53 protein-coding genes and 3 riboswitches (1 of these 56 cut by a window edge) are annotated in these 57,671 nt (G+C 41.5%); of the genes, 16 read left to right on the top strand and 37 right to left on the bottom strand.

The features are described 5' to 3' along the window. On the top strand, window positions 1–456 hold the end of the coding sequence (locus tag QZ995_RS07995) for an FtsW/RodA/SpoVE family cell cycle protein (protein WP_301805256.1). Its footprint begins 702 nt before the window's first position; the window shows 456 of its 1,158 coding nt (coding positions 703–1,158); its start codon lies beyond the left edge, outside the window; the stop codon is at window positions 454–456. Between the two features lie 69 nt (window positions 457–525). Here QZ995_RS07995 and QZ995_RS07990 read toward each other — a convergent pair whose 3' ends face one another. The 4 genes from QZ995_RS07990 to QZ995_RS07975 all read right to left on the bottom strand — a co-directional run bounded on the left by QZ995_RS07990 (window position 526) and on the right by QZ995_RS07975 (window position 6,945). Beyond that, window positions 526–2,058 carry a S8 family serine peptidase gene (locus QZ995_RS07990; RefSeq protein ID WP_301805253.1) on the bottom strand — a complete coding sequence of 511 codons (1,533 nt, stop codon included), beginning with the start codon at window positions 2,056–2,058 and terminating at the stop codon, window positions 526–528. Window positions 2,059–2,082: 24 nt separating this feature from the next. Continuing rightward, a complete protein-coding gene (locus QZ995_RS07985) occupies window positions 2,083–2,424 on the bottom strand; it encodes a hypothetical protein (RefSeq protein WP_301805250.1) in 342 nt (113 codons plus the stop codon). 475 nt (window positions 2,425–2,899) lie between these two features. Further along, window positions 2,900–4,840 carry a PTS fructose transporter subunit IIABC gene (locus QZ995_RS07980; protein WP_301805247.1) on the bottom strand — a complete coding sequence of 647 codons (1,941 nt, stop codon included), beginning with the start codon at window positions 4,838–4,840 and terminating at the stop codon, window positions 2,900–2,902. A 143-nt stretch (window positions 4,841–4,983) separates the two neighbouring features. Beyond that, window positions 4,984–6,945, bottom strand: coding sequence for a BglG family transcription antiterminator (locus tag QZ995_RS07975; protein WP_301805245.1), 1,962 nt, complete (start codon window positions 6,943–6,945; stop codon window positions 4,984–4,986). Between the two features lie 633 nt (window positions 6,946–7,578). Here QZ995_RS07975 and QZ995_RS07970 point away from each other — a divergent pair. Then, window positions 7,579–8,304 carry an AzlC family ABC transporter permease gene (locus tag QZ995_RS07970; RefSeq protein ID WP_301805242.1) on the top strand — a complete coding sequence of 242 codons (726 nt, stop codon included), beginning with the start codon at window positions 7,579–7,581 and terminating at the stop codon, window positions 8,302–8,304. Continuing rightward, window positions 8,301–8,633: an AzlD domain-containing protein gene (locus tag QZ995_RS07965; protein ID WP_003337960.1), complete on the top strand. Its 333-nt coding sequence runs from the start codon at window positions 8,301–8,303 to the stop codon at window positions 8,631–8,633. The genes QZ995_RS07970 and QZ995_RS07965 overlap by 4 nt, the downstream gene beginning before the upstream one ends. Window positions 8,634–8,731: 98 nt before the next feature. Here the strand turns inward: QZ995_RS07965 and pepT are convergent, their stop codons facing one another. Continuing rightward, the gene (gene pepT, locus QZ995_RS07960; RefSeq protein WP_301805239.1) at window positions 8,732–9,964 is read right to left on the bottom strand and encodes a peptidase T; all 1,233 of its coding nucleotides are present in this window, start codon (window positions 9,962–9,964) and stop codon (window positions 8,732–8,734) included. Between the two features lie 361 nt (window positions 9,965–10,325). Next, window positions 10,326–10,431: riboswitch (SAM riboswitch) on the top strand. A gap of 97 nt (window positions 10,432–10,528) precedes the next feature. On the opposite strand from pepT, the gene QZ995_RS07955 reads away from it, so the two are divergent. Further along, a complete protein-coding gene (locus tag QZ995_RS07955; protein ID WP_301805236.1) occupies window positions 10,529–11,878 on the top strand; it encodes a Na+/H+ antiporter NhaC family protein in 1,350 nt (449 codons plus the stop codon). Window positions 11,879–12,182: 304 nt separating this feature from the next. Here the strand turns inward: QZ995_RS07955 and QZ995_RS07950 are convergent, their stop codons facing one another. The 8 genes from QZ995_RS07950 to QZ995_RS07915 form a co-directional block, all read right to left on the bottom strand. Beyond that, entirely contained in the window at window positions 12,183–13,142 is a 960-nt protein-coding gene (locus QZ995_RS07950) for an ABC transporter substrate-binding protein (protein WP_301805233.1), read from the bottom strand. Window positions 13,143–13,234: 92 nt separating this feature from the next. Continuing rightward, complete coding sequence (locus tag QZ995_RS07945) at window positions 13,235–14,254, bottom strand: FecCD family ABC transporter permease (protein ID WP_301805231.1); 1,020 nt, start codon at window positions 14,252–14,254, stop codon at window positions 13,235–13,237. Then, the gene (locus QZ995_RS07940; protein WP_301805228.1) at window positions 14,251–15,297 is read right to left on the bottom strand and encodes a FecCD family ABC transporter permease; all 1,047 of its coding nucleotides are present in this window, start codon (window positions 15,295–15,297) and stop codon (window positions 14,251–14,253) included. The genes QZ995_RS07945 and QZ995_RS07940 overlap by 4 nt, the downstream gene beginning before the upstream one ends. Before the next feature lie 315 nt (window positions 15,298–15,612). Next, a complete protein-coding gene (locus tag QZ995_RS07935) occupies window positions 15,613–16,878 on the bottom strand; it encodes a lipase family alpha/beta hydrolase (protein WP_437124723.1) in 1,266 nt (421 codons plus the stop codon). A gap of 569 nt (window positions 16,879–17,447) precedes the next feature. Continuing rightward, window positions 17,448–17,648 (bottom strand): hypothetical protein, encoded by a 201-nt coding sequence (locus tag QZ995_RS07930; protein ID WP_301805225.1) that lies wholly within the window; start codon window positions 17,646–17,648, stop codon window positions 17,448–17,450. Between the two features lie 130 nt (window positions 17,649–17,778). Then, window positions 17,779–18,273 carry a hypothetical protein gene (locus QZ995_RS07925; protein ID WP_301805223.1) on the bottom strand — a complete coding sequence of 165 codons (495 nt, stop codon included), beginning with the start codon at window positions 18,271–18,273 and terminating at the stop codon, window positions 17,779–17,781. 90 nt (window positions 18,274–18,363) lie between these two features. Then, complete coding sequence (locus QZ995_RS07920; protein WP_301805222.1) at window positions 18,364–18,513, bottom strand: hypothetical protein; 150 nt, start codon at window positions 18,511–18,513, stop codon at window positions 18,364–18,366. A 218-nt stretch (window positions 18,514–18,731) separates the two neighbouring features. Then, window positions 18,732–21,326, bottom strand: a complete 2,595-nt coding sequence (locus QZ995_RS07915) for an adenosylcobalamin-dependent ribonucleoside-diphosphate reductase (protein WP_301805220.1) — start codon at window positions 21,324–21,326, stop codon at window positions 18,732–18,734. Window positions 21,327–21,515: 189 nt separating this feature from the next. Here QZ995_RS07915 and dat point away from each other — a divergent pair, with 189 nt between their 5' ends. Then, window positions 21,516–22,373 carry a D-amino-acid transaminase gene (gene dat, locus QZ995_RS07910; RefSeq protein ID WP_301805218.1) on the top strand — a complete coding sequence of 286 codons (858 nt, stop codon included), beginning with the start codon at window positions 21,516–21,518 and terminating at the stop codon, window positions 22,371–22,373. 203 nt (window positions 22,374–22,576) lie between these two features. Here dat and QZ995_RS07905 read toward each other — a convergent pair whose 3' ends face one another. The 5 genes from QZ995_RS07905 to gcvT form a co-directional block, all read right to left on the bottom strand. Then, window positions 22,577–23,407: a lipoate--protein ligase family protein gene (locus QZ995_RS07905; RefSeq protein ID WP_301805610.1), complete on the bottom strand. Its 831-nt coding sequence runs from the start codon at window positions 23,405–23,407 to the stop codon at window positions 22,577–22,579. 204 nt (window positions 23,408–23,611) lie between these two features. Next, a complete protein-coding gene (locus QZ995_RS07900; protein ID WP_301805215.1) occupies window positions 23,612–25,321 on the bottom strand; it encodes a methyl-accepting chemotaxis protein in 1,710 nt (569 codons plus the stop codon). Window positions 25,322–25,657: 336 nt separating this feature from the next. Then, window positions 25,658–27,124 carry an aminomethyl-transferring glycine dehydrogenase subunit GcvPB gene (gcvPB, locus tag QZ995_RS07895; protein WP_301805213.1) on the bottom strand — a complete coding sequence of 489 codons (1,467 nt, stop codon included), beginning with the start codon at window positions 27,122–27,124 and terminating at the stop codon, window positions 25,658–25,660. Further along, complete coding sequence (gcvPA, locus tag QZ995_RS07890; RefSeq protein WP_301805212.1) at window positions 27,117–28,472, bottom strand: aminomethyl-transferring glycine dehydrogenase subunit GcvPA; 1,356 nt, start codon at window positions 28,470–28,472, stop codon at window positions 27,117–27,119. Before gcvPA ends, gcvPB begins: the two co-directional genes overlap by 8 nt. A gap of 36 nt (window positions 28,473–28,508) precedes the next feature. Then, the gene (gcvT, locus tag QZ995_RS07885; RefSeq protein WP_301805608.1) at window positions 28,509–29,612 is read right to left on the bottom strand and encodes a glycine cleavage system aminomethyltransferase GcvT; all 1,104 of its coding nucleotides are present in this window, start codon (window positions 29,610–29,612) and stop codon (window positions 28,509–28,511) included. A 171-nt stretch (window positions 29,613–29,783) separates the two neighbouring features. After that, window positions 29,784–29,866: riboswitch (glycine riboswitch) on the bottom strand. A 4-nt stretch (window positions 29,867–29,870) separates the two neighbouring features. Continuing rightward, window positions 29,871–29,968: riboswitch (glycine riboswitch) on the bottom strand. Between the two features lie 227 nt (window positions 29,969–30,195). On the opposite strand from gcvT, the gene QZ995_RS07880 reads away from it, so the two are divergent. From QZ995_RS07880 to QZ995_RS07870, 3 genes are all read left to right on the top strand, one after another. After that, window positions 30,196–31,899 (top strand): DEAD/DEAH box helicase, encoded by a 1,704-nt coding sequence (locus tag QZ995_RS07880; RefSeq protein WP_301805210.1) that lies wholly within the window; start codon window positions 30,196–30,198, stop codon window positions 31,897–31,899. 71 nt (window positions 31,900–31,970) lie between these two features. Continuing rightward, window positions 31,971–33,179 (top strand): YqhG family protein, encoded by a 1,209-nt coding sequence (locus QZ995_RS07875; RefSeq protein WP_301805205.1) that lies wholly within the window; start codon window positions 31,971–31,973, stop codon window positions 33,177–33,179. Between the two features lie 159 nt (window positions 33,180–33,338). Further along, window positions 33,339–34,202, top strand: a complete 864-nt coding sequence (locus QZ995_RS07870) for a hypothetical protein (protein WP_301805202.1) — start codon at window positions 33,339–33,341, stop codon at window positions 34,200–34,202. Window positions 34,203–34,263: 61 nt separating this feature from the next. Here QZ995_RS07870 and QZ995_RS07865 read toward each other — a convergent pair whose 3' ends face one another. From QZ995_RS07865 to QZ995_RS07825, 9 genes are all read right to left on the bottom strand, one after another. Beyond that, window positions 34,264–34,524 carry a YkuS family protein gene (locus QZ995_RS07865; RefSeq protein ID WP_301805200.1) on the bottom strand — a complete coding sequence of 87 codons (261 nt, stop codon included), beginning with the start codon at window positions 34,522–34,524 and terminating at the stop codon, window positions 34,264–34,266. 15 nt (window positions 34,525–34,539) lie between these two features. After that, window positions 34,540–34,704: a YqzE family protein gene (locus tag QZ995_RS07860; RefSeq protein WP_022585028.1), complete on the bottom strand. Its 165-nt coding sequence runs from the start codon at window positions 34,702–34,704 to the stop codon at window positions 34,540–34,542. A gap of 52 nt (window positions 34,705–34,756) precedes the next feature. Continuing rightward, complete coding sequence (locus QZ995_RS07855) at window positions 34,757–35,254, bottom strand: shikimate kinase (RefSeq protein ID WP_301805196.1); 498 nt, start codon at window positions 35,252–35,254, stop codon at window positions 34,757–34,759. Between the two features lie 22 nt (window positions 35,255–35,276). Further along, window positions 35,277–37,115 (bottom strand): stalk domain-containing protein, encoded by a 1,839-nt coding sequence (locus QZ995_RS07850; RefSeq protein WP_301805195.1) that lies wholly within the window; start codon window positions 37,113–37,115, stop codon window positions 35,277–35,279. A 211-nt stretch (window positions 37,116–37,326) separates the two neighbouring features. Further along, window positions 37,327–38,901 carry an alpha/beta hydrolase gene (locus tag QZ995_RS07845; protein ID WP_301805192.1) on the bottom strand — a complete coding sequence of 525 codons (1,575 nt, stop codon included), beginning with the start codon at window positions 38,899–38,901 and terminating at the stop codon, window positions 37,327–37,329. Then, entirely contained in the window at window positions 38,895–39,656 is a 762-nt protein-coding gene (locus tag QZ995_RS07840) for a 5-oxoprolinase subunit PxpA (RefSeq protein WP_301805190.1), read from the bottom strand. The genes QZ995_RS07845 and QZ995_RS07840 overlap by 7 nt, the downstream gene beginning before the upstream one ends. 267 nt (window positions 39,657–39,923) lie before the next feature. Beyond that, on the bottom strand, window positions 39,924–40,295 hold the full coding sequence (locus tag QZ995_RS07835) for a YlbG family protein (protein ID WP_301805189.1): 372 nt from the start codon (window positions 40,293–40,295) through the stop codon (window positions 39,924–39,926). Between the two features lie 109 nt (window positions 40,296–40,404). After that, window positions 40,405–40,869: a YlbF family regulator gene (locus tag QZ995_RS07830; protein WP_301805188.1), complete on the bottom strand. Its 465-nt coding sequence runs from the start codon at window positions 40,867–40,869 to the stop codon at window positions 40,405–40,407. A 102-nt stretch (window positions 40,870–40,971) separates the two neighbouring features. After that, on the bottom strand, window positions 40,972–42,927 hold the full coding sequence (locus QZ995_RS07825) for a hypothetical protein (RefSeq protein WP_301805186.1): 1,956 nt from the start codon (window positions 42,925–42,927) through the stop codon (window positions 40,972–40,974). A 55-nt stretch (window positions 42,928–42,982) separates the two neighbouring features. Between QZ995_RS07825 and QZ995_RS07820 the strand changes: the two genes are divergently transcribed. Next, window positions 42,983–43,438 carry a protease complex subunit PrcB family protein gene (locus tag QZ995_RS07820; protein WP_301805185.1) on the top strand — a complete coding sequence of 152 codons (456 nt, stop codon included), beginning with the start codon at window positions 42,983–42,985 and terminating at the stop codon, window positions 43,436–43,438. Window positions 43,439–43,545: 107 nt separating this feature from the next. On the opposite strand, the gene QZ995_RS07815 is transcribed toward QZ995_RS07820, so the two are convergent. The 4 genes from QZ995_RS07815 to QZ995_RS07800 form a co-directional block, all read right to left on the bottom strand. Continuing rightward, the gene (locus tag QZ995_RS07815; protein WP_301805184.1) at window positions 43,546–43,977 is read right to left on the bottom strand and encodes a hypothetical protein; all 432 of its coding nucleotides are present in this window, start codon (window positions 43,975–43,977) and stop codon (window positions 43,546–43,548) included. A gap of 122 nt (window positions 43,978–44,099) precedes the next feature. After that, complete coding sequence (locus QZ995_RS07810) at window positions 44,100–46,514, bottom strand: heavy metal translocating P-type ATPase (protein ID WP_301805182.1); 2,415 nt, start codon at window positions 46,512–46,514, stop codon at window positions 44,100–44,102. A 79-nt stretch (window positions 46,515–46,593) separates the two neighbouring features. Then, window positions 46,594–47,361 (bottom strand): thermonuclease family protein, encoded by a 768-nt coding sequence (locus QZ995_RS07805; RefSeq protein ID WP_301805180.1) that lies wholly within the window; start codon window positions 47,359–47,361, stop codon window positions 46,594–46,596. 404 nt (window positions 47,362–47,765) lie between these two features. Beyond that, entirely contained in the window at window positions 47,766–48,200 is a 435-nt protein-coding gene (locus QZ995_RS07800) for a CBS domain-containing protein (protein WP_301805178.1), read from the bottom strand. A gap of 154 nt (window positions 48,201–48,354) precedes the next feature. Here QZ995_RS07800 and QZ995_RS07795 point away from each other — a divergent pair, with 154 nt between their 5' ends. Beyond that, complete coding sequence (locus QZ995_RS07795) at window positions 48,355–48,693, top strand: YugN family protein (RefSeq protein WP_301805175.1); 339 nt, start codon at window positions 48,355–48,357, stop codon at window positions 48,691–48,693. Between the two features lie 93 nt (window positions 48,694–48,786). Continuing rightward, a complete protein-coding gene (gene ftsW, locus QZ995_RS07790; RefSeq protein ID WP_301805173.1) occupies window positions 48,787–49,950 on the top strand; it encodes a putative lipid II flippase FtsW in 1,164 nt (387 codons plus the stop codon). A gap of 91 nt (window positions 49,951–50,041) precedes the next feature. On the opposite strand, the gene QZ995_RS07785 is transcribed toward ftsW, so the two are convergent. After that, window positions 50,042–50,383 (bottom strand): Asp23/Gls24 family envelope stress response protein, encoded by a 342-nt coding sequence (locus QZ995_RS07785; protein ID WP_301805170.1) that lies wholly within the window; start codon window positions 50,381–50,383, stop codon window positions 50,042–50,044. Between the two features lie 250 nt (window positions 50,384–50,633). Here QZ995_RS07785 and sleB point away from each other — a divergent pair, with 250 nt between their 5' ends. Further along, complete coding sequence (sleB, locus tag QZ995_RS07780) at window positions 50,634–51,359, top strand: spore cortex-lytic enzyme (RefSeq protein WP_301805167.1); 726 nt, start codon at window positions 50,634–50,636, stop codon at window positions 51,357–51,359. Between the two features lie 92 nt (window positions 51,360–51,451). Here sleB and QZ995_RS07775 read toward each other — a convergent pair whose 3' ends face one another. Further along, window positions 51,452–51,706, bottom strand: a complete 255-nt coding sequence (locus QZ995_RS07775; RefSeq protein ID WP_031414221.1) for a hypothetical protein — start codon at window positions 51,704–51,706, stop codon at window positions 51,452–51,454. Between the two features lie 124 nt (window positions 51,707–51,830). Between QZ995_RS07775 and cax the strand changes: the two genes are divergently transcribed. Continuing rightward, the gene (gene cax / locus QZ995_RS07770) at window positions 51,831–52,877 is read left to right on the top strand and encodes a calcium/proton exchanger (RefSeq protein WP_301805164.1); all 1,047 of its coding nucleotides are present in this window, start codon (window positions 51,831–51,833) and stop codon (window positions 52,875–52,877) included. A 55-nt stretch (window positions 52,878–52,932) separates the two neighbouring features. On the opposite strand, the gene QZ995_RS07765 is transcribed toward cax, so the two are convergent. Next, window positions 52,933–53,193: a YlaN family protein gene (locus tag QZ995_RS07765; protein WP_301805606.1), complete on the bottom strand. Its 261-nt coding sequence runs from the start codon at window positions 53,191–53,193 to the stop codon at window positions 52,933–52,935. 246 nt (window positions 53,194–53,439) lie between these two features. Here QZ995_RS07765 and QZ995_RS07760 point away from each other — a divergent pair, with 246 nt between their 5' ends. Continuing rightward, on the top strand, window positions 53,440–53,940 hold the full coding sequence (locus QZ995_RS07760) for a hypothetical protein (protein ID WP_301805160.1): 501 nt from the start codon (window positions 53,440–53,442) through the stop codon (window positions 53,938–53,940). Window positions 53,941–54,029: 89 nt separating this feature from the next. Here QZ995_RS07760 and QZ995_RS07755 read toward each other — a convergent pair whose 3' ends face one another. The 3 genes from QZ995_RS07755 to QZ995_RS07745 form a co-directional block, all read right to left on the bottom strand. Next, entirely contained in the window at window positions 54,030–54,161 is a 132-nt protein-coding gene (locus QZ995_RS07755; RefSeq protein ID WP_031414218.1) for a sporulation histidine kinase inhibitor Sda, read from the bottom strand. Window positions 54,162–54,454: 293 nt separating this feature from the next. Beyond that, on the bottom strand, window positions 54,455–54,649 hold the full coding sequence (locus tag QZ995_RS07750; RefSeq protein ID WP_035293006.1) for a hypothetical protein: 195 nt from the start codon (window positions 54,647–54,649) through the stop codon (window positions 54,455–54,457). A 78-nt stretch (window positions 54,650–54,727) separates the two neighbouring features. Further along, window positions 54,728–55,939, bottom strand: coding sequence for an MDR family MFS transporter (locus QZ995_RS07745; RefSeq protein ID WP_301805153.1), 1,212 nt, complete (start codon window positions 55,937–55,939; stop codon window positions 54,728–54,730). A gap of 122 nt (window positions 55,940–56,061) precedes the next feature. Between QZ995_RS07745 and QZ995_RS07740 the strand changes: the two genes are divergently transcribed. Both QZ995_RS07740 and QZ995_RS07735 read left to right on the top strand, forming a co-directional pair. Continuing rightward, complete coding sequence (locus QZ995_RS07740) at window positions 56,062–56,955, top strand: LysR family transcriptional regulator (RefSeq protein WP_301805150.1); 894 nt, start codon at window positions 56,062–56,064, stop codon at window positions 56,953–56,955. A 387-nt stretch (window positions 56,956–57,342) separates the two neighbouring features. Further along, window positions 57,343–57,621 (top strand): hypothetical protein, encoded by a 279-nt coding sequence (locus QZ995_RS07735; RefSeq protein WP_301805145.1) that lies wholly within the window; start codon window positions 57,343–57,345, stop codon window positions 57,619–57,621. The last annotated feature ends 50 nt before the right edge of the window (window positions 57,622–57,671 follow it).

Below are 57,671 nucleotides of genomic sequence, written 5' to 3'. Positions count from 1 at the left end.
AGGATTTTAGGATGGCTCGATCCCTCTACCTTTAAAGATGAAGGCTATCAATCCATGCAGAGCCTGTTAGCAATTGGCTCTGGAGGACTGGAAGGAAAAGGGATTGGACAAGGAAACGTTTATATTCCTGAAAAACATTCTGATTTTATTTTTGCAACAATTGGAGAAGAAGGCGGGTATATCATTGCGGTGCTGATTGTTTCACTCTTCTTTATTCTTATGTATCGTGTGATAAAAATCGGGAATGAATCAAATGATATATTTTGTGCCTGCGTATGCTCCGGAATTGTAGCGGTTCTCACCTTTCAAACCTTTCAAAACATTGGAATGACCATTGGATTAATGCCAGTAAAAGGAATAGCCCTGCCATTCTTATCTTATGGTGGCAGTTCGCTCCTTTCTAATATGCTATTTATTGGAATTGTGTTATCTATGCGCAGACAGTATAGGAGATAGAGTAAAATAACAACAGGAAAGAGGCTATCCGATCGCACTCAGAGATAGCCTCTTTTCCTTCATTTACTCCTAATGTACATTTCTTACCATTTGAACTGCTTTTTCGGCATTCGCCAATCCACTTCCTGTAGCTACATCTTTTCCAGGACGTGCAGGCTGATGCTGTGCGTTATGTCCCTCTGTAATATCGATCGCTGTATTCATCAAGGTTTCTTTCATCCTTTGTGGCGTAAGAGACGGATTTGCCTGTTTTAATAAGGCGCAAATCCCCGCTAACTGTGGTGCTGCAGCAGATGTTCCGCTGAATCTCGCCCAGCCGTCTTGAGGTTGTGTACCATCGACTAATGTGCCACCAGATCTTGGATCAATACGTGCTTCTTCAACATCCAGCTCGTCTTCAGGCTCAACTGGAAGCATAATATACTGAGCCCGAGGCTGCATTCCTACTAAGCCGCATACATCAGGAACCTTTCTTCCTGGAAAAAGAGGACTTTCAAATCCACTTGCATAGTCTGATGCTCTCATGCTCCCATCACTGTTCACAAAAACTCCCCCTGCAGAAATTACATCTGGATGCTGTCCCGGGAATCCAAAATGTCCATTTCCAGCAGAAAAGACTACCGTAACACCTTGAGAAACAGCATTGGCAATTGCGGCTGAGAGCGTTCTCTCTGCTGCTGACAAAGGCCGGTGTTCCCGTATATCGAAGCCCCAGCTACATGAAATGATGTCTGGTCTCAACTCCAGTGCTTTATTGAAATCTCCTGTAGCATTAACAACTGCAGAAGTAAAGGAAAATCCCCCCTGTTTGACCATGGTAAAATTCACATCTGGTGCGACTGCAAAAATATTGGCTGATTCACCTGTTCCATGACCGCTCTCATCATGAGCTGGATTTTGAGCACCAGGGGCTAGCACAACTTGATTTGCTTGATATCCTCTTTGAACAAAGTAAGGGTGTCGAAACCACCCGCTGTCTACCATGACAACATGAACACCACGGCCTGTAATACCGGTAGCTTGAACACGATCGGCTTTTAGTAATCGTGCAACATCATCTGGGACATTCAGATAAAACCCTTCCACGCTTGGCGGCATTGCAGAAGGCGTACTTTCAAAAGGGGTAGCGTGTTCCAATGTAGCTATTGAACTATCGCCTAATGAAAAATAATAGACAGGTTCATTTATAGCCACCCCTTCCAATACATCAGCTAAATCGCTATTTGAAGTATCAATCAGACCAGATAATTTTGTTGTTGGATCATCTAATATCGTTGCCGTACTCTTTTTTCCAAATTTCAGTACTTCACGTTCTTCCGGAACAATCTTTGTATGAAATACCTTCTCATATGTCTCAGGCGAGGCTGCTATATTTATAGTTGCAGCTCCAATATGTAAAACTTCAAATCCGGCATTTTTTAGCTTCTCGATTGCCTTGTCAATTAATTCTGGCTTGTTTAAATAACGAGATACGTTTTCGTGAGTGATTGGTTCTGATGAATCGAAAATCGACTCTCCTTCAATAGAATGTACAGAAGCCTCAGCAAAGATAATGGGCGGTAGGGCTGAGGTCGTTTGATTGTTCGTAAGATGCTCTGACATAGCTTACTTCCCTCCTAATGAAGTTCATGGAAAATAAATCGGTTTTTTCTCTGGAAATACAATGCTTTCCACAAGCTGCTCCATGTGCTTTGGTATCATTGGTGAGCCCTTTTCCCAGCCTTCACCAAGCAACCTAGCAAACTGGTCTCTTGTACCGTGCACTGTTAAGGTAATCCCAGATGATACAACCGCAAATCCTTCTGCTTCAAACAACTTTTTGGCCTCTGAAATTGTCTCGGGTGTAGGTCTAATTTGATCTATATTTTCTGCGGTAATCGGAGTATCGATTGTCATGAGGGATTTATTATTACGGGATTTCAATACTGCCTCAGCAGAAACAGTCTGATCAGATAATTGAATGCTCATACAAGCCTCCACCATATAGGATATAATTATTTTGACAATCTTTTGGCATAAGCATACTTGTAAATTTATAACAAATGGATTTCTTTATTTATCCCCGATTTTCATAAGGAAGAATTATGTTCTAAAGCCTTACCCATTTTACACATAGCTTCATTCATTTCCCGAGCTGATTGGAAAATGGAACAACACGTAAGCACCACCCTCTATTGTATTGAGGTTCAACTGTCCCGGCATGTTTCATAGTCAGCAATATAACAATGTACAAGCCAACCAGCATGTCCCTTACGCTGTGGTTCTAATCGTCCTTCCTGATAAAATTTATCGAATAAAAAAGAATAGAACTGCTCAATCTGACTTCTTTTCTACGTTTAGGATGGAAAAGAAAAGGCAAGGCCCTCTCCCCTTAGATAAGGAGAGAAGGCCTTAATTGAAGCTTGTATTTATATGAGTTATCCCCGGATGCTAGAATAGCTTATTATTCAATAGACCCCAATAGCTGATAGGCCTCTTCCTTTGTTTTAATTGACAATAGCTGTTCTCTAAAGCCTTCGTCCATGAGCTTTCGAGATAGCATTTGAAGAATTTTCAAGTGTTCATTTCCTTCACTCTCTTTTGGAACTGCGATCATAAAAATCAGCTTTGCATCAGACCCATCAAGACTGTTCCAATTTACTCCGTCACGTTTAAGCCCAAACACCACGCTTGTTTTTTGGACGGTCTCTGATTTTCCATGAGGAATAGCAATGTTCATACCAATTCCTGTGGAGCTTTCTTGTTCACGGCTTAGTATCGCCTGCTTGAACTCGGAAGCAGAACGGATTGCTCCTGCACGATTTAACTTGTGGATCATTTCATCAATGACCTCATCGCGCGTTGCACCTGCTACATCTACATCTATTAATTCTAAGCTAGTAATATCAGTTAATTTTTTAATTTCAACAGGCTCTGCTTTTCTTTCTTCCTTGGGAAGGCTTTGCTTGGCTGTTGAGTCTGCTACTGCTTGTGTAGCAGGAGTTTTTCCTTTTTGTATATCTTTTTTTAAGATATTGACCAATACTGCTGTTACAATCGCACCTACAATAACTGCGACGAAGAACATCAATACATTATCAACAGCACCAAGTACTGCAACAATTGGTCCACCATGTGCTACTTTATCTCCAACATGTCCCACCATGGCAATAACCGAACCTACGATGGAACCGATCATGATACTTGGAATAACGCGGAATGGGTCCTGAGCTGCGAACGGAATAGCTCCTTCTGTAATCCCAAATAACCCCATTGTAAATGTCGCTTTCCCTGCTTCTCGTTCTGCATCCTGATATTTTTTCTTATTGATAAAAGTAGCTAGCCCCATGCCAATCGGAGGGATACAGATCGCTACCGCAACCGCTCCCATGATATCATAGTTTCCCTCTGCAATCATGGCAGAACCAAACAAGAAAGCAACTTTATTAACAGGCCCACCCATATCAAAGGAAATCATAGCACCTAGTATAATGGCTAAGAGAATAGAGCTTGTGCCTTGCATACCTGATAACCACGCTGTTAAAGCTTCAAATACCTGTGCGATAGGCGATCCAATCACATACACAAACACCAGACCTACAATCAGAGAAGCAAATACCGGAATGATAATGATCGGCATAATAGGCTGAATAGCTTTGGGAACTTTCATACTTTTAATCCCTAACGCTACATAACCTGCTAAGAAACCTGCAATAATACCACCAATAAAGCCGGCTCCGGCTTCACTTCCATAGAAGCTCCCATTCGCGGCAATTAATCCACCAATCATACCAGGAGCAAGACCTGGTCGATCGGCAATACTAAAGGCAATAAAACCAGCAAGAATAGGAACCATGAAGGTGAAGGAGGCTGCGCCAAGCTTTTCGATTGTCTTCCAGAATGAAGCATCTGGAATAACCAAACCACTAGGTGTTTTTTCTCCACCAAGTGTCAAAGCAATGGCGATTAATAATCCGCCGATAACAATGAATGGAACCATGTACGATACGCCGCTCATCAAATGACGATAAAATGAGTTTTGCTTATCAGCTTTCTCATTAGTCTTGTTCTCTACCGCGTTGGCTTGACCCTGATAGACAGGTACCTCTCCACTTGATACTAAATGGATTAGCTCTTCGGGTTTACGTATACCATCCTGAACCCCAACAAGTAATACCTTCTTCCCAATGAAGCGATCCTTGTCGACCGTTTTATCAGCAGCAATAATGATACCATCCGCTTCACGTATTTCCTGTTCTGTAAATTTATTTTCTACTCCAATCGAGCCCTGTGTTTCAACTTTCATTTGAACACCTAATTTATCAGCAGCTTTTTGGAGATTTTCTGCCGCCATATACGTATGGGCAATTCCATTAGGACATGAAGTAATCGCTAAGAGTCTCATCACTAATCCCCCTTTATCTATTTCGAAATCGCTTACATATACTATACTGCGAAATCGATCAGACAAAAGTTTAGTTTTTTTCCGTAGTTTCCGGAAAAACGGATTTTATTTTCCTTGGAGTAGGCAAAGCAAAATGAGAGGATTTATTTGCTGTGATGAAAATGAGATAGAAATTGCATGTTATCTGTTTCCTTTATAAGCGTTTGAATAAAAGCCGGCTGTTCACTGATAAACGATAATTCCCGGAATAGCTGCCGTGTATCCTCTTGGTCGTCATTCTTTACTGCCAGCATGAATACGAGTGATACCTTTTCTGATCCCCACTCAATTGGTTCCTTCAATGTAGCAATTGCAATAGCTGAATGTCTAATCAATTTGGGATTACCATGTGGAATAGCTACACCTGAACCAATATTAGTCGATGACATTCTTTCCCGGGTAATAGCATTATGCGTATATTCCTTCTCCACAAATCCCTTTTCATGTAAAACAGTTGCAAGCATTTCAATCAACTCATAGCGATGCTCAGCATCCTGATGTAAAAAAACTAAAAAAGGAGTGGTAAACTTCAAAAGCACAGATTCTTTGGGTGTCTGTTGCAAAGGTTCATTCAGTTGTGTAATAAAATTCTCTAGTCTTTTTTCTTCCGCAGCCTCTAATAACGGAGAAATAACAATATATGGGATGTTTACTTCAGGCAGTGAAACTGTAGATATAACAAAGTCTACGTCATGATTGGCAAGATATTCTTTTACATCAGCCTTAGCTAAACACGCTACAATATGAATGGAAATAAATTTCCGTTCGAGCTTTGTTCGCAACAGTTGAGACATCCCAATCCCCATATGACAAACAATGACAACATTCTTTGTTTTTTCCCGATTACTATGAAATCGTTCAATGGATGCTTGAAAATGTAACACAAGATAAGCTGCTTCCTCCTCAGGGATAGAAAGAGAGAGCGATTGGTAGACCTCTTCTAATACACAAAGCACCATATCAAACATATACGGATACATTCTCTTGATATCACTAAGCATCGGATTCGATACAGGAAGACCGTAAGTAAGGCGATTTAAAGTTGTATATAAATGAACCTTCAAGCCATCCAGTAAGGCTTGGTCATTCATAAAGTCAATCATATTAAATTCAGACATGCGCGCAATCAATAGTGACAAAAGCTGAGCGAGAACAGGATTATTCTCAGTAAAATCATCTATTTTCAATGGTTCCTCATTCTTTTGCTGATAACGAATTTTACCGCCCAAAATGTGTAAGGCCAAGTAAGTGATTTCAACCTCGGCAAACTTTACTGCAAAAATAGATTCTAGTGATGTAAGAAATTCAGCAGTCCATTCATATTCTTTTTTATCTTGTAGAAGGGTTCTTTCTTTCTCTGAGAGAGTAATAGGCTGTTTAAGCTTCGTTCGCCTAATCATCAGCAGAACATGTACAATCAATCCCTCCAGCGTTTCATCCGTAAAAAAGAAGGAATGTCGCTTTTGGAGCTGTTTTAACTCATTTTTGACAATCTCAACCTCATGGGATGAAAACTGCTCCTTAATAAATGAGTCACTAAGCTGAGAATTATTGGTCAATTGTGATAATCGGGCTAATGCTGTTCTTTTGGCTTTTTCGTTCCCTTCAATCATTAGACCTACCTTTTGCTTAGAGATTAATGTAAGTCCCCAAACGTTTAGCCACTTTTCGATTTTGTCCAAACTTTTCTTGATGACCGCTTTGTTGACAAAATATTTGGAAGCAAGCTCCTGAACTGTTACGGGCTTTACATTCATAACCAACTGATAAGCTATTTCAAGAATCATTTTTTCATCAGATTCATATTTGATTGGATGGTTCACCATGTGTAATTTGTGAAATAAGTTCGCTTTTTCATGCTCTTCTATCTCTAGGAAAACCCCTAACCCCGGTTTCCGGATTAAGGTGGCAGTTGAATGCTCTCTAAGGTAGTCCTGTATCCTTTTAAAATCATTGCGAATAGTCTTCTCCGAGCAGCCTACCTTTTCTGCAATCTCTTGTACTAATACATGCTGGTCGGATTGTGTTAATAGAATACGCAAGATCTCTATTTGTCTCGCATTCATTTGTAATTCACCTGCTTATCTGCTAACAATCGTATATACGTTATCTATCGGATTTAACACCACTTTTTATACCATAGAATTGGTGAAAATACTATATACCGCGTTAGCAATAGCCATACAAAAAAACAACCATCTGCCTTTGTTCTTTTCGCAGAACTATAGTTTCCAGCTATCTCTTCTTTATTGGGAGAGTGTTGTTATATAGTAGCTGTAGGATACTAGCTTGCATGGGTGCATGAGAGTGCAAAAATCCCCATTGTGATCAGCATGGGTGATAATTAGATGAGCCCGATTAGCAAATAATTTTTTGTAACATTAGCAAGCAAGGTCAATCCAAGAACCAAAGTGCTGTAAGCAATCGCGGCTTTTATTCCTTTCATTTTCTTGATGAATCCTTCCTTTCCAGCTCTACGAACACGATTCATCATAAATAGAAAATCTCAAGAATTTATAAAGTAAGAACAAAACGTGGATAGTTTTACAATTTTTTTATATAATAGTTGCTAATTTTAAATATGCTTGATAAAATGTAATTTTTAACAAAACCAAAATGTTGTTTTAGTGTTTTTAAAGTCATAACCCCCCTTCCATAGTTAGGGGACAATATACTGCAAAGGAGTGGTTACACTGGAAATGAATATAGGAAGAGAAACTGGAGTGGAGGAAGCTAATGCCCCTACATTCCGCCAAGGCGTTAAGGATTGTATCCCTACCTTATTAGGCTACATTAGCATTGGACTAGCAGCTGGAGTAATTGGTGTTTCTTCTCATTTGAGCATTTTAGAAATTACATTGTTATCGGCTTTGGTATATGCCGGGTCAGCTCAATTTATCATTTGTGCCCTATTAGCAGCGAATAGTCCCTACTCAGCCATTATTGTAACTACTTTTATTGTAAACCTACGCAACTTTTTACTAAGCGCAACTCTGGCTCCCTCTTTTACCAAATATTCTTTATTAAAAAACATCGGAATTGGCGCACTGGTGACAGATGAATCGTTCGGTGTTGCTATTAATAAGATTACAAAGGGAGAGAAGATAAACGACCGCTGGATGAATGGTCTAAATCTTACCGCTTATATCATTTGGATCTTATCGTGTATGCTAGGAGCAATTCTTGGGAAATGGATTACAAATCCAATGGTATTTGGACTGGATTTTGCTTTAACAGCAATGTTTGTAGCCTTGCTTGTTCTGCAATTGCAATCTATGGAGCCTTCAAAGCTCAAGCATTCTCTCAGCCTTGTTGTATATATGATCATAGCTATGCTGGTTTTATCCTTTCTTGTTCCTTCGCACGTTGCAGTAATTTTAGCGACGGTCATTGTAGCTACTATTGGGGTGGTGACAGATAAATGAGCCTTAATCTATCAATTCTCCTTCTCATACTCGGTTGTACATTTGTAACAGTAATACCGCGTATTCTGCCATTTTTAGTGGTTCGTAACTTGCAATTGCCTGCCCCTGTACTTAAATGGCTTTCTTTTATACCTATTTGTATTCTCACAGCCCTCGTTGTGGAGAGTGTCATTGATAAAAGCAGTGATTCAATCGGAGTAAATTGGCTAACTCTCATTGCGATTGTTCCTACTCTCTTATTAGCTTTGCGGACGAAAAGCCTTGCGATTACTGTCATTTTCGGCGTTATTTTGATGGGATTATTAAGATTATGTAGCACGTATCTATAAACAAAATCCCCTTGCTCAACAGTAAACAATCCATGCGTGCATGAACTTCATTCATTGTTGACTCCAAGGGGATTTGATTTCTTTTTAGCTTGCTATCATCATGCTTTTTCTTCAAACAACCGGGCTATCTCTACAATAACATGAACAGCTTTTTCCATATTATCTACAGAAACATATTCGAATTTACCGTGATAATTTTCCCCACCAGTAAAAATATTTGGCGTTGGCAGACCCATATATGATAATTGAGAGCCATCCGTACCACCTCGGATCGGGCTGATTACCGGCTCGATATCGAGGTTTTTCATCGCTTCATGGGCAATGTCAACAACTTCCTTAACCGGTTCAATTTTGTCACGCATGTTATAGTATTGATCATTGAGTTCAAAGCTGATATTTTCTTCGCCGTATTTCTCCTGCATCTTTTTCACGATGCTTGTTACTTTCTCTTTTTTGGCATTAAAATTATCTTTATCAAAATCTCTAATAATGTATTGAGATTTACTTTGTTCGACATCACCGTTTATTGAACTAAGATGGTAAAAGCCCTCATAGCCCTCTGTGTACTCTGGTGCCTCTTCCTCAGGAAGTTGTGCATGGAATTCCATTGCTAGCTTACTGGCGTTTAGCATTTTATTTTTGGCTGTTCCAGGATGCGTGCTAACTCCCCTAAAAGTAAGCTTGAGCTCTGCGGCATTAAAGCTTTCATACTCCAAGCCGCCTAGTGGTCCCCCGTCCATTGTGTACGCAAATTTTGCACCAAAAGCTGCCACATCAAAATGAGCCGGCCCTCTGCTGATTTCTTCGTCAGGAGTGAATGCCACCCTAATTTTCCCATGTTTAATTTCCGGATGCTTTAGCAAATAATCCATTGCGGTCATAATTTCAGTGATACCCGCTTTATCATCTGCTCCAAGCAAGGTTGTCCCATCGGTCGTAATCAATGTGTGACCTTTGTAGGACGGTAGCTCTGGAAATAATTCCGGTGATAAAACAACGCCCAGTTCTTTATTTAGCGTAATGGCTTTACCGTCAAAATTTTCGTGAACCTGCGGATTAACATTTTTGCCTGTAAAATCCGTGGCAGTATCCAGATGGGATAAAAAGCCGATCACTGGAACTTGCTTATCCGTATTTGCAGGGAGTGTCGCCATGACATATCCATTTGCATCCATCGCAACCTCTGAAAGTCCCATCGCCTTTAGTTCTTCAACTAGCAATTTACCCAGCTCTAGCTGCCCTGGTGTTGACGGAACTGTCTGGCTCTGGGCATTGGATTGTGTATCAATCTTTACATATCTTGTAAAACGTTCTATGATATCCTGCTTCACTTAAATTCACTCCCTTTTTCATTACATCTTTTTTTATTATACTGCTTGATGGGCGATATTTCCATTTGGTACTCCTATTGCTGTTCTATCAACTGGAATGGGGATTACCGGATTGCCTGCGAGTACAAACCGTTCTATCTTAGGATTAGTCCTCTATATTCGGTTTTTAGGCTATTTACAATCATGAGTAAAAGCTGAAGAGAAACAATTACTGAAGAATCTATTGATGATAAAAAATAGAGCTAGGCAGTAGTATCTATCCTCAGCATAATTTAAGTTGCACTAAAAAATATTTGACATTTTTCTCTGAAAAGAGTAAAGTAGAAAAAGCTTAAGCAACCGAGAATAAAATTATGAAACCTTCTTATCAAGAGAGGCGGAGGGACTGGCCCTTTGATGCCTCGGCAGCGGACTCGTATTCAGAGTGCTGTGCCAAATCCAGCAAGCTTGTGCTTGAAAGATGAGAAGAGTGATTCTTATATCCCATATAAGACCTCTTCTCACAAGAAGAGGTCTTCTTCATTTTTTCTCAGAAAAAGTTTCGAAATAGAGAGGGTGTTATTGATGAATCAGACAAAAGGAAGTGCGTTGGCATTATTGCCGCTTGGTATATTTTTAGCACTGTTCATTGGTTCTGGAATTATTACTGGAGATTTTTATCAGCTGCCAATCATAGTTGCTATTTTGATCGCTAGTACGGTTGCATTAGTCATGAACCGAAAAGATAGCTTTACCACAAAGGTAGAACGATTTGCTAAAGGGGCAGGCAATCCAAATATCGTTATCATGTTATTAATCTTTGTATTAGCTGGTGCGTTTTCTCAAACAGCTAAAGGAATGGGCAGTGTTGAAGCTACCGTAAACCTAGCCCTTTCCGTTTTGCCTCAGGGTCTTCTAGTTGTTGGTTTATTTGTAATCGGATCATTTATTTCACTAGCAATGGGGACATCCATGGGGACTATTGCTGCATTAGCTCCAATTGCCGTAGGAATCAGCCAACAAACTGATATCTCTGTTGCATTCACAATGGCTACTGTTGTCGGAGGAGCTATGTTCGGAGATAATTTATCATTTATTTCTGATACGACAATTGCTGCGGTACGTACGCAAGGAACAGAAATGAAAGATAAATTCAAAACCAACTTTTTAATTGTATTACCAGCCGCCATTTTGACATGCGTCCTATTAATCGTGCTTACTTTGGGAAGTCATACAAATGTTACAGTTGGAACCTTCAATTGGGTTAAAGTGTTACCTTATGCAGGAGTGCTGCTTGCGGCCTTGCTTGGCTGGAATGTTCTTGTGGTTCTAATGGGAGGAACTGTTTTATCAGGCGCCATCGGAATGATAGATGGAAGCTACACACTTGCCACATTCTTCAAAAATGTGACGCTAGGGATTAGTGGAATGATGGAGCTTGTTTTGCTCACCATGCTCATTGGCGGAATGATTGAGATTATTCAACATAATGGCGGGATTCAATATCTATTACATGTATTGACGCGTAATATTCGCTCAAAAAAAGGCGCAGAATTTAGTATTGCTGGTCTTGTGAGCCTGACAAACATGTGTACAGCTAATAATACAATCGCTATTATTTTCGCAGGTCCACTTGCTAAAAATATTTCAGATCAATATGAAATCGATCCAAGAAAATCTGCAAGTTTACTAGATTTATTTTCGTGCAGCGTACAAGGGATCATTCCTTACGGAGCCCAAATGTTAACTGCAGCAGGATTTGCTGCGCTCTCACCAATCGAACTATTGCCATTTGCTTTTTATCCACTGCTAGTTGCTGTTTGCGGCATCGTGTCAATCGTGATTAATTTCCCACGTTTTTCATCTAATGCCAAAAAAGCTAGTATCATAAAACCTCTGAATGAGAAAGAAGAAGCCCTGTACAAGACATCTTAGCGGTTATTCACCTTGCATAGATAACAATTCACACCAATTATGCTATTCATTTCAGAATATCGTTATAATGAATGTCAGGAAAATGAAATATGTAGAATGAAAAAAGCGGTAGGCATAACCTACTGCTTTTTTCTATTGGTCAATAAGACCGATCATATTTTGATTCACTATCTTTCTTCATTCTTGTTGCTCTCACAACGAGTTCTTTCATGATGAAATCTAAAAAGCTACCTTCCATAAAGGAAAGGCAGCTTTACGTTCTAGCACAACTTTTTATCGTGCTTCATTGAATGAAATAAACTCTTTAGTTCTTTTTTTTTAAAACAAGATCACGAACCATTTCAATCGCTTTCTCTTTTCCAAGCGGGAAGGTTCCAAGAGACCATGTAGGGTTATCTAGCATATAAACATGTCCATTTTTAACCGCTTTTAGCTTACCCCAAAGCTCTGATTTCTGCATATCGTCCAGCTTTTTCTGTGCCACAGCGAGATTGCTACCGTATAATCCTAAGAAAATATAGTCTGGATCAAACTTATACAGGTTTTCAAGCGATACGATTTCTACAAGCTTTTCTTTCGGAGCTCCTTCTGCCATAGGCAAGCCTAAATCAGTAAATAATACGTCTCCTAAAAGCGCCTTACCATAGATGCGATATTGGGAAGCGTTTGTAACATATAGAGCAAATGTTGCATCTTTCGATTGCTTTTTAATTTCATCCCCAATTTGTTTTGCTTTTGCATCGTATTGAGCAAGCCATTCGTTCATTTCCTTTTCTTTGCCTAAAATACTTGCCATTTCCGGGAATCTTTCACGCCAAGTGTAAAAGTCTCCTTCAAGCTGAACAGTTGGTGCAATTTGCGAAAGCTGGTCGTAAAGCTTTTCAGTGCGGTTGCTTGTAAGAATCAAATCCGGTTGTAAGGCCATTACATCTTCTACTTTAACTGAACTAGTTTCAACTAACGTTACTCCGTCAAGCTTTCCTTTTAGATAATCCGGCAAATCAGGTCCTGACGTAGACATCACAGGCTTGATCCCCATAATTAATAATTCTTCGGTTGCATAAGCAAGGTCAACAACACGTTTTGGATGTACAGGAATTTTCACTTCTCCGCGCGAGGTTTTTACCGTTTTAAACTCAGTTTCCCCTGCTTGTTGGGATGCTCCTTCCTGATTACCTGCTACTGAAGCCGATTCCTTCTGACTGCAGCCTGCAAAAACAAACAATAGTACAAAAATAATCATTACATTCATAAAGCGTTTCATAGATTAATCTCCTTTTTTATCGATAAGCACAATTAGAGGTGCCCTGCGAGTTACTACAAAATAACTCAAAAAAATATCGCATTAGTAGCTTGTTAGGTTTTCGTTTTCATTAAAAGATAGATGAAATAGGGCGCCCCCAGAACAGAGATTACGATCCCAACTGGAACTTCTGTACGCGTTAGTATATTACGTGCTACTAAATCGGCCAACAATAGCAGTAATGCCCCCACAAGCGTAGCAGTAGGGATGAGAAATTGATGCTTCGGTCCAACAAGTTTGCGGGCGATATGCGGTGCAACAAGTCCGATAAACCCGATGCCTCCACCAGCCGCAACGCAAGCTCCAGCAAGTCCGGCACTTACAAAAATTAATTTTCCACGCTCTCGTTCTACTCTCATTCCAACACCAGTTGCTAATTCGTCGCCTAGATTAAGTACATTCAGATAGCGAGCTTTCCATATCGCATACGGTACAAGAATGAGAATCCATGGAAGTATGGCAATAACAAAGGTCCAACTGGTTCCCCACAGGCTACCTGCAAGCCAAACGGTGGCATACATGAAATTTGCAAATGCAAGCTTTAATGACACAACAGTATTTATCGCACCGATTCCTGCCGACACTGCTATCCCTACTAGAATTAAGCGAATTGGGGTAATCCCTCGCTTCCAAGCAAGCATAAAGATAAGCAATGAGGTTACACCGGCTCCAATTAAAGCAACTATCGGAATCATCATAACAGGCAAAACATTCTTAATATCCTTTGTTTCGAATGCAAAATACATGAACAACACTACAGCTAATCCAGCTCCTGCGTTAATCCCCAGGATACCCGGGTCTGCCAATGCATTTCGAGATAAACCCTGTAAAATTACACCGGAAACCGCAAGCCCACTGCCAATGAGCAAAGCAATGACCAAACGTGGCATGCGAAATTGAAAGAGTACAGTTTCTTGCTGACGTGTTCCACCATTAAACAACGTCTCCCATACTTCTATTGGGGAAATAGGAATTGAACCTGAATTCAAGCTAATTAAGATTACTGTAATAATCATAGCAACAAGCAATCCCATGATGAGAGGCGCGCGTTTGTATAGAATTGATTGCATCATAAACTCCTTCCTTCCCTGCGAGCCATGTAAAGGAAGAACGGTACACCGATTACAGCTGTAACAGTACCGATTGGTGTTTCATATGGTGAGTTGAACCATCTTGCTGCAATATCTGCAAAGGTAACGAGTACACCGCCAAAAACTGCCGAGCAAGGTATGATCAACCGATAATCAACCCCAACAATCGAACGCATGATATGGGGAATAATCAATCCTACAAACCCAACTCCCCCTGCGACAGATACTGCTGCCCCTGTCATGAACAATACGATTATCGTGCAGCATGTCTTAATCAACATGGTTCGTTGCCCTAGTCCAATAGCTACGTCTTCGCCAAAACTAAGAACCGTTACATAGCGCGACAGCATAATCGACAATAGAAGGCAAACGACACTAACCGGCAAAATCATGCCAATTGCATCCCATCGCACCATTGTTAAACCGCCCGCTGCAAAAAAACTCATATCCTGAGCGATTTTAAAATAAATCGCTAGTCCAGTTGATAGAGCACCAAATAGAGTGCTTACTGCTGTACCAGCCAAAACGAGCTTAACTGGTGACATCCCTCCCGGTGACAGCGCACTGATAGCGTAAACAACCATGACCCCAACCGCAGCTCCACTAAAAGAATAAATAACCATTTCAAAATAATTAATTGCTGGGAAGAGAATCATAGCGATCGCAATCGCCAGACCCGATCCTTGTGAAAGGCCCATAATGGAAGGTGTTGCTAATGGATTACGAGTGATTCCCTGCATTATGGATCCAGATACCGCAAGGCAAGCGCCGACAAAAATGCCACTTAATGCTCTTGGCATTCGCAATTCGTATATGAGTAGATGTGCAGGTGAATCAGAGTTGAAAAAAAAGATCATATCCCATACTTCTCGGAACCCGACGTCTGCGGCACCATATGAAATAGACAGTAAAAATCCGAGCACCAGCAAAAAAACACCAATCGTGAGCATCATACTTGCAACCATAAAACGCGGTGCTTTATCTCCTGCTCTGGATAAAGAATGAGCCGCTCCTTCTTCTGACATCAGTATAACCACCTTTATGTACAATAAAAAATTGCAAAAAGCATTCAAAACACGATATTGATAATCATTATCATGTGTTGGCCAGTACTTATTTTAGCAAATATAACCTATATGTCAAGCGTGTTTATTGTTAATTAATCTATCAATTTAGATTTTGGCATATGAGAATCTTCCAGAATAAGTGTACGCCTCTGACCTAGATTGATGATTGTTCATAAGATCACTGCGAAAATAAAAATAGAGGAATGTTTAAAAAACAATCCTCTTGAAAAGCAAATGATCTATTCCGTTTATTTATCCAAAATGAAAACGCCTTCAATAATCAACCTCATCATCCGGTAATTTTGTTACCAGCTTAGCAATGTCCCTATAAAACTTCGTAATATCCGAGAAGCCAAGTGAATCAGATATACTTAACCCAATTATATCGAGATGATCCCAGCCTGCTTTTTTGCCCAAATAGTTCCATTTACCGATTTGTGCTTTCTCTCTGTATGGAACAATTTCATCTGTTTCTGGACCGATCATAGAATTTGTATTAATTACCCCATCATTTTCCCACCACGATTCATCAATGATCGGGCGATTTTGATCGTTTCGCAAATATGATCCCATAAACAGCGCATTTCCCATTAATGCTTTATTCATTGAAAGGATGGGTATATGCACTCCTGTCAATATCCCCGGCGTTGTTGCGCTGGCGCTATAAGAAAAATAATAGACATCTGGTTGAGTTTTTACCCAGCTATTCAATTCCCGAGCCCCATCTGTACTAAGGTCCCATTGGCAAGTATCTTTGGTATCACTCCAAAGGAGACTATTCCATACTCGCTTTGAATAGCTACCAAACGATTCACCCTTCTTTTTCTTAATCCCCCATTGATCCAGTTTAAAGTCATACACCGTATAGTCTGCACTATGCAAAAAAAAGGCAGTAGCAACGAGAAGCTCCTTAGCAAATGGGATAAACGTCCCTACTCCATCAGCCAGGGTTGTCCCATTATGTGGACTAGCAAGGGTTGTAACACTCCGAACAAATGATTTCCCGCCTTCAAACAAAGGAGACAATTCTACTTCAGGATGCTGATTTTTATATTCCTGCTCCTCACGACTACCTTCTTTTAATAACTGGACCAGAGTACGGCTTGTCTGTCCCCCCATACTGTGACCGACTAAATGTACTTTATTGTTCTCATCCCAATTCACATTAAATCCTTCATACGTGCGTCCAAAACGAGCATGTCCGTGTTCCTTGGCATGAGCCGCTCCATAATCCACTGTTCCCCCATTTATTTGAGCATACAACTCACAAGCACGATCCCAGTTACTTGAAACAGGCCCCACAGCCGAGGTAAATACCTGATAGCCATCTGCTTTTAGCTTTTCCTGTATATCATGAAATCCACCCCAATACTTAAAGCCAAGTACCTCTTCTCTTCCCCAGCCTAGAAACCCATTCACTAGGATGATCGGTTCTTTGTTTTTATTTTCTGAAAATTCATCCGCCTTTACAGCAGGCAAAAATCCCAAACAGGCATACGTCATCAATGAAATAACCAAGAGCAACATCACTTTTTTCATATTCCCTCTCCTCCCATCAAATTGGATTTGAATGATGATGCACCCGTGCAAAACATAATGGGAAAACAAAACACCTAGAACAAGACAGCTGCATAGAACCTCCTTTCATCTGCAAACTTTTTTCTACAAAATACCATCTAGTACTAACATATATCATTTTATTAACCTTTACAATATTTTACAATAAAAAATAATTTCGATTATTTTATCAATAGGTGCAATCTAATGAACTAGTAAGCTATGTAAATCATCAGTTTCATAGAGGAAAGGGGGACATGCTAGAAATTAGAAAGGTCACAGCTTAGTAATGAACGATTTAATTTAGCCGGTCTCATCCCTTTTTTCCTTAATCTTAGCGAGGCATATGAAAAAAGACCCTTGTATCGGGGTCTGGTCTGTTTGATTTTTCTATAATTATTTCAAATTAGATTATTTCATTTGTCATAACCAGCTGCTGCGTTAAGATATGATTGTTCATCTAATTAGGACTAACTGTAAACTTGTGATTTAGCACTAGCAGTAGTCGTGATTGGGGCCGAGCCTTTTTTGATAAAGAAACAGCCTGCGGATTAAGACAACGCAGAGAACCAATGTAATAACGAATGTGAGATCATCTGTAAACTGAAACGATCAAAAATTCCCTGCCATAGGATTACTAATACTAGAGACAATAACGAAACCGCATCTAAACGCGGGTCTCTTTTTCGGAGGATGATTACTCCTAGAATTAACACGCTTACCAGCATTACTACAACCTCAAACGCATTCATGATCCATTATCTCCACCTTTATCTTAGTTTACCAATCAAGGACTGAACAAGATTAAGATAAAGGATAAACGTCGAAGTATACTGCAAAGTCAAGCGCGGATATGTAAGTAAAGGTACTAGACGCAGTTCGCTAGACCTCTTCTGTGTCGTATTCCCCTTCCAAAATGCGGTCTATGTAATAACCAGGGTCTTTCCAAACTTTTTTCCAGGTAGCGTCATGAATGACCGTGAGGTTTTCATGCTCCAAATCGTAACTGCCTATTGCTTTTTGTGAAGGGTTCCATACAAACATGCATATATCTGAATAATTATCCAGTTCATATACCAGATTAATCAGCCTGACACCATTCACCTCCAGCTCAGTAACATCCAGAATGGAGCAAAATTCAATGTATTTTACATATTCGTAATCGGGTAGCTCTACTCTTCTCCGAGTCTCTCCTAAATCCTTGGTAATCTGTTTCGGGAGGCCGAGCTTCTTTAATTCCTCTTTTCGTTGCTCAAGATTGTGAAGTTCTGGTGACTCATACTTATGAATGAATATGCAGAGCTTCCTGCATGATTGACTGCGTTTATATCGGCCCCTCGATCCAATAGCATCTGAAAATCTCTCATGCTGCCACATCTTGCAGCGCTTACGATGGAAGGATATTTTTCATCATGTAAATTCGCGCCGTACTCAATAAGTAGCTTAATAATGTTAAAGCTGTAATCCTTAAAACCCCGACCAGGCCCAATCCAAATATGTACCATTATTCGATGAAGCATTCACATCTATGCCTTCGTCCAAAAGTGCTTGTACTCTCTTTATATCCCTTGCTTCAATAGCGTGCAACATACGCTGATCCAACTCAACAATAGCCATTTATTCTCCCCCTTCTGGTAAATCATTAGAAGCCTTTGTGTTAAGTATGCAATGGTTTTAAATAGAGTTCAATGACTCTAGTCCAGTAAGCAAGGCTCCTCTTGCAAATAACTTGAAATAAAAAACGGCTCTTCCGCAAAAGCTGCGAATAGAGCCGTTTGATCGAAAGCAAATCTTATGCTTGATGGATCATAATCACTGTACCGCTGTCTATTATATTACGAGCACTTAGAAAATCCGCAAGTTGTACATGTCTTACATCCTTCTGCATGCAATAATGTCGCAGAGCCGCACGATGGGCAGAAGTCTTTGTGCTCAGCATCGCCGTATACATCGTGATGCGCCTCTCCCTTGTCTGGAGCTGAGGTGATTGAATAGCTGCTAGTAGCTGCTATCGCCTGATGATCGTCTTCCCCGTCAAGATGCATTTCTAAGGCTTTTGCTACAGCATCTGGGATAGATTCCACACGGTTTGCTCCAAAACCAACTGCCCCTGAACCACCAATCCCTTTTAAATGTTTAATTAACAATCGGGCCTTGTTTCCATCTGGCAACTCTCCAAAACGCAGGAATAAGGTGGATACACGCCCTAAAGCCTCTGACATTGCAAACACATCGCTTCCGGCTTTTCCTACATTCACAATCACTTCAAACGGAGCATGATCTACATCGTTGATTGTAATATACGCTTTTCCAAGTGGTGTGTTCATTTTATAGGTAGCACCACTTAAACGTTTCGGGCGTTTATTATAAGCACGTTCTGTAGCTCCATCCCTTCCGCTCTTCACACCCTGAGCCTGACCAGCAGATGAAGCTTCCTTGTCTGTTTTTGGATCTGAGTCCTCTAGTTCCTTCGCAGATGCTTGATCGTTATTTGCTCCAACCTTCTCTTCCTTTTTCTCCGTGGACAATACCTGTACGTCACGGCTGCCGTCTCGATAGATTGTGACCCCTTTGCAACCCAAGTCAAAAGCCAGCTCATACAGATTCTTTGTATCTTCTACTGTAAAATCGTGTGGAGCGTTAGCTGTCTTCGAAATGGAAGAGTCCACCCATTTTTGAATTGCAGCTTGAACACGTACGTGATCTTCAGCCGCTAAGTCCATCGCACAAACAAAATACTCTGGCAGGTCTTGACCCGGATGGGCATCCATCCATTCTTGAGCGATCGGTACGTACTGTTTATCAAAACCAAGGCGACTTTGACGGAAGTATTCGAATGCATAATACGGCTCAATCCCTGTAGATGTACCTACCATCGTTCCCGTAGACCCCGTTGGTGCCTGTGTTAATAAGGTGACATTGCGAATTCCTTTTTCACGTATTGCTTCTCGTACTTCTTCATCAAACTGTTTCATAAAACCGCTCATGAGATATTTTTCTGCATCAAATTTAGGAAAGCTGCCTTTTTCCTTTGCAATATCAGCAGATGCCAAGTAAGCTTCGCGGGCGATAAAGTTATAGAGCTTGTCCAAAAAATCTAAAGACTCAGGACTGCCGTAACGAATCCCTAATTTAATCATCATCTCGGCAAGACCCATGGTTCCTAATCCTACCCGACGCTCTGACTGTTGATTTTCTCTGTTCTCTTCAAAATGATAAGGAGTGGCATCAATTACGTTATCCAAGAAACGGATTGAATAACGAACAGCTTCACCTAGGCTAGTCCAGTCTATCTCATTATCCAGAACAAATTTAGATAGATTTAACGAGGATAAATTACATACGCCCCAAGCTGGAAGTCCTTGCTCCCCGCACGGATTCGTACAAATAATCGGGTTAAAATACCAGCTGTTAGACATGTCATTATAATACTCTGTAAATACAACACCAGGCTCAGCCGATTTCCAAGCAGATTCAATGATTGTATGCCAAATCTCCCGGGCACGGACTGTCTTAACCAATTTGACGGGTTTACCTAGCTCTTCGCGCCATTTTTTCATGTTTCCGTCCCACAATGCATCATAATCCGGATCATTTACATCTGGAAACACGAGCTCCCAATCTAAGTCCTCTTTTACAGCTTTCATGAAGCTATTGGAGATACAAACTGACAGATTGGCATTTGTAACAAGACCCATCGTTTGTTTTACTGTAATGAACTCCATAAGGTCTGGATGCCAATCATTCATCATGAGCATAAGAGCACCGCGGCGTGAGCCCCCCTGCTCAATTAGACCTGTGGTATAGCTAAACAACCCGCCCCAGGATACTGAGCCACTTGAGGAACCATTAACCCCACGTACCAACGCGCGCCGAGGACGGAGGCTGGATAGATTAATTCCAACACCGCCTCCGCGTGACATGATCTCTGTCATTTGTGTCAGAGTTTCCATGATGCCGCCTCGTGAATCATGCGGTGACGGAATTACATAGCAGTTAAACAGGGTTAATTCTTCGCTTGCTCCCGCACCTGCTGCAATGCGGCCGCCTGGTACTAATTTCCAATCATCTAGCAATTCACGAAATTTGCTTGTCCATTCTGCCTGTTTTTCTTCTGTCTTCTCTACAGAAGCAATGGCGCGAGCCAAGCGATCCCACATTGCTCCCGGTGTTACTTCAATTGGACGGGTAGTTTTTTCTACCGTTGTGGTAATAGTTTCTCCGTTTCTTAGTAGAATCGATACTTGATCTCCCTCAAGGGCAACGATCTCACCCACTTCTTTTTGCGGAAACTTCGGGTCATCCTTGGTTAATACGAGAACGGTATCTCCAACCTTTGTATTTTTGTAATCCAGATCTTTCATTGCATAGCGGTCCAAAAAGATCTTTTCACTTAACCCTTCTAATGGCTTATTTTCTACTAAACCCACGGTCTTTTCCCCTCCAAAATTTATTTCAAATTGACCCTCTCAGATCATTTTGTTATCTTTATGTAAGACGGTTTTAACGATACCATACGCCCGTCCGCAAATCAATATATTGACTATATAAGAATTTTTTTCGACATTTATCACTATATATTGTGTTACTATCATCCTATTCCCTTGGGAGGAACTTTCATGTATTATGTAGATGGAGCTTGGTATAAACCTGATGAGCCTGCTATTTTTCCAGAGGATCGAGGCTATCAGTTTGGGGACGGAATTTATGAGGTTGTGCGTATCTATAACAATCGCTTCTATCAGTGGGACGAGCATATGATTCGCTTGGAACGCAGTGCAAAGGAGCTTTCCCTAACGATTCCCACTCGCACAGAATTAACCGAAATTGCTCAAAAAGTCCTTAGACAGCATTCGTCGCAATTTTCTGAAGATGCAATTCTTTATATGCAAATTACTCGTGGAGTGTCAGAGCGGCAATTTACATTCCCGTCAAATACCCGCCCTATTTTAACGATGTATGCTGTACCTAAATTACGCCCGATTCAACAATTACAAAATGGTTTAAGAGCAGGACTTGTCGATGACATTCGTTGGTTGCGTTGTGACATTAAAAGTCTTAATCTGCTCGGTGCCACGTGGGCTAAACAGCAAGCAACAGAGCAAGGGATGGACGAAGCAATTCTTCACCGGAATGGAACCATTACGGAAGCTACTTCAGCAAATCTGTTTGCTGTGAAAGATGGCAAAATACATACCCATCCAGCTACTAACCTAATTTTGCACGGGATTACGCGGCAAACTGTTATTCAATTAGCCAAAAATCTGGGCATCCCGGTAGTAGAAGAAGCATTTTCTGTGAATTTTGCTCAATTAGCTGATGAATTATTCATTACTGGTACTACTACTGAAATAACTCCAATCATTGAGCTTCAAGGTACTCCTGTAGGAGATGGTAAAGTGGGTGCGATCGTTCAACGTTTACAAAAAGCCTTTGAAGAGCACATCGCTATTGACAGTAATAGCATCGCCAAGTAAAAGACAGGGTGTACATCTTTTTTTAAAAGAGCCTTTTTATAAGCGAAGGCATTTTGCTAGTAAAAAAGCCGTTCTCCTCGTTGATGTTTGAGGGAACGGCTTTTTTACACGCCTACAGTTTTTTTTTGCTTCGGCTTATGTTTATTTTCCCCAAAGCTTCTTTGTGTTTTGACCTTCGTTTAAGAAAAGGGCTTCAGGTGCTTCTATCTGCGGAAATTCCATTCATCCGTACTATATCGATTTTCCGCTAATTCTTTTGCCAATTGCTGCTCTTCGGCTGTTAAATCCATCGGGATAAGCTCAATGCCCAGGCCCTCGGCAAACCCTTGATAAAAGGCTTCAATCGCTTCTTCTAAAGAAACAGGTCTTGAGCTTACTTCGTTTATCGTAACCGCTTTTTGTTTAAAGCTATTCATCATCCGTTCCTTGACACGTTCACTCGGGAACGTTAACAGAGAAAATAACAGATCAACATCCATATCCAACAAGATGGACCCATGCTGAAGGATAACACCCTTCTGACGTGTTTGTGCGCTGCCTGCTACTTTTTTCCCTTCTACCACTAATTCATACCAGGAAGGGGAATCAAAGCATGCAGACGAGCCTGGAGAATTATATTTTGCCTTCTCCTCCTCTGTAGCAAGCGACACCATCTCCGCTTTTAGCCCTAGTTTCTGAAATCCATGTAATAAACCCATGGAAATCACCTTATAAGCTTCTGTGACGCTTTTTGGCATCTGCGGATGGTCTTCAGATACAATCACACTATAGGTAAGCTCAGCATCATGAAGGACTGCTCGCCCTCCTGTCGGGCGTCGCACCAATCCAAGTCCAAGACGCTTCACTTCATCAATATTAATCTCTTTTTCCATTTTTTGAAAATAACCGATGGAGAGAGTCGCCGGGTTCCATGTATAAAAACGAACGGTAGGCGGTACTTTTCCTTGGCTGTGCAAAGTTAAAATGGCTTCGTCAATTGCCATGTTCATTTCAGGTGACATAGGCGGAGTCACCACATAACGCCATTTTTCCAATTCCATGCTAAATACCTCCCATATATCTACGTTCAATCAAACGGCTGGGAGCAATCTGTGTTAATGAGGACTGCTCGCACTCTATATCTGTTGCAAACAACGCTGCTTAGACATAGTACACTCCTCATTGTAAGGCTTCTATAGAGTAAGAGACAAGCGCCAACTGTCGAGCGGCCTGTCGCAATCTATAATTCTTGATCAAATTTATACTTTAAAATTGTTCATTACAGTCTGCATATCATTGGTCATTTCTGACATAACCTCTGCTGTCGTAGCCACTTCCTGTGAGGAAGCTGTTGTTTGTTCAGAGGTGCTGGCAATCTCTTCTGTTTTCGCAAATATTTCTTCCGCAACGGCCGTACTATTTTCTACTCTTGCAGAAATGGTTTCTTTTTCTTGAAGGATATGGCCGGCGCTTTGACTCAGATGATGAATTTTCGGTCCGATATCTTCCACAGCCTTTGTAATGTTGGCAAAGGAGTGTAATGCATTAGCAATATCGTTTTTCTGCGTATACATTTCCATCTGCATTTCATCTGCTGTTTGTAGCATATGCTCGGAATCCTTAGAAATTGTACCAATCTGGTCACTAATGCGTTGAGAGAAAACGCGGGATTGTTCTGCTAGCTTTCTCACCTCATTTGCTACTACTGCAAAACCCTTGCCATGTTCACCGGCACGCGCTGATTCAATTGCTGCATTTAAGGCTAGTAAGTTAGTCTGATCCGCTATTGTATTAATTAAACCCGTAATTTCATCAATCTTGTTTACATTCTCATTTACTTTCGTAATATTTCTAATTAGTCCTAAGAACACTTCATTGGTATGCTCCACAGATTGAGCTGTTTTATTCATATGTATGTCGCTTTCGCGTGCAATGTCTTGAATATCACGAGTTAATCCATCGACTACTTGAATAGATTCCACAATTTCCGTTAGCTGTTCGCCAAATTCAGCCATGGTCTCAGCGATCGCCACTAGGTCTCTGGTTTGTTCTCCCACCCCTGTAGAGGTTTCGTGGACAGATTGTGAGACGGTTTCAAACGCTGCACTTAACTGCTCCGATATAGCACTTAAATTATGTGAGGCCTTTGTTAGATCATCTGATTTTCGTTGTACAGTATCAATCATTGCTGAGGTATTTACAACGGCATTCGCCAATGCCCCTCTCATTCTACCAAACTCTGTATTGTCAGCTTCCTCAATCTTAATTGTAAGATTCCCTTTTCCAAATTCTTCACAGTACTGAATCATTTCTCTAGCAGAATTGTTAATGGAAGTAGAAAGAATATATGATACCAACACGACGGTAAAAATAACAGATCCCATTAAAATAGCATAGTAGTTCCAGGCGTTCTCATATTTTTCTGTTGCATCTGAATCTAGCTTGTCTCCATTTGTTGTTAAGTAAAGAATGAGATCATTCACATTTTTATCCAACTTAATCGCATAATCGGCAAAAGTCTGCTTAACTTCTTGCGGGACTGGTTTGTTGGCTTTTAAATACGTATCGCGAATCATCACCCAATTTTCAAGATAGCCACGCAATAATTGATCGATCTGCGTCTTCTTTTCTCGGTCAAACTCATATTCTTCCCGATTCGTAAAGTAATCAGCTTCCGAGGCTAAAACAGTATTGTACAGCTTGTCAATCTCGTCATAATTTTTTACATCATACTCACTTATTATTTGCAGAACAGCAAATCTTAACTTATAAAAGTCTGAACGTAAATTATTGGCTTTCACTAATGGATCTACGACATTTCGATTAATTAACGTAGATGAATCATTAATATCTTTCATAAAATACATTCCTAGCCCACTCATAATCAAGTTGAACAGTAAACCAATCGCAACAAGGATGCGAATATTGGTCACTAGGCTAATTTTCTTACACATATTAAATACTTTCATTCGGTATGCTTCCCTCCAGTCATTCCTATACACTTTTATATCGGACGAAAGTATCAAAATAAATGATAAATATGTTACAAATTTGAGAACTATTATTGAATTACCGGATATCTCGACACCAAAAACAGCCGATTTTCCCAGAGTAAATGGGAGAGAATAAGCTCTTTGGCATCAAAAATATTGGTTTTACAAATGTCGATTTTATTTACACGTAAACCAGCATATACCTTTTTGGAAACACCAAAAAGCCCCTGCTCGTTAATTCGGAGCTTATACAAAAACATCCCGTGTAACCTGTAGGGGACACGGGATGTTTGATTCCAATTATATAAACCTTTAAGCTTCAGGCTGGTAACGCAGGATTGGTTTTCTTGCTGCAGTTGCTTCGTCAAGCCGTTTTACTACCGTTGTATGAGGTGCTTCTTGAACCAATTCCGGATTTTCTTCGCATTCTTTGGCAATCTGCAGGAGCACCTCGATGAATTCATCAAGAGTTTCCTTGCTTTCTGTCTCAGTTGGTTCAATCATTAAACATTCATCAACAATCAATGGGAAGTAGATTGTAGGTGGATGATAGCCGAAATCTAGTAAACGCTTAGCCATATCAAGCGTACGTACCCCTAATTTCTTCTGACGAACGCCGGAGAGAACAAATTCATGCTTACATACTCGGTCAAAAGGTAACTCAAATGCAGTAGCTAACTTACGCATCATATAGTTAGCGTTTAACACAGCGTTTTGAGACACCTGCAGCAAGCCGTCTGGTCCCATCGTGCGTATATAGCTGTAAGCGCGGACCAAAATGCCAAAGTTGCCATAGAAGCCTTTTACTCGCCCGATGGAAGCCGGGATATTGTAATCGAGTGTAAAAGTGCCTTCATCAGTCTTCTTCACCATTGGTTTTGGCAGGAATGGGATTAAATCTTCTTTTACGCCAACCGGACCTGCTCCCGGACCGCCGCCGCCGTGAGGACCAGTGAAGGTTTTATGCAAATTCAAATGCACAACATCAAAGCCCATATCGCCCGGGCGAGCAATCCCTAAAATGGCGTTTGCATTTGCTCCGTCATAGTACAGCTTTCCACCTGCTTCATGTACGATCTGAGCCATTTCCACTATATTTTCTTCGAATAGACCTAATGTATTTGGATTCGTGAGCATCAAGGCTGCCGTATCTGGTCCTACTACCTGACGCAAAGCTTCAATATCAACAAGTCCACGATCATCGGATGGGATTGTGATTGTTTCTAATCCCGCAATCGTTGCAGATGCAGGATTTGTACCATGGGCAGAGTTTGGCACAATGACCTTTGTACGCTTTTCTCCCCGACTTTCATGATAAGCCCGAATCAATAGCAACCCTGTCCATTCTCCTGCTGCACCCGCAGCAGGCTGTAAGGTCACAGCGTCCATGCCTGTGATTTCAGCCAGCTCATTTTGTAGATTATACAATAATTCTAGTGAACCTTGTACCGATTCCTCCGGTTGATAAGGATGTACCTGAGCAAATCCAGCAAAACGAGCAATATCTTCATTAATTTTTGGATTATACTTCATCGTGCAAGAGCCTAATGGATAGAATCCATTGTCAATGCCATGATTTCGACGCGATAATTCGGTATAGTGGCGCACTAATTGCAACTCAGAGACTTCTGGCAATTCTGCTGGCGTTTTTCTAATCAAATGCTCTGGAAAATAAGAGGAGATCTCAGCTTCAGGAACATCATTTTTTGGTAAGCTATAAGCTATGCGTCCTGGCTTGCTCATTTCAAAAATGATCTCTTTTTGTTTATCGTTACGCATGTAGGATCGCCTCCAATTCTTTTGCCAACTGATCAATTTCTGCTTTGGTTCTCAGCTCTGTCACGGCGATCAGCATATGGTTGGCAAGCTCTGGATAAGCGAGTCCCAGATCATAACCGCCAATGATGCCCTTTTGCAGCAAGCTACGATTCACATCAGCTACAGCTACTGGCAACTTGATCACAAATTCATTAAAAAATGGAGCTGTAAATACATTTTCTACACCGTCTAGCTGGCCCAGAACCTGTTTCGCATAATGAGCTTTATGCAGGTTCATTTGTGACATTTCCTGCACTCCCTGTTTACCAAGTGCAGTTAAAGCAATTGAAGAAGCCAGCGCTAGCAAGGCTTGATTGGAACATATATTAGAAGTCGCTTTTTCGCGACGAATATGCTGCTCACGTGCTTGAAGGGTGAGTACAAAACCACGTTTGCCATCCTCATCCTTGGTCTGACCCACAATACGGCCTGGCATTTTCCGCATTAATTTGGAAGTTGTAGCAAAGTATCCGCAGTGCGGACCTCCGAAGGACACCGGAATTCCGAACGGTTGCATATCGCCGACCACGATGTCTGCTCCTAATTTTCCTGGCGCTTCTAATAAGCCTAGTGCAACTGGATTGGAGGAGACAATGAGAAGAGCCCCTTTTTCATGAGTGAGCTGTTCAATTGCTCGTAAATCCTCTACGCTTCCAAAAAAGTTAGGGTATTGAACCAATACGGCGGCTGTTTCCACCTCTAAAGCAGCCTCTAGCTGGGATAAATTAGTGACACCCTCCTGAGTAAAATCTACTTCAACTACCTCTACTTGTTGACCATATGCATAGGTAGCAAGGACAGCGCGTGTTTCTGGATGAACTGTCTTGGAGACAATTACACGTGGCTTCCCTTTATGACCAGCGGCCATCATTGCTGCTTCCGCCATCGAGGTATACCCGTCATACATGGAGGAATTGGCTACCTCCATGCCTGTGAGTTCACAAACCATTGTTTGAAACTCAAAGATCGCCTGCAGCTCCCCTTGGCTGATTTCAGGTTGGTACGGAGTATAAGCAGTAAAAAACTCACCACGCAATAACATATGGTTAACAGTGCTTGGCGTATAATGCTGGTACACTCCAGCCCCTAAAAAGTTTACATGAGTAGTAAAGTTAGCATTTTTCGAAGCTAATCCGCCCATGAATTTTACTAGATCAGGCTCAGATAGCGCTTCGTCTATTGCTAATTCTCTTGGAAAACGCACTTCTTCAGGTATATCGGAAAACAATTCATCCACGCTGGAAACACCCAGAAATTCCAGCATCTCTTTCTTATCTTGCTCCGTTGTTGGTAGATAACGATATGTCACGGATGGCTCCCCCTCTGATTTAACTTCTCGAATTCCTTACTTTTTAGGTCGTTTATAAAATGGAGTGGCGATAATTTTAGCACGCAGGCGTTTTCCGCGTATCTCTACTTCTACCTCATTGTCGATAGTAGCATGAGCAGTTTGAATCAACGCCAGCCCTACATTCTTTTTCAAAGTAGGTGATTGTGTGCCAGTAGTAACCTCTCCAATCTGTTCATCGCCAACAAATACTGGATAATGTGTGCGAGGAATACCACGATCAATCATCTCTAATCCAACTAGCTTGCGTGGAGCCCCGTTCGTTTTTTGCTCCAGCAACACTTCATGTCCAATGCTGGGTACATCTTTATCTACTTTCACTGCAAAACCAATGCCTGCTTCGATTGGAGTAATGTTCTGGGATAGCTCTTGACCGTATAACGGTAGTTTAGCTTCAAAGCGCAAGGTATCACGTGCACCTAACCCGCATGGAACCAAGCCATCCTCTTTGCCATTTGCCAATAATTTTCCCCATAGCTCAATGGCATCTGCTTGATCCACGTACAGTTCAAAGCCATCCTCTCCCGTATAACCACTACGCGATACTAACGCAGCAATCCCACCGATGGAAACGTTTTCTTTAAATTGGAAGAACCCGATCTCCTTGAGGTTCACATCCGTCATTTTCTGTAGAATGGTTTCAGCAAGCGGACCTTGAATCGCAAGCTGCGCTATTTGGGACGAGATATTTGTAACAGTGACATTTTCTGTTAGATTTTCCTGCATCCAAGCAAAATCCTTATCAATATTGCCAGCGTTAATTACTAGCAAGTAATCATGATCTCGTTTTTTATAAATGATTAAGTCATCAACAGTACCACCATCTGGATAACACATCGCTGCATATTGAGCCTGACCGTCCTCTAGTTTCGATACATCGTTTGTAGTCAAGCGTTGCAAATAATACAGGGCACCTTCCCCTTTTACTTCCACTTCACCCATGTGGGATACATCAAATAGGCCTGCTTTTGTACGAACCGCTTCGTGTTCTTGCGTTATGCTGCTAAATTGAACGGGAAGGTCCCAGCCGCCAAAATCAATGGTTTTGGCCCCGTGTGTAGCATAGATCGGATACAATGGCGTTTGCTTCAGCTCTGACATGTAACCACTCGCTTTCTTCATCTCTTTGTTTTTCACCTAAACGAAACTTGGCGCCGGCAGAGTCTTGTTGCTCTTTTACTATCTTTTTTGCATCATTATCATTTTTGATAGCACAAAAAAAGACAGCGAGCCTGTGACAGCCAACGCAAATAAGCGCCCGCTCCCCAAGCTCTCTGTCCCGGTACCTGAGAGTTACCCTACTGTTAAGCAGGTTTCCCCTTTGGTGGCTTCTATGAAAAAAGCTCTCTCCAGAGGTGCGTCCAGTAGAGGTTCTTTTGCCTGAGAGATTCACCATTCCTGGTTTGCTCCTTCGGCGCTGCACAGATGTTACTCGCAGTCTCTCCCTACTACCTTCATTCGCAAAAGAAGGGTTATTGTACATAAAATCTATGAAAGAAACGCATACTATAACGTGTCTTCCTGTCTGTCTTCTTTATCCTAACATGACTTTGGAAAGAAGAAAACAGAAATTTGCAAAACAGCAATTATTTATTAACATTAAAACACTTACTTCTGTTAAATGTTCGTTTTTTAAATAGATTTGCATTGTGATTTTAAGATAGCAAGAAGGGAGATGCCATTAATGACGAATTTCTCACTTTCTTTCGATACGAGTTGGGCTGCCCCTTTGGAAGAATTAATTAAACAGGATGGGCCTTGGAATAAATGGGAGTTGTTTCAGCTCGCATTACAGGCAGAGGAGGCATTGGCGGTAACGGATTTTGATCAGCTTCAATGTTTAAAGTACCTCCCTTATGTAGAACCCTTTCCTCATCAAATCGAAACAGCTAATCGTGTCCTGAATCAGATGAGGGGTCGGGCTATTTTGGCCGATGAAGTAGGGTTAGGTAAAACGATTGAAGCTGGACTCATAATGAAAGAGTACATGGTACGCGGATTAGCAAAAAAAATTCTCATCCTTGTACCCGCTTCTCTTGTCATACAATGGACCAAGGAGCTTAATCAAAAATTCAGCATTCCTGCCATGCCGCAAAAGAAGGAGTACATGTGGCGCCAATATGATGTGGTTGTGGCCTCCATTGATACGGCTAAACGGGACCCTCACCGTCGGCATGTGCTTGATATTGATTATGATATGTTAATCATTGATGAGGCGCACAAGCTAAAAAATAAACGGACGAAAAATTATCAGTTCGTGAAGGAGATTAAGAAAAAATATTGTCTGCTGCTGACTGCCACCCCTATTCAAAACGAGATGGATGAGCTCTATAATCTGATCAATTTACTTCGTCCCGGTCATTTAGGGCATACGCAGTCCTTCTCATCCACCTATGTAGATGGCAAACGCCAAGCGAAGAACAGTGGTAAACTGCAAAAGGAAATCAAAAAAATCATGATCCGCAATCGCCGCAGTGACGGGGGAGTTCATTTTACTCCGCGACGTGTTCAATCTATCCCGATTGAGTTATCTGCCGAGGAGCGTGCGCTTTATGATGGTGTTACTCAATTCGTCAAGGAAAGATATCAGCAGGAGACGGGTAAGGTCAATGCCTTAGCTTTATTAACCCTGCAACGAGAGGTATGCTCGAGTCGTGAAGCTGCCTTTATGACGTTATATCATATGCATCAGAAAGCCCCAGAGGACTCTCCGAAGCGGGCGGAAATTATGCGTTTGGTCGATATGATCAAGCAAATTAAGACGCATTCCAAAGCGGCAAAAACCGTAGAGCTATTAAAACAAATCAATGACAAGGTGATCATCTTTACCGAATATCGCGCAACCCAAAACTATTTACAAAAATATTTAAGCGAGAACGGTATTACATCGGTCCCTTTTCGGGGAGGCTTTAAGCGCAGTAAAAAAGATTGGATGACGGACTTGTTTCAAAACCGTGCACAGGTACTCATTGCTACTGAAGCTGGCGGGGAAGGAATTAACCTGCAATTTTGCAATCACGTCATCAATTATGACATGCCCTGGAATCCAATGCGCATCGAACAAAGAATCGGACGTGTTCATCGACTCGGTCAAAAAAAGGATGTGTTTATCTATAACTTATCCACCACCGATACGATCGAAGAACATATCCTGCGCTTGCTATATGAAAAAATTGATCTATTTGAAATGGTTATTGGCGAGCTCGATGATATAGTCGAACGTCTTGCTTTAACAAAGTCCTTGGAGCAAAGTCTTGTAGAAATCATAATGGATTCCCGCTCCAATAAAGAAATGGCACTAAAAATGGATAATATGGGCAGTGTGCTTCGCTCTCTACGCCAAAATAAAGAGCTGCATAAACACCCACAATCCCTTCCGCAATCATAAGCACCTTTGCAACCGGTGGTTCAGGAAATTCTCACACCTTCATCACTTATCGAGAAAGGAAGTTCCCCCTCATGCAACAGACGGAAGTACGGGAATTCGTAGAAAAGTATTTTGCAGCCTTTCAGTCACACGTGGTTGAGAACCATCCAGACTATGTCACTGTAAAATTACCAGAGGATGTAGATAAGGATATCGGCAATCGCCCATTTTACTGGTCGTGGGTGGAGAAAATGAACATCGCTCCTCAGCCACTCCACCTCACCCTTTATTTTCCTCAAACCGAGATTCCAAAGGAGCTGCGGGCTGAGCATATTCATTTTGGTTCAAAACGGCTTCAACAAATCTTTGAATCTACCTACAAGCACGGACGTTTTGTATGTATGTACGAAGCTCCAAAGGGTATTTTGCAAAAAGCAAGTATGTCGACACGAAGATCGACAGCGCTAACTCCATGGCTCCATTTAAATATAAAAGTTTCTTTTATCTGTGACAAAAAACGCGATTTCCTTCTTTCTCTCGGGATAAATCTACATCAAGCGCGAGTAGTGCAGGATTTTTACCCGTTTCTCAAGCGGTTACAGCTTACTCCTGCTATACCTGATTATTTTTATACATTGGATCGCCGTCTGGATATTCCCCAGGCTATTGAGATGGCTAAAAGTGAAGTGTACCATTTTTTAGATAATCAAGATCATTCCTGGGCTGACCAAGCTCGCCTCCGTCTTCAAGAGGAGTTAGACATCTTAGAGGAATATTACAAGCACGCGGCACTAGAACAAGAGCGGGAGCAGGCTAAGGCTTCAAAAACAACTCCTAAAGGAGAAGACAATGGAGAAGATGATTTAGAAGAAGCCTCAAATGCTTCCGTTATAACCCCTGCTCCAGATGCAAAGAGTGGAATCGTCAAGAGCATACAAGGTGAAACAAGCGCTACCCCAGTTCTTCACACGGATTCCCCCCCTTCTCTATTGGGGCATTTGCTCTCGGTGAAGCGTCCGACACTTATCGCTGATGAATCGATTCCTGTAACACTCTCACAATCTCCTGCAACAATGCAGGAGCATTTACAGAAGGGTGGGCGTATTCTTGATTTTCTACGAATAAACGGCATACAAGAAACACCCAAGGAGCAAATTGAACAAGAGGAATGGAAAGCAAGCAGTATCGAGGAGGAAAAGGAGCGACGCATAAGCGAATTACGCTGGCAATATGAGCCGCGTGTCGAGGTAAAGCTTATCAATGGTGGCTTGTTTTATTTATTTAATTTGCCACCAATTTAATCGGTGCGTTGCTTAGTTAGACCTGATTCTACATTGCCCAGAAATTTGTAAAACAACAGCGAAGAAATATAGAGGAGAGCTGACAGCAACCAACAAATCTTTTGATGACATTTGGATACAATAGGTAACGTAACCTACGAAGGGATGGTGTCTCAGTGTATGAAACTACGTTCACTAGCGAGCCGATTCTTGTTGCTGCTCCTCTTATTCTCGCTTCCCTCATCTCAAGCGCATGCTGCTCAGGAAGGTCCCTGGACTGCAGCTTTTACTCAACACATTCAGACTTGGATGAAAAAATTAGAAGAAAAGGATAGTCAGTTCAAAGCTTGGAAACAAGCTAGCATTGAAATCCAAGCATTAGGTCCTGGTTCGCATGAATGGCTGGTCACGATAAAGGAAAAAGACAAACCCCTTGGCTATATGATTGTCACCGAGTCGCAAAAGACAGCAAACCAAGCAACTCCTGAATTTATTTTGATGGAATACGGACTGGGTGAATATACATTGTTTGATCAAAAGCTGGCACCAAAAGATGCGAAAGCAGAATTATATTATGATGGCTTTACATCGTATTGGCGCATACCGATAGCAGATACGCATGAATATATCGATGCGAAATCCGGCGAAAAGTTTCCGTCTCGACTCAAGCCTGATCCATCCGTTATGCATCGTATCGCTAGTCAAAAATTAGTGGATAAAGAGGCTCAACTAACTTTGAGCCGGACGTTGCTATCTACGGAAACGGACCCTTTTTCCCGTATTGACTGGTTAACCGCAAGAGTGAATCGTCCCACTACGCCAAAACAAGAGCTAACCTACTTGCTCACTCAAAAACCAAATGAACCGATTATTATTACTGCCGATTTGTTCGAAAAAGAAGTGATGGCTCCTTTTACCATCGGAACCGTTCACGTCTGGGATAATGAACCGTACATAGGTGTCTGGGACTCAGGGTTGCGTTTCTTACCTTACTCTTATATTGAGCAAGTCGGAAGTATCGTACACACTTCACAAACAATGTAAAATAGCAAAACGGTGGTTTCTCTCCTTGCGTTTGAGAGAATACCACCGTTTTGACCTTTATTCAGCGAAAACCATCATCAACAGGAGAACAGCGCTCATTTACCTGATGAAAAATTTCATCAAGTGTCATGCCCTCTGCATTGATTACAGGCGCTCCTGCAATACTCTTGGACTGATCCCCAATCAAGTTTTCATCCATACCTGTAATGACTACAGCATCTACCATCTGTTGCCAATTCCCCAATTCAACCACATCAAAACCATTACGGCGAAGCATCGAGCTTACATGGGATAATGTTTTTTCAACGGCTACTTTTGGCATAAGAACCCCCAGATGTTATTTTTTGAATAATAGCTTGATGGACATCGGGATTGCGCCAAACCATTTAGAAGACCAAGGTTCGCGCGGTACTTCACGTTGTCGCCGACGCTCTTCCTTAGGAGTCTCCAAATATTGCACAAAGCGCTTGGTCATATACTTAACGTATTCTTGCGAAGACATCGCGCATCCCTCCCTTGGCATTAGTGTTGCCGAAGAAGAGCAATTTAAATCGTTATGCGGTGGTTATTTCATCGACAATTTCTTCTATCGTTTTCCCCGTTGTATCGATTTGAATCGGAGCAAAATCGTATGCCCCTGCGCGTGCTTGTAGCAGTTCTCGTACTTTTTCCTTCACATTTCCTTGAAGAAGTGGTCTATTCTGATCTCGCTCAACACGGCGAATAATCTCCTGCTCACAAGCAGTAAGGGCTACTACTCGTCCATTCTGAAGCATTACCTGAACATTCTCCGGTCGCAACACCGCTCCGCCACCCGTGATTATCACGCGGCGATTTCCGTTTACCATTTGACGTAACACATTCGTCTCAAGCTGTCTAAAGATCTCTTCGCCATCCTCGGCAAAGATTTGGGGAATGGTTTTCCCAGTTGCTTTGACGATTTCTTCATCTAGATCACATCGCTCATAATGTAGCCGCTGTGCTAGTTGTTCACCTACTGTGGATTTACCTGTTCCCATAAATCCAATAAGAATAATATTAGTTGATTGCATGGTGTTTTTCCCCTCGTCACTATTATTGAATGGTGACCGTCCGTTTTTCCTTCTGATAGGCAACTCGGTACCCTAAGCCCTCGTTTAGCAAAGCAAGCGGGAATAAGCTGCGTGCGTGCCACTCTAACAAAGGAACCGGCATTTTCCGCTCAATCCCATTTAACACATAACGATCTGATTTTTCATGGAAAACAATCACGTTACGCTTTGACTCTGCTCGTATGATACGATTGGCTTGATCCGATGTTACCTTAAAACCTAGCTGTTCCAAGGTTTCGCGCAGGGGCAAATAAACCACTTGATTACGGATGCGTCCCCTTGTAGCTGGATAAAAATGCGTTTGACCTATAATGATATTCACATAGTACTCCGCAGCAATTGGGATAAAGCTCTTTTGATTTTGTTTATGGACATTTGGCACAAAATACTGGGCCTCGGCTCCTAAGATTTGACCTAACGCTTGATCCAAATGCTCCGGACCAATGACTTTATGCTGGTAATTGCTTTGCACCCGTTTTAAAAAGTCAAAGAATAATTGGTCCCCCAGTTGTTTTCGTAAATTATCGAACAGTAAGGCCGCATTGGAGTACCAGGTCCAATCAAATTCATAGTAATCCTTAAACTGTGTCAGGTGATTCGAAAGTTTCCCATATGGATAAGCTTTTGCCAGCTTATTCGCCTCCGCCTGGTACTCCGCTAATATTTTGGCCGCGGCTTTTTCTCCGAAGCGTTCCCGATAATAAAAGGTAACACTCGCCTCCACTAATCCTTCGTCCATCCATCCTGTATACGGCTCAATATTTTCAACAGAATTGTACCACCACAAATGAGCTAACTCATGCGGTAACCAATGCTCTACCCGATTGCCGTTAAACATATGCTTGGCGATAATAGCCATATTCGCGTATTCCATAGCGTAGACTGTGTCATTTCCTGTCTCTGCTATACCAATTCGAGGATAAGGAAGCTCGCCCATTAATTTGCTGTAAATCGGCAGAACCTGAGTGGCGATCTCCTTTAATTTTGCCAAGTGAGCTGCATCTGTCGATCCAATATCCACTGTCAGATTTGGAGAGATTTTGACCGTTTCAACTTTGTATAATGGACTGCCTACCATTGTAAAATTAAGTAGCTTTTTACCTGTAAAATGATAAGTAGATCGGCCACCTCCATTACTGGATTTCTTCCCTCTACCCCACGAGGTTACCCATTCAAATGAAGAGGGAGAGACCATATCAACTTCATAATCGGCATAATGATAAATGTAAGGATCGCCATATCCAATTATCTGTGGAGGCTCATACCAGTGCTTATGCTGATCCATAGCTCCAAGCATCGGGTACCAATGCGTTAAGGTCCAAATTCCTTCATGAACACCAAAGCGCTTTGGCCCACGTGGAACCTTTGTTTCAAAAACCACTTCTAGCTGTGTTCGTGTTTCGTTCTTAGCAGGGTTGTCCAACACAAGGACTGGATCGCGCCGGTTATAGGTCATACTTTTTCCTTTCCAGCGAATGGCGGAAATTTTGTTGTTCCATTTATAACCGTAATAATACAGATAGAGCTTCTCCGTCTGTGGATTATCAAAAATCATAGTAACCGTTCCTGCTATTGTTGCTTGATCAGGCGATAAAGATGCCTTAATTGTATAAGAAGGATTAAGTTCTTTGACAACTGGCGGCAACAACTCTTCTTTACGAAACGGATCTACTGAGGTTGTACTGTTATAAAATAAAGAATCAGATTGTAACGAAGATAAAAACTCCTTGATCTCAGGCAATTTCATGTAGGCTGCCGTAGCTGCAAAGCACATTAGTAAACCTACACATACTGCTAAACTTTTCTTATGTATTGCTTTCATGTAGAACTCTCCCCACTACTTCCCAAGCCAAAGCTGAATAATAATTCCTCTACTGGTACAATCGGCTAATGCAAGAAACTTCTTTACAGATTGTAACATAGTCCATTTCTATTGTGGGACATCATTTCTAATGAAAATAAGAAGAAACGCAGAATAAACCTGCATACTGACAGGAAATATGCAGTTTCTTTGCTGCTGATATTTTTTCATCTCATCCCTGCGGTTCCCTTTCTATTCCAGTCACCACATCAATTACATGTGTTGGATGAAGCGGTTTTGATATGCTTTTACTAGCAGGAGGACTAATTCCATTTTCCACCCATTTGACTAATAAATCAAAACATTGGTGTGCATAAGGTAGCATTGGCTGTAATTCATGCTCAGGATCAACCTTGCTCCAAACCAGACCGTCCACATGATTCGCTTGTTCAATCATGTACAACCGATGCTTACTCGCTTGCCCTGCCTGCTGGATTAATTCTGCATAGGCCTTTGCATGTACATCGGGAAAAATCAAAGCGTCCCATGTTCCAGCAATTGAAATAAGCGGCGCATGTATTCGGCCTGTATTTGCAATCTGCTGAACTGCTTGTTTGACTGATGAAGGTCTTTTTTTATAATCATAAGAAGCAAAAATGTGGTCATAGCTTCGGTCTCGCACGCCAGTTTGATCAAAGCAGAGATAATCCTGCCAAGCCAATCGATGAGGAGCGGTGGGATCAAACTTATCTCGATAAATATTTAAGCTAACAAACCAATAGAGCTGATCGTAATATGCCCATAATTTTTCAGAGCCTACCGGCATTCCAGCTGCATAGATACATGTGCGTGCCTGCATTTGTACGTCCCCTGTACCATATATAGCAGCATGGGCATGCTGTACTGCGGTGGCGAGCGAGCTAATTAAATTTGGAGCCTCTGCTTGCCACATCACCCCTTCCAGATCTATTCCTCCATCAAATAAGGCCGGTTCTCCAGTCAATTGGGGATCATCATGTTCCAGTGCATACCTCACTACATAGCCACCGTTAGAAATCCCCATTGCATAGGTAGGAACCCGATGATGTTCAGTCAGTAAAACATGAGCCGGATTGCAGACATCCTTGCTGGAAATCAACTGATCGCGATGATGAGTGGTTAAGTAATCTTGAGCTACTTTTGTTACCTGTCGAAAGCACCTATGCCATTTCGCTATGCTATCGTCCTTTGCTATCAGTGCATTTTTCACTTTTGCTAGCGGATCATTTGGATCACACTTCCCCGGGGTTCCTTTATCAATAGCCGCAAAAGCGTAGCCTTTTCCCAGAACGTAATCACTGAATAATAAATCGGTTGATGTTTCATTACGCGTTGCCGGTACCCCAGCCACCACCAATTTTCCATTCCATTCATCTGGGATACGGATCAGAAATGTGGCATCATCTAGCATGCCATTGATCTGCTTTCCTGTAATCTCTCCCGGCTTATACATATGATACCAGCCCGTTCCCTGCAAACGGTCCCCCCACGCTAGGGGAGCTAAGCTGTCATTTCCCTGCACAATAGCTGCTTGGTATTGAACAGGATTTTTTGTAGTAAGCCAATTCCCCGCTTTGCCATCAAAGGTTTTCACCGTAACATTGTGGGCATTTGGAATGAAAAGGGACGAAGGGGTACTTCCACCTCCTATAAAAGGAACCATCGCTTTCAATAATGTATGTTGCAGAGAATGAATTAACTTATTTTTCAGAAATATCACCCCGTAGCTAGAAAGGCGACCTAAGTCGCCCTTTTCTAAAATTAACAAACAGCAATAGCCTCTAGATGAACCTCGTTTTGCTGTGCCCAACGATGCAATTCCTTTAGAACATGTATGCAATCAGGACTTTCTCTATGAATGCAAAGTGTATCTGCGGCTAATTCAATGACACTGCCATCCACCGTTCGGACCCGCTGTTCCTTTACGAGCTGACTTGCCTGCTGCAATTGCTCCTCCTTACTAATTAAAATGCTTCCCTCCAATTCTCGTGGAGCTAATCGCCCATTCGGCAGGTATGCTCGATCTGCAAATACTTCCTCCGCCACATACAGACCATGCTCTAACCCGACCTGAACCAACGAGCTTCCTGATAATGCGTACAAGATTAAATCCTCTCGAATATCCGTAATAGCACGAACAACTGCTTCTGCTAATTCTGGCCGCTCCGCTGCTTCATTGTACAGAGCTCCATGCAGCTTCACATGATGCAATGTGCCTCCCAGTGCTCTCGTAATTCCTTCCAAAGCAGACACCTGATATAACACCAGCTCATATACTTCGCGCATGGACAAATTCATGGAACGACGCCCAAACCCATGAACGTCAGGGTAACCGGGATGAGCACCTATTTTCACACCTTGCTTCAGTGCTGCTTCAACAGTACGGCATATCACATGCGGGTCCCCAGAGTGAAAGCCACAAGCAATATTGACCGATGTAATCCAGCGTAAAATTCCCATATCTTCATCGAGTCCATGACGCCCAAACATCTCTCCCATATCGCAGTTAATATCTAGTTTCATCCTGTCTTTGTCCCCTCGCTCTCTCTTTGTCCATATCATTGTAAGCGCATTCAAACAAAGCTGTAATATTTTACCTTACCTTAAACCTTATTTCCCTATCATACCACGTGGCCCAATTACAAAAAAGTGAAACAAAGTTCACTTTTTTATTTTCCGGTTCCACCGTTAAGACAATGATTAAGAAAAATAAAAAAAGCTTCTCCCATCACTGTTAACTGATTGGATGAGAAAAGCGCCTTTATGTTTTTCATTCAAAAACTCTGTTTGCTAGCTTTGAACCGGAATAGGCCTTACAGCCGGATGCTCCGATTTGGCGATAGATGAATTATCGTTGATTAAGGATTCGGCCAAAGCCATCAGTTGATTTTTCTCTAATTGGTAGTCAAATTCCTTCGCTTTATCCGGCTTCGCATTGTTATACTCGGTTGGGATTTCGTGGCGATGTGAACGTTCTACCTTTAGTACAAAGTGAAGCCGTTCCAATTGTGATATCACTTGCTCAATTTCTTCAGCGTCCACATACATGGCAACGTAATTGAGTCTTTTGGATACGTAATGAATGGTGCCGAATTTTCGTAAATTCTTCGCAACACGAGGATTTTTAATCCAAACAGCTACTCCCAATCTTTTCAGTCTCATCGTGCCCTGAAAACTCCTTCCTCTACTGACAATCCTATGTAATCAGGCTCAAACTACGCCTTCTAGCAAGCCATAAGACGTAGTTTTATGAGCGCTGTCGTATTTTTTATTAAGCGTGTTTCTTTTCTTTATTACCGCAACCACAGCTACCACCAGTACCGCAACCGCTGGCCATTGCCTCCATAATTGGGTTATTGCTAGGAACTTTAACACTCTCTGATACAGAATCAGCTATAACCCGACCTACTTGATACAATAGCTGATCTAAGCGTGCTTCTGCTTTCTTAAATTCACGAACAGTTGGCAACGCTTCATAAGACTGCTTTAATTCCCTAATCTCAGCCATTACCTTGTGGAAATCTGGGTGATACTTGCCAAAACGTTGCACTTCTTCATAGTCTTGCTTTTTACGCTCAAAGCGCTGGATATATAGTAAGACTGTCTCGTCATTTTCCATAGCTTGCTTCGTTTGTAAATAATCATTCACTTCTTTTGAATCATTTATCATAATGGCTAAATGATCAGCCTCATGCAACAAGCTAGCCATATCTAATTCACTTGGTATATCTATCATGTTTTACCTCCTTTACAGGCAAACCTACTGTTATTTTAGCACGAAACCCCTTATGGAGGCACAGGAAAGATTTAAACATCACACATTTTTTACTTGACTTTCCTATAAGTACGCTGGAATCAAGATACGTAGCCGCGATATCTCATCTACTTTTTCTTTCCAAAATTTATCTTTTGACATCATATGTACTTGCCAGTAACCATGTTCCAATGCTATCTCCTGTACTCTGCCCGTCCATTCATCCTGTCGATGCGTTTGGCATTGTACCTCCAATCGAAGCTCCTGTGCTCGTTTTAGCATCAAGCGCATCGTATTCGGATGATAGCCTTGATAATGTTCTGTCCACATTTTTGGCAAGGTTGATAGACCCGGGATTGCTTCACCGACATCAGGAAAAACATTTTCAACCTTAAAATCAAGAAAGGGTGTTACCAAGGGGAAAAAGCCTTCTCTATCTAGGTTTATCTCTGATGGAATGTGATTGTTATCCGAGATATTCTCATCGAAACAGGAGCCTAAAGCCTGAAAACGCCGGATTTCCCCTGACTGCGGCTCATACCCACATTCCCTAAGCAAGGAGATAAATTCCTCTAATTTACTTTCAGGAAGTAAAAAAGCTACAGGCGAAATTACCTCCGACATAAATGGGGCAAGAATTCCTATTTCACGTAATTCAGCTAACAAAGCAGGGCTGGTCGTTTTAAACCGAATCACCTGCTCATAGGAGAGCTGTTTCGCTTCCTCTGACCATTTTATGAGGAGTTGCGCGACAGAGTCCGGCACTGGATGCGCTGTATGCTCGTGGAGAAACTGAAGGATTTGGTCAACATTTCCTCCTGTAGATAAGTAAGACTGGACACGTTGGGAGGTTAGATTGCAGGTAATAAAATCTCCAGCTACATTCATTTCTCCCAAACGGCTCAGCTCCCACAGCTGAGCTAACATCATACCCGGAGGAACCATCACTTCACCAGTCGAATCCAAATACCATTTAGGCTGATGATCCTCCTGATCCTGATGATACGGATTATGGCGAATCCACAGATTTTGTTCATTATCTTCGCCTAATTGAACTAAGCCAAAACCAAGCAAAGGATGTAACCAGGCCTTTTTCAATTGCTCCTGAGCCTGTTCTGGTAGCCTGTAGCCCATCTTTCTTAGCTTAGAAAGAATCTCGTCTACCCTGTACCATTCTTTATCGAGCAATTGCAATTCAAACAGAAATCCTTCTTGCCATGACTCTTTTGGCGCGTAGTATCGTAATAAGTTTGCTTTGATATCCTCAATTTGTTCCACATTTTTCTTTCGTAACCAATCATTTAATATTGCGTGATGCAGGCAAATTCTTTTATCTTGTAAATAGACAAGCCGCATTCGTAAGGATAGATCAAAGAGAAAAGAAACGGGCGTTTGATCATCTACCTTTACTTCAGACGGCAAAAGACTAGAAAACCAACCCCGCATATGTTCATCTCTCAAAGAAATGCGATCCATCCATTTGAGGAGCATTCGCCGGGGTATTCCATTTTTTTGTGTAAGGGAAACCGATTGTTCTCTTAAGAACAGCAGAAAGGCAAGCATGTCCATATGGATACCGCGCCCTGCTGGAAATGAATAGGAAAATACATGCGGGATGGCTTCCTCTTTTACTGATGGTACTATCCCTTTTTTGTATGTATGGCTACTAAAGGCGTATATATTTTTACGTAATTCGAATGGCATCATATAGCCTATCTCGCTCCACATTTTTCGAACCGTATAAATAATACCTAGCCGACGTAGCTTTGTAAGACCTGCAGTTAACAAAATATCTTGCTGAGTAATTGTCTCAAATTCACGCTTACGTATAAATCCCTGTTGGGCATTTGTATAAAAAAGAGATACTGCTTGACGCTCGTGTTCTGTTAGTGCTTCCCATAATGATTGACAGAAGCTTGTATCCTGCAGTCGGTTCATTAAAGATTTGCCGCATTTCATGCTTAATCGGCGGTTCTGTTCCTGGATAATCTCTTCTATTGTACGTTCTGACAACATATCCAGGCATTTATATAAATTCACGAAGCTCACCTCTATTCGTAACGGTAGATGGAGGAAATCATAGGAGGAATAGAGAATGAAACATGTATTAGCAGGTCTATTGCTAATGGGAGGAATCCTGATCTCCTACATCAACACGACCCCAACTGCAACAGCTCAGGATATCTCTTTGCCTCACAATATTCAACAGTCTAACCAAAAAGGAGTTGTATCTATGAGTGATTTTAGCACTGCTCCTACTCCCTACCCTGCTTCTGTAGATCTGGCGCTTGCCGATATACAAGAACAGGGCGGCTATCGACTGATTCATGAAAATGATCTCACCTATGTAGCCATTGCGCTTGGTGAGCGCCCTACCAGTGGCTATTCTATCAAGGTTGACAAGGTCCAGCAAGAGACTGACGGAACTTATGTCATCCATGTCGTAGAAGAGCGACCTCAAAAATCAATGCTGCTTCAAGTAATTACCTACCCAACTACGGTGATTACCTTACCTCAAGATGCACAACACGTAACCGTAAACTACCTATAATAACGAACAACAGAACAAAAAGCAAAAAGCTGTGGATGGTCTTTCATGGACTCCACAGCTTTTTCCTATGTAAGCGAAAGCCTCATGAGACTCTCTTTTTCATTTGCTTAGTTGACTACGATCTCAAAGGTCTGTTTGACACCATATGATTCATGGTTGTTATGGGCTAATTCCACTTCTATTTTGTGCTTACCGGGAGCCACATCCGCTAAGGTAAATTGCGGGCCAAAAATCTTGGCTATCTTTTTCCCATCTACATACAAATGAACATGGCCTTCACCGTCTTTATTTTCTTTTCCCATGTTTTCCAATGAGAACTGGAACCCTTGAACAATCAATTTTAATTCCAGATCATTCCCTTTAACCTGATGTTCCACGACAAGAGAGGGCTTCTTCACTTCCTCAGCAAGTACATGTGTCTGATTGCTGTGCGTTGCCTTTTTTCCTTCCAATGAATGCAATCCCATCATGGATAGCTCTAAAATAGCTACAAACAAAATAAATAAGTAAAAACGTCGCCCACGCAATTTTTGGATCATACAGGACACTCCTTACTTTTTGGTGAATATAGCCCTAGAGTGCCCTGTTTTCCCCTGTTTATGCCACAAATCGTCCACTTCGTCGATCAAGTTAACAAGAGTCATTTATTCTCTTGTAAAAATCACTTTCTCAATAGCCTCATGCTATTAAGAATGACGATCATTGCTGCTCCTGTATCACTAATGACGGCCATCCACAATGTGAGCCAGTTTGGGATGATCAAAAGCAGTGCAATCGCTTTGATCAACAGAGAGAAATATATGTTTTGCTTGATAATCGCTAACGCTTGCTGGCTAAGTCTAATTACATACGGTAGTTTTTCTAGGTCATCAGCCATCAATACGATACCTGCTGTTTCCATCGCAGTATCTGTCCCTGCTCCTCCCATCGCAATGCCTACATCTGCAGTAGCTAAAGCTGGGGCATCATTAATACCGTCACCCACCATTGCGATCGTGCCACCTTCTCGCTCTTTAGCTACCTTAATTGCCTCCAGCTTATCTTCTGGCAACAATCCAGCTTGTACGTGTCCTATTCCCACTTTTTGAGCCATATGCTGTGCCGCTCCGGCATTATCTCCCGTGAGCAACAAGGTTTTTACCCCAATGCCTTGTAATTGCTGCATCACCTGTTGGCTTGTTGGGCGAATAGTATCAGATATGATAAGAGCACCCCAAATTTCTTTTGTTGTCCCCACTAATACGATCGTTTTGCCAGCTTGTTGTTCTTCTTTAACCTGTTCTTGTAAAAGCCCCAGCTCAACTTCATATTCGGTAAACAGCTTTTCATTCCCAGCCAAATACGTGATTCCTGACTGTGTGGCACTAGCACCCTTACCAACAATGGTTTGATGATGATCAGAATTCTGCGGGAGAATGCCATTTTCCCTTGCCTGCAACAGGATAGCTGTAGCAATGGGATGATGTGAGGATTGCTCGATCATGGCTGCCTTTTCAAGAATTTCTGCCTCTGTGCGTTCCTGAAGAGTAAGAATTTTTTCGACCTGTAATTTTCCTGTTGTGATTGTACCAGTCTTGTCAAAAGCCACTTGCTTTAAATGGCCAATAATCTCCAAGGCAGCTCCACCCTTAATAAGCACACCCTGACGCGCCGCACTGCCAATAGCTGACACTACTGCAACCGGAGTCGAAATCACTAAGGCGCAAGGGCAAGCGATAACCAATAGCTCCAAGCCCCGGTAAAACCAATGTTGCCACTCTCCCGTAAATAAAGGAGGCAAAACGATAACAGCTAGGGCCACTACAATGACAATTGGAGTATAAATTCTAGCAAATTTCTCTACGAATTGCTCTGTTGGAGCCTTCTTCTCCTGTGCTTCCTCCACTAAATGAATGATGCGAGCTAAAGTCGAATCGGAGCCGATCTTCGTGACTTCCATCTCAACTGCGTCAGTTTCGTTTATACTACCGGCAAAAAGATTGTCACCTACGCCTTTGTCAACTGGCATGGATTCCCCAGTGATCGGCGCCTGATTAAACGTTGAAATTCCTTTCACGATAAACCCATCAAGAGGAATTCCTTCACCTGCTTTGATTAATAAGCGCTCTCCAACTTTTACATCTTTTACTGGGATACTAACCCATTCCTGTCCTCTGTATACCAGCGCTTCCTTTGGTGCTAAACGTAGTAAGGAGCGGATAGATTGACGCGTTTTATTGATAGATAGGGTTTGCAAAGCGTTCCCAAGTCCAAATAAGAAAACAACCGTTGCCCCTTCTAACCATTCCCCAATAAAAGCTGCCCCTATTGCCGCTAAGCTCATCAGCAGGTTCATATCGGCTGATTTGCTTTTCAGAGCATACCAGGCGGCTTTTAATGGTTTTAAACCAGCAACCACCATAGCTACAGCATAAGCACCATTCCCCAGCATATCTAACTGGAATGCATGAAGCAAAAGCCCTACCAGAATAAAAAAGCCTGCTGTTCCCGTACGCCAAACCGCCTCGTTTCTCCACCAAGCTTCTGGTTCAACACTAGCCAAGCGATCATTTCCGTCTTGATATGTACCTTTGTAACCAGCTTCCGCAATAGCTTGGAGAACTTGTTCAACATTAGCCTTTTTTCCCAAGCGCATTTTAGCTGTGCTAAAGTTTACTTCCACTTCAGACATGTTCAGGCTTTTCTGCACATGCTTTTGTAACGTCAATGCGCAGGAGCCGCAATCCATGCCCTCAATATGATATACCTGTGCAGCAGGTTTATTGGCTAATTCATTCGTCGCCATTTCATGTTGGGCAAAACAGCATCCTGCACCGTGTGAATGTCCAGCATGATTATGTTCGTGACGAGTGTGTTTATGATGTTCGTGATCGTGACTATGATTTTTGTGTTGATGGTCTTGATGAAAGTGACCTGTATCTTGACAATGCTCGTGCTGATGGGGATCTGCATGGGAATGATGCCCCTGTTCACCACAACAAGTTTTCGTTACAATTTCGTTATCTTGATGTTCTACGTGAGAATAATTGGAGTTTTTTTCTTGTCCATTATGCTTATGATTCAGATTTTTCCTCATCCCGCAGCACCTCATTTTCCGCTCTCTCTACTCGTAGTGTATCAGATAACATTATAATATTCAAACAATCATCAAAATGTTATTCCTTTGATTTTCTGAATCCTGCTTTTATTGCAGCCTCTTCGGTATCAAACCACTCTTCTGGTTTTGTTTGCTCATAATAACGTCCACCAGGCACATGATAGATTTTTTCACCCTTTGAATTAATATTTCCTTTGATTTGCTGCTTGCCGCTGTCCTTTTGCAAGGCACTTTCTTTTTGATCAGATTGACTCTTTTGCTTCTTCGAGGATGTATTCTTTTTCTTATCCTGGTCCGATTTCTGATAAACATCCAAGGCCCAGAGCCCGCGATTGTTTTCTCTAGCATCCTGTTCTGCCTTTAAGAACACTTCCGATTGGGCTACATTAGGTGGAACTGTCATGATACGAGCGTAACCTTCATGTACAAGATGCTCATTATAGAATGTGCCATCTTCTAAATAAACATAAGCTAATAATCTTTGATATTTATCGAGAGGCTGAACATCAAATTGAAGAGTGACCTCCTTGCCTTCCAGCATATTTTTCGAATAGTTACTCGCTTCTTTTCCATATGGCTGTACAGGAGTATTGGGCTTTACAGTCTCTGGTGTATCCACTCCGATTAGCCTTACCTTATCGCCCTTTGTTGTTTTAAAGGTATCCCCATCGACCACTCTCTCTATTTTAACTTTCATTTTTCCATTGGGAGTAGGCTCGTTGTTTTCTTGCTTGTCTTTTTCAGTGGCGCATCCACTTACCGTTAAGGCAACGCCAAGGGAAAAGATGGCTAATAAATGCTTCGTTTTGGTAAACATTGTTCTCATGACAAATCCTCCATGCTTTTTGATTATTTCCACCTTTCCCATCATACCAAACATACGTGCTTGTCTACAGTTTTTCTATTCTTTTAAAGCAAAAAACGACCCACAACATCTTGGTAGGCCGCCTTTTTATCCGGTCATTATTCCCAGTCCCAATCAACGAGTAGTAAAAATAAAACCACGACAATTATGATGATCCATATCAGTTCCTCGTTATCTCCATTTAAGAAGTCAAAATCGAAAAAACCCATGTGGACCCTCCTTTCCTCTTCGTTACAGCCTATGCGAAAGGAATAAATTGGGTCCAAAAAAGACAAGCCCAAATATTATGGAGTGACACAGAAAATTGAAATAGAAAAAGACACTCGTTTTTCGAGTGCCCACAAATGCTCTCTTCATTTTAAAATTTAATGGCGTGAAGCTGTTTCTGAAATCTCTGCTAACGCCTCTCCAGCTTCATCTTGTAAAATGTTGCGGATTGCCATGTCTCCAATCGCTACAATACCAACTAATTTTCCGTTGTCAACTACTGGCAGACGACGAATTTGATGCTGAGCCATCAGCTTAGCTGCTGCATCCACGGTCATTTCTGGGGTACCCAGCACGATGTCTGTGCTCATAACCTCTTCAATTTTGGTAGAGCCTTGGTGCTTTTCAGCCAGACCACGAATGACGATATCACGGTCTGTGATTACTCCGATAACATCATTTTGCTCATTCACAACTGGGATAACGCCAACGTTCCAATCTCTCATTTTCACTGCTACTTCATATACATTATCCAATAATGTAACGGTAGCCAGGTTCTCTGTCATGATTTCACGTAGTGTTCTTTTTGCCATTTTTCTTCCTCCTTCCGTTCTTAAACAAAGGTTAGTTTCCCCCCTCCTGTATTCTTTCATGCAATCGAGCTATTTTTTACGTCTCATAATCATTGCACAATCAGGAAAAACCTACTATCATAAGGGAGTGAATATCACGAAGGAGGAAGGCAGAATGCTTCTCAAAGAAACGGGAATCGGCGGTCAACAAGGAACTCTAGCCGACTTAGACATTGCTATGGATAGCTTAGGTTTCACGCGTTTTGCTTGGGATTATAACCATGCAACCTACGATTACAAGCTAAAGGATAGAGACACCACGTACTATCTTCGCATTCAAGCACATTGTGTAGAAGGCAAAATGGAAGATCCAGACACTGTATTAAAATTGGACGAGCCATTCATTGGCAAGCATCTGTTCCCGCATGGAATCGATTATGACTGTCCTATGCCAGATGGCGTACTCAACAATGCAAAACAGGTTTTACAAGGTTTAAAAGACAAATTAGCATAACAGTATGAAGGTTCAGTTTGTTCAAATACTTTACACAAGCAGAGAGGACATACCCACCTCTCTGTTTCATTTCTAGGGGTGATTTCTTTTTCAATGAAAACTCGGGGCGTACCAGATTTTCTCCTACTTTTTTTAACAGTTCTACTTGTAGGCTTTGGCATTACGATGGTAATGAGCTCCAGCTACATCTATGCTCAAACCGGAATATTGACATCCAAAGGTTGTGATTATTGTCTAGGTGACGGTTTGTACTTCGCAAAAAGACAAATCATCTTTGCCATCTTGGGTCTGTTTCTTATGCTCTTTGTTATGAACATCCCCTTCTCCTTTTATAAGAAAAATTTCCTGTTGATTGCCGTCGGTAGCTTTTTCTTACTTCTACTTGTTTATATTCCTGGATTTGCGACCAAAGCTAACGGTGCGCAATCATGGATTAAATTAGGCTTTATGAATTTACAAACCTCAGAGGTTGCCAAGCTGGGATTAATTCTGTATCTGTCAGCCCTCATTGCCAAAAAAGGAGATGCCTTTCGAAGCTTTAAAACAGGCTTAATACCACCTTTAACGGTTACAGGTATTTTCTTTTTGATGATTATGGGCCAGCCTGATTTAGGAACAGCCGCCATTATTTTGGGAACGGCTGGGGTTATCTTAATAGCAGGCGGAGCTAATATTAAGCATATCTTTTTGCTTACGGTCCCTCCATCTGCTCTGTTTATTACTACTTATATCCTGGTAAAAAAACATGCTTTGGCGCGATTAATCTCTTTTAATGATCCTTGGAGTGATCCATTAGGTAAAGGATTTCATATGGTTCAATCCCTCTATGCTATTGCACGAGGCGGAATCTTCGGTACAGGGTTCGGGAAAAGCTTACAGAAGTATCTGTATCTACCGGAGGCCTATACCGATTTTATCTTTTCCGTGATTGCTGAAGAGATGGGGCTAATTGGTACCTCTATCTTCCTGCTGTTATATCTGCTGTTAATCATTCGGGGACTGCAGATCAGCTTACGATCAACTGATACCTTTGCTACGCTTGCTGGAACAGGAATCGTTACCATGATTAGCATTCAAGCAATGATTAATATCGGTGGCGTAACAGGTGCTATTCCTTTGACAGGTGTACCATTGCCATTTATCAGTTATGGTGGATCATCCCTGTTAATTTGTATGACGAGCATGGGAATCCTGCTAAGCGTATCTCGTGAGGTTAATCGACAAAAAAATGCCCAGAGCTCCTCGATGCAAGGATAGGCATTTTCTTCACGAACATAAAAAATCCAACGACAGCATCAATTTCGTCGTTGGATTTTTTCTATTTGTTTATACCTATATTTAGTTTTCGTTATTCAATCATGAGACCCTCGACGCGTACGTTTACCTCATAAACCGTCAATCCTGTCAAAAACTCTACTGTTTCTTTTACTTTTTCTTGTAGATGCTGGCAGGTCTTGCTAATGATGGTTCCGTATCGAACAGAAACCCATAATGTAATAGAAGCACCCATATCTCCTATTTCGACCATGATTCCTTTTGCGTTATTCTTCGCACCTAATCGCTTCGTCCATTCATCATAAAATGTAGTAGAACCGCCTACAGCTACCTCTTCAATCTCCTGAGCCGCTACTCCTGCAATAACTGCAACTACTTGATCTGCCACTCTGATTTGGTCTTTCACGGAATCCATCCCTACCGCCTCCTTATGTGAACCGCCCTTATGTAGCGCTACTTACCTGTTATACATAGCTTACCCAACTAATCATGTACTGCTTCAAAAATGTTTTTCTTTTATTATAACGGGTTTCGGCAAAGGCTTGAAGCACTATTCTCGAAAATTTTACCAGCTTTTAAATCAATAGAAAATCGGACAAACTACCCTTACAAAACGAACTACCGTTACTAACGTAGCTTTTTTACAAAAGGGAGGCATACATACAGTGCAAAAAGTTATGTATTGGTGTTTCGGAGTAATCTTGTGTACTGCATTTCTGGTTAGTAGTATTCCAAGTATCACACAAGCGTTTACCATGGGTCCTACCTATAAAGAAGGAAGCACAGGTACCAATGTAAGAGAACTACAAGAGCGACTTAAACATATTGGTTTTTACACAGGAGATATCGATTCTATTTTCGGTCCTCGTACAAAAGCAGCTCTGCGTCTTTTTCAATATGAATTTGGCATGACTATTACCGGGGAGCTGGACGATAAAACAAAAGTCAAGCTGTACAATGCAACAAAAAATTATGTGATGGGGACTTTTAAACCAAAAGAAAAAGGAAATCAAGTAATCACGGCTTCTAATGGCTTTTCGGCTAATGATCTGCGAATTATGGCCCAAGCTGTATATGGAGAAGCACGCGGTGAGCCGTATATCGGACAAGTTGCAGTCGCGGCCGTTATTTTAAATCGTACCCAAAGCCCCTCCTTCCCTAATTCACCGGCTGCTGTTGTGTTTGAACCACGGGCCTTTACAGCAGTAGCTGACGGTCAAATTTATCTTTCACCAGATGAAACAGCGCGAAAGGCAGTTCAAGATGCCCTAAAGGGTTGGGACCCTAGTGAAGGGGCTACCTATTATTTTAATCCAGATACAGCAACCTCTGCTTGGATCTGGAGTCGCCCGCAAATTAAAAGGATAGGTAAACACATCTTTTGTAGATAATCATTCGATTTAACCGTATAAAGATGTAAAACCTGGTATAAGTCATTACCAGGTTTCTCTCTTTTTACTAGACATAATTATATTTAGCTTGCTCATTTTGGTCCAAATGAGTGTTGCGCCATTTTTACAAACCTTTCTTCGCTTTCAATAGTACCACAGATGCCACATTGAACAAGATAGTCATCCCCTTTATAGGGCTGATGAAAAGCATCTAATTCCGTTTGAGTCAATTCTTCTATGGTCTCACCGGTTTGCGGATGTAAGCGAACATATTGGGGTTGTTGACGTATGATGGTAAATCTCATACGATTAGTGCGACATACTGGACAGCAATAGGGAGCAGACATAAAGCACCTCCTTACGTTTTCCTTAGTTTTCCTTTAACGTAAGTGGAATATGCACTCATGAATCCTCGATCATCCGCAACACACAGTAGGAAATAAACCGGTAAGAAATGAGGGGTTATATGGTATGAAAAGCATGCGACTATTTTATTTGTTGGTAGGGGGAAGCTTCGCCCTGGCGGCTGGGTTTCACTATTTCACAGAAAATGAAGTATTACGGTTTATCACAGCTTCCATAGCCATTATCTTTCTCGCATCCTGGTTAGGAAAAGCTACCGAGAATGTCGCTCATTATGCAGGGGATCGCATTGGCGGATTCTTAAACGCAACCTTTGGCAATGCCGCGGAATTAATTATTGCGTTCTTCTTAGTTAGAGAAGGTTTGTTTGAGATGGTAAAAGCGTCTATCACAGGCTCTGTTATCGGAAATCTTTTATTGGTATTAGGCTTAAGCGTATTGCTTGGCGGTTTGAAATTTAAAGAACAAATCTTTAATAGCCAACTAGCCGGGCACAATGCTTCCATGATGACGTTAGCCTTGGTTTCGTTGTTTATTCCTGCTATCTTTATGTCTGAGCTATCCCTTGAAAAGATTAACACTCTGTCGATCGTGATTGCGATATTATTAATTATTGCGTATGTACTGTGGCTGATCTTCTCGATGGTCACACATAAATCATTTCTCACTGATGTGGAACAATATGAGAGTGAGGCTGTTTGGTCAAAGCCAGTGTCCATCGTCATGCTGGTACTATCTACTTTCTTTGTCGCCGTCGTATCCGAGTGGTTAGTACATAGTGTGGAAGCAGTCTCACATACCTTTGGCTGGTCAGAGCTGTTTGTGGGGGCTTTTGTCATTGCTATTATAGGAAATGCCGCAGAGCACAGTGCCGCAATCCTGCTAGCTATGAAGGGTCGTATTGGAGCAGCTGTGGAAATTGCTGTGGGTTCTAGTTTACAGGTAGCTTTGTTCGTAGCTCCCACACTGGTCTTAATCAGTCTCTTCTTCGGGTCTCCGATGAACATCGTTTTTACTGTACCAGAGCTCACAGCAATTGCCGTATCAACCATTATCACGATTTCGATCTGTCGGGACGGTAAAACCAATTGGTTCGAAGGAATATTGCTGTTAATTGTGTATATAATTCTTGGTACAGCCTTCTTCTTCGATTAGATCGTCCACACGTAATAAAAACTCGCTAAGGAAAGAAAGCTTTCCTAGCGAGTTTTTATTTTTTTTCGTTAAAGAGCTCGTGTAAATCGGCTAATTTGTGTTCAAGATTTTCCAGAATAGACCTGCCTTCCTCTTCCTCTACTACACCTAGTCGAACAGCGAACTCGATTTCACGCGACAGACCGAACATCTGTGTATCAAGCACCTCTTCGTATAAAGGACACTGTGGCATGTTCAAATTCTCCATCTGAACATCAATTAATTTATATATTTTATCCGCATCTGCTCTTAATAACGCTAAAGCTTTATTGGCCATATCGTTATGAATTTTTACGTCTGTCAAAACCTATCCCTCCGTTTGGACACGTCCTACCATACATACATAGTACGTCATAACGAGTCATTTGAAAAGGGGATAACCTTTTATTCATAGTGCATAATATGTTAAATGCCTGTGAAAACGCTGACAAAAAACTCTACTAACCAACACATTCATTGCGGCACTCTGCATCCTGCGTTACAATAATGAAGTAGGAAAAGGCTAACAGAGAGGAAGACCAAAATGGCAGACGTGATTGTAGTAAAGGGAGCTGTAGAATTCCCTATCACCATTGATCCAAGCGTGTGGGTGTTTGATGACCGAAAATTCGAACTGTCTTCTTATAAGGAGCAGGATCAATTGGAATTACAAGAGACGAATAGATATATCCGAAGTGCAGCCCTGCATTGGGAAAAAGAAATGAAGGAAGGCGCCACTCCTCCTAGTCAACGCAAAAGCTTGGCAGAAGAACGAAAAGTGCTTGAGGGCGATTATGCAATCAAATTTGCACCTTTTTTGGAAAATGCCAAGCCGCATCCGAACGCCACGACTCTACGGATTCACCGTGAGCAACAAGATTATGTAGACGTTTCTCTGGAAAAATCCAAGCAAATCATTCTTCAATTCTCAAAAGACGGTAAACCAATTCGAGACAAAGGGCCAGTCTTTTTATATTTCCCGGAAGATCTACATGAAAACAAGCAACCTTTACATAACATTACAATGTTTGAAGTCCTGCTATAGACAAAAAATAAGTGCCACCCTTCCATAGGGTGGCTATCTCGATTTGCCCGTTTTCTATTTTATGTTTGCAATTCTACTACCTTCATGACTTAAGCACTTTGAATAGAGAGTTTCCTACGCGCCATTTCAGCTTCTACCAAGAAAATAAAATCGGCATCGAGATGAAGGGCGACTGCACGTTGATATACTTCTATCAACATCGTATCACTTAAGTATCTCACGCTTGTCACCTCCCTTTTATTCTATACCGTATTGTATCAGCTTATAAAAAAACGAACAATCGTTCTGATATCCACAAGTGCTGTGGAAATCCTGTTGATAGCCTGTGGGGTAATTGTGCAAAAGATGTATAAATAGATATATATCCTTGTGGATTTCTTTTTTTGAATTATCCACAAATAATTACATATTGTCGAAAAATATAGATTTCGTCTAAAAAAAGACGGCCGTAATGGCCGCCTCTCTTTCTGTCCGAATCACTTTTACGTTCGGTATTCGTTTTTTGAGTATGAGACTAATGCATGGAGACACGAATAATCTCGGTGACAACAACCATAGCGAAGACAGCAAACCCGAATGAACCAGTGAAGAATAGCATGTGGCGTATTTTCTTTTTATCTTCCACCTTATGTCCCTCGCTTTCAACCAGAATTCCTACTCCGGTAGTATTATATATATCCATACGTATGAGAAGCCCATTTCGTTTCAATTTTTGTTTACTCTTCTCTCTCTTTTTCCCCCGAATTTCTGAGTTAAATCGACATCAGTGAAAAATAATCAGGAAGCACTAGATAGCTACCCTCTTCGCTTGTATTGCCATTCTTTTCTCCATTCGGTACATATGCCAGCATACAAGTAGCCCGATTGCTAGACAGATCCCCCACGGCAACCATGCTATATCCAATTGTTTTCCAAGCTCGTAAGCCCATCCTCCTAATGAGATACCAATAGAGCCACCTATAGCAAGTGCATAGCCATTAAATCCATAGTAAGCGCCTAATTGGTTTTTAGGGGCAAAATACGGAACCATATCAATTAAATAGGGAACTGAGATCATGGTACCAATTGCAAAAATACCAGCATCAAGCAGAATCATCCATAATTGATTCGAAAAACTAAATAAAAATAGTCCAAATGCCATTATCAATGTACCTACCCCTATCAAAGTGAAGCGTTGACTATAGTTACTCAGCCATTGCAGCATCTTCATTTGAAACAGAATGGTAACCACAGATACCGTGGACAGCACAGTTCCTACTGCCATTTTATTTTGCAAGGTATCCTCAACGAATTGTGGGATGGCCAAAAATAATTGCATATAAATATAATAATGACCGATCAGTATAAACGTATAAAGCATAAAGCTCCGATCCGAAATGACCGTCTGAAGACTTCGTAGTACGTTTGATTTTGTGACTTTTACAGACAATGGCGGTAACACAAGCAAAGCCACTCCTGCACACAAGAAATATAAAGCACCAGCAAAGATGGAAAGCCAATAGAAATCGACCATAATTAATACTGTTCCAACCAACTGTGACCCCGCTATACTTACATTATTCAGGACATTCTTGACACCAAACACATCTTTCCGAATTGCTTCAGGGGTCAATACAGCGTATGAAGCACTAACAGCCGGTTCAAATAACGAGCCGCCCAGTCCAGAAAAGATTGCTGCAACAAAAAAATGCCAGGTTTCAGTACAAAAAGCAAATGCAAGAAAACCCAGTCCCCTCACAATCATCCCTAAGACCATCGTTATCTTATATCCACATCGATCGGCAATAATACCGCCTAAAAAGGCTACACCCTGTTGAGAAAACTGACGTACACTCAGAACTAATCCCGCCATAGATAATGCCCATCCATAGCTACCGGTCAGATAAAGTGTCAAATATGGGATTAAGGCATAAAAGCCTAAGTTCATACAAAAAGACATGGCTAGTAACCATCTAATCGCCCCTGGCGTTTTCTTTAAAATATGAAATCCTTGTATCACAAACTTTCACTCACTTTCGATTTTTCCCATTATCAGTATCAACAGATTACAAAGTATTGTATGATTTGAGAAACGAATTTTTTTGTTCACAGTAATCAAATATATACATAAGAGGTTATATTATGGACTTTGAGCAATTAAAAGCTTTTTATACATTGGCGCAAACCCGCAATTTCACCCGAACTGCTGAAATCCTGCACTTGGTTCAATCCACTGTTACTATGCGTATTAAGCAATTGGAGGAACGAATTGGCAGGCCCTTATTTATTCGAGATAAACGAAGTGTTGAGATCACACAAGCCGGGCTTGCCTTATTGCCATATGCAGAGCGTATCATCAAGTTAGCTCAGGAGGGTATGCAGGAGGTTGCCTCCTTGCAGCCTTATGAAGACCGTCTGACCATTGGCAGTGTTTCTTCCCTCTGGTCTTATGTACTAGAGCCTATTCTTAAGGAATATTATCTTCGTTACCCAACCATTGCCGTTAGGACGAAAACGGGACACTCGTCTGACATTAACACTTATCTGCATGACCAATTGATCCAAATTGGCATGGTTTATACCCCGCCCTCCCTACCAAACTATGAAATAATTCCGTTTTACGAAGATGAGATTCTATTGGTAGGAGCACCTCATCACCCGCTTAGTTCAGTTGCAAGTATTGATACAGACGATTTAAGTAAGGTACCATTGATCCTAGTCAATTGGGGTCCCCCCTTCACTGAGTGGATTATCAAAACTCTCCCACCTAGCTATATCCCTCGTCTGCAAGTAGATGGGGCTCATCTTGCCCTCGATTTCGTACAAGAAGGATTAGGGTTATCGCTAGTAACGCGTTCTATGGTACGAAGAGCGCTCGAGGATGGGAGTATCCGTCAGATTAAGCTAACAGGAAGCATCCCGCCCAAACGCCCGGCCTACATCGTGTTACCAAAGGAAAAGAAAGATCGTCCAAGTATTGAAAAGTGGCTGTTATTAATGCAGGAATTCGGTTATCATTTTGAGTCAAAAGCCTAGTGTATTTAAAAAGAGATAGACGGTCATTTCAGCGTTAGAAAGACAAAAACACTCATGTCAGTCCCTTTTAAGACCAGACATGAGTGTTTTATATAAGGCTGAGAGGTCAAAGGAGAACCCGTCAAATATAGATTAAACTATGGGTTAACGGATTGAAGTCAAATCTAGATTGATTAGCACACTATTCAGGTCAGGTCTTGATAGCCCGTGATCGAACAACACATACTTTTGTTTGGAACTCCGGCAAATTATTATTTGCGTAAAATGAATGTCTGATTATTGAAGAAATAAATATCTGCCGTTTAAACAAAATACAGAAATTTGAGACCTTTTACGGTTTAATCCGTAAATACAGAGGAGCAGATATTTTTGTGGGAGGGATTACGCATGCCACTGGTTCTTGATCTTTTACATTTATTAGTGTATGTACCATTTTTTAAGCCAGATGAAGAACAAATTACAAAAAACATTAAAAAAATAAAAACATTCGCTTGGTACAAGGGCTTATTAGAACATGAGGAGTATAGAAGTCTAATCATCTATAATAAAGATGTTAGAATGGTAATCGGGCAATTCAAAACAGGAAAATTAACTCAACAAAATTATCAAATGAAGTGTCGACGTAAATTGGCAGCTATTTTAAATAAGAGACTGCCGCTGCGTTAATTTCAGGCGGCTTCGTGAAAATTTGGTCCGCTTGATCTACCGTAGCTAAT

This window comes from Brevibacillus laterosporus, from assembly GCF_030489605.1.
In the GTDB taxonomy this organism is placed as follows: Bacteria; Bacillota; Bacilli; order Brevibacillales; family Brevibacillaceae; genus Brevibacillus_B; species Brevibacillus_B laterosporus_E.
Note: the sequence above shows the minus strand (reverse complement) of the source record. Positions and strands in the feature narration are given on the sequence as shown.

What these genes read in the sequence shown, in the direction of transcription:
- QZ995_RS07815 (WP_301805184.1), bottom strand. Translation starts at nt 43,977, where the DNA reads ATGATCCAAAAATTGCGTGGGCGACGTTTTTACTTATTTATTTTGTTT.
- QZ995_RS07835 (WP_301805189.1), bottom strand. Translation starts at nt 40,295, where the DNA reads ATGAGACTGAAAAGATTGGGAGTAGCTGTTTGGATTAAAAATCCTCGT.
- ftsW (WP_301805173.1), top strand. Translation starts at nt 48,787, where the DNA reads ATGAAAACTCGGGGCGTACCAGATTTTCTCCTACTTTTTTTAACAGTT.
- QZ995_RS07875 (WP_301805205.1), top strand. Translation starts at nt 31,971, where the DNA reads ATGCAACAGACGGAAGTACGGGAATTCGTAGAAAAGTATTTTGCAGCC.
- QZ995_RS07765 (WP_301805606.1), bottom strand. Translation starts at nt 53,193, where the DNA reads ATGGCCAATAAAGCTTTAGCGTTATTAAGAGCAGATGCGGATAAAATA.
- QZ995_RS07920 (WP_301805222.1), bottom strand. Translation starts at nt 18,513, where the DNA reads ATGGCTATTGTTGAGTTGGATCAGCGTATGTTGCACGCTATTGAAGCA.
- QZ995_RS07840 (WP_301805190.1), bottom strand. Translation starts at nt 39,656, where the DNA reads ATGAAACTAGATATTAACTGCGATATGGGAGAGATGTTTGGGCGTCAT.
- QZ995_RS07945 (WP_301805231.1), bottom strand. Translation starts at nt 14,254, where the DNA reads ATGATGCAATCAATTCTATACAAACGCGCGCCTCTCATCATGGGATTG.
- cax (WP_301805164.1), top strand. Translation starts at nt 51,831, where the DNA reads ATGAAAAGCATGCGACTATTTTATTTGTTGGTAGGGGGAAGCTTCGCC.
- QZ995_RS07810 (WP_301805182.1), bottom strand. Translation starts at nt 46,514, where the DNA reads ATGAGGAAAAATCTGAATCATAAGCATAATGGACAAGAAAAAAACTCC.
- QZ995_RS07925 (WP_301805223.1), bottom strand. Translation starts at nt 18,273, where the DNA reads ATGTGGCAGCATGAGAGATTTTCAGATGCTATTGGATCGAGGGGCCGA.
- QZ995_RS07930 (WP_301805225.1), bottom strand. Translation starts at nt 17,648, where the DNA reads ATGAATGCGTTTGAGGTTGTAGTAATGCTGGTAAGCGTGTTAATTCTA.
- QZ995_RS07800 (WP_301805178.1), bottom strand. Translation starts at nt 48,200, where the DNA reads ATGGCAAAAAGAACACTACGTGAAATCATGACAGAGAACCTGGCTACC.
- QZ995_RS07735 (WP_301805145.1), top strand. Translation starts at nt 57,343, where the DNA reads ATGCCACTGGTTCTTGATCTTTTACATTTATTAGTGTATGTACCATTT.
- QZ995_RS07955 (WP_301805236.1), top strand. Translation starts at nt 10,529, where the DNA reads ATGAATCAGACAAAAGGAAGTGCGTTGGCATTATTGCCGCTTGGTATA.
- QZ995_RS07880 (WP_301805210.1), top strand. Translation starts at nt 30,196, where the DNA reads ATGACGAATTTCTCACTTTCTTTCGATACGAGTTGGGCTGCCCCTTTG.
- QZ995_RS07900 (WP_301805215.1), bottom strand. Translation starts at nt 25,321, where the DNA reads ATGAAAGTATTTAATATGTGTAAGAAAATTAGCCTAGTGACCAATATT.
- QZ995_RS07775 (WP_031414221.1), bottom strand. Translation starts at nt 51,706, where the DNA reads ATGTCTGCTCCCTATTGCTGTCCAGTATGTCGCACTAATCGTATGAGA.
- gcvT (WP_301805608.1), bottom strand. Translation starts at nt 29,612, where the DNA reads ATGTCAGAGCTGAAGCAAACGCCATTGTATCCGATCTATGCTACACAC.
- QZ995_RS07965 (WP_003337960.1), top strand. Translation starts at nt 8,301, where the DNA reads ATGAGCCTTAATCTATCAATTCTCCTTCTCATACTCGGTTGTACATTT.
- QZ995_RS07740 (WP_301805150.1), top strand. Translation starts at nt 56,062, where the DNA reads ATGGACTTTGAGCAATTAAAAGCTTTTTATACATTGGCGCAAACCCGC.
- gcvPB (WP_301805213.1), bottom strand. Translation starts at nt 27,124, where the DNA reads ATGCGTAACGATAAACAAAAAGAGATCATTTTTGAAATGAGCAAGCCA.
- QZ995_RS07860 (WP_022585028.1), bottom strand. Translation starts at nt 34,704, where the DNA reads ATGTCTTCGCAAGAATACGTTAAGTATATGACCAAGCGCTTTGTGCAA.
- QZ995_RS07870 (WP_301805202.1), top strand. Translation starts at nt 33,339, where the DNA reads ATGAAACTACGTTCACTAGCGAGCCGATTCTTGTTGCTGCTCCTCTTA.
- QZ995_RS07935 (WP_437124723.1), bottom strand. Translation starts at nt 16,878, where the DNA reads ATGAAAAAAGTGATGTTGCTCTTGGTTATTTCATTGATGACGTATGCC.
- QZ995_RS07940 (WP_301805228.1), bottom strand. Translation starts at nt 15,297, where the DNA reads ATGTCAGAAGAAGGAGCGGCTCATTCTTTATCCAGAGCAGGAGATAAA.
- QZ995_RS07970 (WP_301805242.1), top strand. Translation starts at nt 7,579, where the DNA reads ATGAATATAGGAAGAGAAACTGGAGTGGAGGAAGCTAATGCCCCTACA.
- QZ995_RS07760 (WP_301805160.1), top strand. Translation starts at nt 53,440, where the DNA reads ATGGCAGACGTGATTGTAGTAAAGGGAGCTGTAGAATTCCCTATCACC.
- QZ995_RS07830 (WP_301805188.1), bottom strand. Translation starts at nt 40,869, where the DNA reads ATGATAGATATACCAAGTGAATTAGATATGGCTAGCTTGTTGCATGAG.
- QZ995_RS07855 (WP_301805196.1), bottom strand. Translation starts at nt 35,254, where the DNA reads ATGCAATCAACTAATATTATTCTTATTGGATTTATGGGAACAGGTAAA.
- QZ995_RS07865 (WP_301805200.1), bottom strand. Translation starts at nt 34,524, where the DNA reads ATGCCAAAAGTAGCCGTTGAAAAAACATTATCCCATGTAAGCTCGATG.
- QZ995_RS07990 (WP_301805253.1), bottom strand. Translation starts at nt 2,058, where the DNA reads ATGTCAGAGCATCTTACGAACAATCAAACGACCTCAGCCCTACCGCCC.
- dat (WP_301805218.1), top strand. Translation starts at nt 21,516, where the DNA reads ATGTATTATGTAGATGGAGCTTGGTATAAACCTGATGAGCCTGCTATT.
- QZ995_RS07805 (WP_301805180.1), bottom strand. Translation starts at nt 47,361, where the DNA reads ATGAGAACAATGTTTACCAAAACGAAGCATTTATTAGCCATCTTTTCC.
- QZ995_RS07980 (WP_301805247.1), bottom strand. Translation starts at nt 4,840, where the DNA reads ATGAGACTCTTAGCGATTACTTCATGTCCTAATGGAATTGCCCATACG.
- QZ995_RS07975 (WP_301805245.1), bottom strand. Translation starts at nt 6,945, where the DNA reads ATGAATGCGAGACAAATAGAGATCTTGCGTATTCTATTAACACAATCC.
- QZ995_RS07795 (WP_301805175.1), top strand. Translation starts at nt 48,355, where the DNA reads ATGCTTCTCAAAGAAACGGGAATCGGCGGTCAACAAGGAACTCTAGCC.
- QZ995_RS07985 (WP_301805250.1), bottom strand. Translation starts at nt 2,424, where the DNA reads ATGAGCATTCAATTATCTGATCAGACTGTTTCTGCTGAGGCAGTATTG.
- QZ995_RS07820 (WP_301805185.1), top strand. Translation starts at nt 42,983, where the DNA reads ATGAAACATGTATTAGCAGGTCTATTGCTAATGGGAGGAATCCTGATC.
- QZ995_RS07950 (WP_301805233.1), bottom strand. Translation starts at nt 13,142, where the DNA reads ATGAAACGCTTTATGAATGTAATGATTATTTTTGTACTATTGTTTGTT.
- QZ995_RS07785 (WP_301805170.1), bottom strand. Translation starts at nt 50,383, where the DNA reads ATGGATTCCGTGAAAGACCAAATCAGAGTGGCAGATCAAGTAGTTGCA.
- QZ995_RS07850 (WP_301805195.1), bottom strand. Translation starts at nt 37,115, where the DNA reads ATGAAAGCAATACATAAGAAAAGTTTAGCAGTATGTGTAGGTTTACTA.